Raw genomic sequence first — 56656 nt, 5'->3', positions numbered from 1 at the left:
ACCTTGCGTCGCTGCGCACGACGGCGCTGCGCGACGGCGACAGCTACGTCGTCAACGGCCAGAAGACTTGGACGACACTCGGCCAGTACGCCGATTGGATCTTCTGCCTCGTCCGCACCGATCCGAACGCACCGAAGAAGCAGGCCGGCATCTCGTTCCTGCTCATCGACATGAATACCCCCGGCATCACGCTGCGGCCGATCAAGCTGATCGACGGCAGCTACGAGGTCAACGAAGTGTTCTTCGAGGACGTCCGGGTGCCCGCCGACCAGCTCGTCGGCGAGGAAAACCAGGGCTGGGGATACGCCAAATTCCTTCTCGGCAACGAACGCAACGGCATCGCCCAGGTCGGTCGGACGAAGCTGCGGATCTCCGAGGTCAAGGAGCGCGCGCAGGCCAGCGGCCTGATCGACGACCCGCTGTTCGCCGCGCGGCTGGCCGAGCTCGAAAACGACATCCTCGCACTGGAACTGACGCAGATGCGGGTCGCCTCGGGCTCCAAGGGCGGCATGCCCAACCCCGCGTCCTCGGTGTTGAAGCTGCGCGGCAGCCAGCTGCAGCAGGTCGCAACGGAACTCCTGGTGGAGGTCGCCGGCGTCGATGCGCTGCCGTTCGACGGCGAAGGCATCTCCTCGGCGGAGTGGGCGCAGCACAGCGCGGCGCGTTACCTCAACTACCGCAAGACGTCGATCTACGGCGGCAGCAACGAGGTGCAGCGCACCATCATCGCGTCGACCATCCTCGGACTGTGAGATAGGGCCAAACACATGGACTTTCAACTGAGCGAAGAGCAGGTCCTGCTCCGCGACACCACCCGCGACATGCTGTCCCGCAAGTACGACGCGGAGACCCGGCTCAAGACGATCGACACCGATCTGGGCTGGAGCCGCGACGTCTGGCAGCAGCTCGCCGAGGTCGGCGTGCTCGGCCTCGGGTTCGACGAGGACGCCGGCGGCCAGATCGAGGTCCAGGTGGTGCTGACCGAGGTCGGGCGGCGGCTCGCCCCGGAACCGGTGCTGCACGCCGCGCTCGGGCCCGGCGCCCTGATCGCCGAGGTCGGCAACGAACAGCAGCGCGCCCTGCTGGACGACGTGGCCGCCGGTGAACGCCTGCTCGCCTTCGCACACCTCGAGCCGGGCATGCGTGGACCGACGGTTACGGTGACGACAAGCGCTGTCCGCGATGGAGATTCGTGGTCGATCAGCGGATCGAAGAACCCCGTGCTGGCCGGCGACTGCGCCGACACGCTCGTCGTCAGCGCGACGCTGCCCGACGGCGGGACGGGCCTGTTCGTCGTCGATGCGGCCGCGGCGCGACGCACGACGTACCGCACGTTCGACGGTCAGCGCGGCGCCCAGATCGAATTCGACAACGTCGCAGCCGAACCGCTGGGTGAAGGCGGCGACGCATCCGAGGCAATTTCCCGCGCCCTGGTGCGGATTTCGTCGGGCCTGAGCGCAGAAGCACTCGGCGCGATGGAGGAATCGTTGCGCCTGACATCGGAATACCTCACGCAGCGCAAGCAATTCGGAGTCACGCTGAGCAAGTTCCAGACGCTCACCCAGCGCGCCGCCGACATGTATGTGTCCCTTGAGCTCGCCCGCAGCATGGTGCTGTACGCGGCGATGTCGGTGGCCGACGGAAATCTGGATGAGACCATCGCGGCCAGGGCGAAGCTTCAGATCGGCCGTTCCGGCCGCCACATCGCGCAGGAGTCCATCCAGCTGCACGGTGGTATCGGCGTGACGGCCGAACACCCGATCAGCCACTACGCGGCGCGGCTCACGGCCATCGACCACACTCTCGGGTCGGCGACGGACCAGTTGCACGTGCTGGTCGGCGCCATGGGCGACTACGAGGTCGTATCCGTTTAAAGGGCGTTGCCTAAGGCGACTCGGCCGACCCCGTCGAAGCAGCGTCTCCGTCTGACGCGGCGACGTCCGCGGTGTTCGTCGCTGTCGTGTCGGTCGAGGTTTCGGAATCACCAGTCGTCGTCGGCTCGGGCGCAGTCGTTGCCGGAGTGTCAGTAGTCGGCGGCTCGGCGACGACAGAGCTCTCGGCCGACGTCGTCGGGGCACTGGATTCCGTCCCCGCACTGGTGGTGGGTGCGCTCGACGTCGCGGACGTCGTAGGTACCACGCTGGTCGTGGCCGTCGGCGCGGTCGTGGTCGGCGCGCCGCTGGTCGTGGTCGTCGGTGCGGTCGAGGATTCCGTATGCGCCGCAACGACGTCGGGCTGCTCGGCAGCGACGATGGCGAGGATTTGTTCGGTGTACTCCCCCAGCCGCGCTTCGATGTCCTCGGGACGGTACTTGCCGTACTCGATTTCACGCTCGAACGTCGCCATCTGCGCCCACACCCCGTCGAGCTGCTTCATGGCGTCCTCTGACAGCGGCTCGTCGAGCGTGATGAACACCTGGCGTGCCAGGGCGTAGGTCAGACAGTTCACGCATTCGTAGTTCAGCGCGCCGGCCAGGTTCTGCGGCGCCGCCACATTGTCGTCGCTGTCATCACCGTCGACGACGAAGACCACCTGGTAGGCGACGGCCACTGCGGCACATGAGTTGCAGGATGCGTAGGCCTGCGCCTCGTTTACGTTCATCGCGTCGGACTCGTCGGTCACCCACACCATGGCGAAGGCGGCTTCGTATTCGGTGCTGCCATTGATGGTGTTGATCGCGAGCGCCTGGACATCACCGGGCTCGGGGGCCAGCGGCTTGTCCACGGGGAAGACCCAGCCCTTGCGCGGCACCGAGGTCGCCGATCCTCCGCCGCTTCCTCCTCGCATTTCGGGTCCGGATCGGGGGGTGAGAACCAGCGCGAGCTGAGGAGACTGTTTCGTCGGCATCGCGGAACTGGTGTCCCACACCGCCTGCATCACGCCCTGCTGACCGTTGACGAGGGTGCGAGACGACGACAGCGGACGCGGATCTCCCTTTCCGCCAGCGGGATTGGACAGGCGACCGACGTCCAATGCGTAGACGATATCGCCGATCGTGCCGCGCTCCCACGGCTGGATCGGCCGGTAGTTGGCCTCCCCTGGCCACCACGCATAGGCCACGCCACACCCGATGGCCATGCCCGCGGCGACGGCGACCATCCGCATCAGCGGTTTTTCCGCCGTCGACTTCCACACCCCCGCCGTGGTGCGGCGCACGAGCCGGCCCAGCATGTAGAGGACGCCTGCGACCGGGATGACGATGGCGATCATCGCCAGCACGCGGGCGACGATCTGGATGATGTCGCCGTCGCCCCACGCCGCCGAGAGGACGTCCTGCTGCTTCTGCAGGCCGGCCCACGCGCTGCCAAGGACTCTGGGCAGCGCCCACACGGCGATCGCCACCGTGGAGAGAAGCATCGGCACCACCAGAATCACCCACAGTGTCACGACAATTCGTGCCCACGGTTTCAGCAACCGGGCGTTCGGATCACCCCACCGCCACGGCAGGGCACCCAGTAGTGTCGGCTTGATGCGGGAGTACAGGTCGGGCACTCCGGTGAGATCGGCGAGCACGTGATAGCCGTCGAACCGCACCAACGGCGCGAGCTGTCGCAGCATCTGGAGGATCTGCGTGGCCACGACCAGAAGCAGCGCGTCGTATCCGATCCACAACCACAACCCGGTGATCGCGATGGCGACGAGCGAGTTGAAATACAGGCCGCCCAAGTCAGTTCGAATCCGGCCCCATCGGCCCAGGCGATAGGAGTCGGTGACATCGGTGTAGAAAGCCGGCCAGACGAGATAGACGCCGAAGCCCATGACACCGGGAGTGGCGCCGCCGTAGCGGGCGGCTGCCGCGTGCCCGAATTCGTGGAAGCCTGCGGACAGGATCGTGACCACGAAGACCATGATCAGCAGTCCGGGACGTTCGAACGCGTCGTGCGTCGCTGATGCCAGACCTTTCTCGAAGAACACCCACCAGCAGACCGCGGCGAACGCGGCGAGTGCGGGAAGGGTGACCCACGGCCGGAACAGGAAGCGGAACGGATCCGTCAGCGCGTTGGTGCGGCCGGGGTCGGTGACGGCATATCGAAATCTCAGGCCCAGCAGCGGATCCCGTTTGCGCACCGTCGGCTGGCTACCGTCGGTGAGCGTCAGCAGGCCGAGTGGCCGGAGCTTTTCGTCGACGAGGTGAGAAACGTTGTCCTCGTTGATCGTTCGACCGGTCGACTCCGACACCGCAACGGCCACCTCCGCCACATTCTTTTCGCCGTCGATCTCGCGCAGCACCGCATACAGCAGCGGAGTCAACTGCACGGTCTGCCCGTCGCTGCGACGGGCCAGCGATGGTGGGGTCCGATAACCGGACCCCACCATCTCGCCGATCAGTTCCACCCCGTCGGCGCGCCGGAGCACCGCCTGTGCGGGCTCGGCGCCCATGGTGGTCACGCGTGTTCCCCAGGCCGGTCGGGCAACTCAGCCAGCAGAGCTGTCGCTGCCGGAATCGGAAGAGCCGGAATCCGCAGCTGTGTCCGTGCCGCCATCAGAGCCTCCGTCACCCTGTGAGATCGAGGAGTCCTGATCGGCTTCGGCCACAGCTTCGCCGATCACGGTCTGCTTGATGATCGCGTCCTGTTCGGCCACCGAGATGGCATCAGAGTCGATCGAGCCGATATTCGCGGACACGCCGGCGTTGATCGGAGCGGCGACGTTGGCGTTGGCCGCAACAGCACCGCTGATGGGTGCCGCGAGGTCGGCGTCGAGGTCCACGTTGACGTTGACGTTGAGCAGGTTGCCGTCCAAGAGACCGCCGGCACTGGTGTCGACCGACGTGTCGGTCACGTCGGTTCCGTCCGACGTTCCGTCACCGTCGGTGACAGTGTCGTCGGCAGGTGCCGCGTCGTCATCGGTATCCATGCCGCCCTGGTCGATGCCACTGGCCTGCGTGGAGGTCGCATACGCATCGGCGTCCAACATCTGCTCGATCGACGTTCCCTGATCGACAGTGGCCTGGCTACCCGAGCCATACGTCAGGACATTGGCGCCGGCGGCGGCGTCGATCGGAGCAGCCACGTTGAGATTCGCCGCAGCGGCCAGGTCGATGGGTGACGCGGCATCGAGGGCCACGTCCACATCCGCGTTGAGATCAAGGATCGACACCACTTCTTTGTCCGGCAGTGCGATCGCACTTTCTGCCATCAACTCTTCGGGGCTCAGACCTTGTGCGCTCATCTGCATCTCGCTTTCTGCACGAACTGGACGTTGCTGTGGACCGTCATGTTTTGGTCTGCGTCGTGTGCCGTGCTGACTACCCCGAACATTCCAAGATCAAATCTCCAAAATTTATTGGCGCGATCAGCAAGAACAATGCTGAGCTAAACAACGTCGGATCTGAGGGAGTTTGCGGAGTGGCTTCCTGACTCATTTGCTGACGCGTTGTCGATTTTTGTCGCCCGCGTCAGACTCTGGTACCAAACCGCTTACGCGGACGTCAGCCGCTAACGGGTCCGAAACCGGCCGCGATATAACGGAAGAAGACCCTGAAACGAGCATCCAAACAGGCAAGGAGTGCACGATGCAGGCGAAGAAGTATGTATGGGCCGCGGTAGCCGCCGGCGGTTTGGGCGTCGGCATGCTGGCCGGTGCCGGTCAGGCCGCGGCCGACCCGCACTGGTGGCCGGCGCCGCCACCCCCGGGGCACGTCGGCCAGATCGTCAACGTACCGCCGGGCCATATCGGCCAGTGGGTCGGTGTTCCGCCCGGGCATTGGGACAAGCCCTGGAAGTGGGTCAGATAGGGACCAGTCCCCTCAATACGCGTCCTTCAACCGGAACCACTCGTACGGAGGCCGCTGCGGCCAGCCGGCCGGGGAATCTTCCCAATCTTCCTGCCGCCCGTACGGGGTGAGATCCAGCAGGTCGAAGACGAGCATGAACGGCTCCTCTCCGCGGTCGAACGTCTGCCACGTGTGGAACACGCGGTCGCCGTCGCGCAGGAACACGCTGATCGCATGTCGCTCTTCGCCGTTCACGGTCACACCGAAGTCTTCGTTGAACGTCGAGCGTCCCGACGACACCCACGGCAGATCCCAGCCCATGCGGTCCTTGAAGGCGACGAGCTTGCCGACCGGCGCGCGAGACACCAGCACCAGTGACGTGTCTTTGGCATGGAGATGCGACAGGGGACCGATGTGGTCGGCCATCATCGAACAGCCCGAACATCCTTCGTCCCAATCAGATCCGAACATGAAGTGCTGCAGGATCAGCTGCTTGCGGCCGTCGAAAAGCTCCGGCAATGTCAGCGGACCCGCCTCGGTGTCGAACTCGTAGGCCGCGTGGATCTCGACCATCGGGAGCCTGCGGCGCTGCGCGCTGACTTTGTCTTTCAGCCGGAAGAGCTGCTTCTCCTGGACGAGCAGGTCGGCGCGGGCCCGTTCCCATTCAGCACGGGAGACGATCGGCGGCAAGGCGCTGCTGTCCATGGCACGAGCTTGCCCGGCCTCAGGCGAGATCGGCAACCACCTCGGCCGCCTGACGCACCTGATCGATGTCCGAGCTCGTCGGGATCAGGTGGACCTCGTCGGTGCCGATATCGGCGAATCGGTGCAACACGTCACGCAGGTCATCGACAGTGCCGGCGAATCCCGTGGTCGGCGCCATCGCGTCCACGAACTCCGACGGAATCCAGTTCATGTACCGACGCAGGTGACGGTGCACCTGGGCGCGCGGTGCGTCGCCGTCGCCGAGCGCGAACCAGAACGACGTGGCCAGATGCGGCGCAGGCTTGCCCGCCTGCCGCCAGGCGTCGCGGGCCACGTCGAATAGCTCGTTCTGCTTGTCCACGGCGAGGTCGAGCGTCGTCCCCGCGACCCCGCTCGCCCAACCGGCTGCGCTGCGAATCGTCTTCGGCCCCAACGTACCGACCTGCAGTTCGGGTCCGCCCTCCTGCACGGGAGGCGGCCCCACGGGAAGCGTCGAGTCGGTGACCTTCTCCCCCGCCCACACCCGCTTCATGACGGCCACCCGGTCAGCCATCTGACGCATCGTCTGCGTGGCAGGGTCGGCACCGACGGCCAGGTAGTCCTCGTGGCGCCCGCCCACGCCGATGCCGACAGTCAACCGTCCGCCGCAGAGCATGTCGCCGGTCGCCAGTTGCTTGGCCAGCATCACGGGATCGTGCAACTGCGGGATGACGACCGTCGTCACGAGCCGCACCCGTTCCGTCCACGCCCCGAGCGCGCCCAGCAACGTCAGGCTCTCGGGGTTGTCGAATGCGATCCGCTCGCCCCAGCACAGCGACGAGAACGGGCCTTCGTCGACGAGCTGTGCCCACGACTTCAGCATGGCCCTGTCGAGATCGGGCTCCATCACCGGCATCGTCATCCCGATACGCATTTGTGTCATTGTGCTCCTCGCGTCCGCGGCGGATTCTGACACGTCACGTCACGGGCCCGACGCCGGCGGGTCCTTGTGCGCCCGGATGGGGTCGGTGCCAGGTGGCGTGAAGAGACCGCGCCGCATGCCGACCCGGAAGGTGCGCACAGCCACCAGAAGCCAGGTCGAGAGCAGCCCGACATAGGCGATGGCGGCCGCGTAGCGGAACGCCGGCAGCGAGGTGTGCACCGCCAGCTGGGTGGTGCCGGTGACGAAGGTGCCGACGGGGAACGTCAAACTCCACCAGGTCAACGCAAAAGGCATGCCGCGCCGCACTGTGCGCACGGTCAGCGCGGTCGCCAGCGCGATCCACAACACGGCGAACCCCCACACCGGCACGCCGTAGAGCACCGCGAACACGCTCATCCCGTCGGCGAGCTTGTCGTCGACAGCCAGCGCCGCGTCGGTGCCGAGAAGCCCTGCGACGGTGATGGATTGGCCGAGTGGACCGAGGACGATCCACAGCGTGGGGACACGTGCGGTGCCCGATGTGCCGAAGTGCGCGAGGCGACTCCAGACCATCGTGATGATGATCAGCGATGCCACCAGGGACAGGCCGAACATCGCATAGCAGCCGTAGAGCATCGTGGCGCGACCCGGTCCGTCGGGCATGTGCGGGATGAGCAGGCTGCCGGTCGCGGCCGACACCATCGGCGGCACGACGGGCATGAGCCACCCGCCGAACGCGGCGTCGGGTTCGACGCGGTACTGGGTGAACATCAGATACGGGATGCTCATCGCCGTGAACAGACCGCCGAGGGTGCCCGCGGTCCACAGCACCCACGCCAGGTCGATCGCCCACCGCGCGCCGATCAGGTCCTTGCCGACGATCAGCGCGCCCGAGGCCACCGTCAGCAGCGCCATCGGCGCCGCGCCGTAGAAGTGGCCCATCGTCGGGTTGCGGTGGTGGCTGCGGGCGATGGTCGGGTTGCGCAGCCAGTGGGCGAACATCGCCAGGCCCAGCACCACGAGCCACAACGCCGAGATCACCCAGACCACGAGTGCGAACGTCCGCAGCCCGGGGACGTGCACCGGAAGTGTCGCGCCGGCATTCGCGACGATGCCCGTGCCCATGACCGACGAGAACCAGTTCGGTCCGAGATACCCGAGAACGGTGGGTCGTTCACCGGTCATGTCGGCGGTCATGGTGCTCAGTATGGCCAGCGCGGGTAAGGGGGGTGGTTATCCCCCGCGGGATTCTCGGGAAAACGTTGTGTCGCTGCAGCGTGTGGGTCCATAGGTTGGAGTCATGTCCTCAGTAACCGACACAGACGCCGTCACCGAACCTGACGCCGTCGCCGACACCGCCCCGGTGGACGTGCCCGATCAGGCCGGCCCGACCGAACCGCCGCGCACCCGGACGCTCAGCCTCGCGGCAAGTGCATCCCTGCTCGTCGGCGGGGCACTGGCGACGGTGTGGTTCTGGATTCCGTTGGCCATCTTGGTGATCGGCATTTCGTCGATTCCCAGCGTCATCGGATTCGCGGTGGCCGCGGTCGTCTTCATCTACCTGATGCGGGGTGTCGATTACGTCGAGCGGGTGCGCAGCGAGGCTGTTTTCGCTCTCGGGATCGGCATACCGCCGCGCCGTCTCTCGCACTACACGGGGTTCCAGCGGTGGGCGCACCAGCTGTGGCTGGACGTGAGCAGTGCCCGGTTCTGGAAAGCGGTCGCCCATCACTACCTGCGGATGCTCTACGACGCGTCGGTGACCGCCATCGCGCTGGCGCTGCTGGTCTTTGCGTTCTTGGCGCCCGCCGCGGCGATCGCGATCGGCCACAGCGATCCCGAGGCCGGTCTGTCGTTCCTGCCGACCCCGCTGGCGTTCGTGCTGGCGGTCGTGGCGGTCGCCGCCGCCGTCGCCCTCGTGATCTTCGCCCCCGTACTGGACGCGACGATCGACCGGTGGCTGCTGCCCGCGTCCCCGACCGCAGCACTGCAACACGAGGTCAGTGTGCTCGCCGACGCACGCGAAGGAGCAGTGACGTCAGCGCAGACCGAGCGGCACCGCATCGAACGCGATCTTCACGACAGCGTGCAACCGCGGCTCGTGTCACTGGCGATGACGATCGGGCTGGCGCAGACCAAGCTCGACACCGATCTGCCTGCGGCCAAGGCCCTGATCTCCGAGGCCCACGACGACGCCAAGAGCGCGCTGGTCGAACTCCGCAACGTCGTGCGCGGGATCGCCCCCACCATCCTGTCCGACCGCGGACTCGACGCCGCGCTGTCATCGGTGGTGCAGCGTGCCGCCAACTCGGGGGTTCCGACGACGCTGAGCGTGCATCTGCCGCGCCGACTGCCCGACGAAGTCGAGGCGTGCGCCTACTTCGTCGTCGCCGAGGCGTTGACGAATGTCAGCCGCCATGCCGGCGCATCCCAGGCGGCGGTCACCGTGCGCCTCGACGAGGCCGAAAACCAGTTGCATGTCACGGTGTTCGACGACGGGCACGGCGGTGCGCGGGTCGTGGAAGAGGACGGAATCACCGACGCGACCGGTCTGCGCGGGCTCGACGAGCGAGTGCGAGCCGCTCGTGGAACCTTCACGGTGTCGAGCCCGGTCACCGGCCCGACAGTGATCACCGCGGTGCTGCCATGCGCATAGTGATCGCCGAGGACTCGGCACTGCTGCGGGCCGGCATCGAGCGGATCCTGACTGACGCCGGCCACGAGATGATCGCCGGAGTGCCCGACGCGACGAACCTGCTGCGCTTGGTCAACGACACGAAGCCCGACCTGGCGATCCTCGATGTCCGGATGCCGCCGACGTTCACCGACGAGGGCATCAGGGCGGCGGCGCTACTGCGCAGCCAGAACCCGGAATCCCCGGTACTGGTGCTCTCCCACTATGTCGAAGAGCGCTACGCGGCTGATCTGATCGCTTCGGACACACGAGGATTCGGCTACCTCCTCAAGGACCGGGTCGCCGACGTGCCCGCCTTCCTCGACGCCGTCGAGGTGGTCGGCACCGGTGGCACCGTCCTCGATCCGGAGGTGGTGTCGCAGATCCTGGTGCGCTCCCACCGGCGCAATGTGCTCGATGCGTTGACGCCCCGCGAGACCGAGGTGCTGCAGTTGATGGCCGAGGGCAAGACGAACTCCGCCATCGCCGCGGGCCTGCACATGTCGGTCGGTTCGGCCGAGAAGCACATCGCGTCCATCTTCACCAAGCTCAACCTCGCGCCCGACGACTCCGAGAACCGCCGTGTGCTCGCGGTGCTGCGCTACCTCGAATCCTGAAGTGCTGAAAGGACTCCCGTGACCACCACGCTTCCACCCGCCCCCGCACCGTCGTCACCGCCCCCGCCGCTGACCCCCGGCGGCCGCACCGCCGTGCGTGTCCTGCTGATCCTCGCTGCCGCCGTACTGACCATCGGTGTCGTCGTCTCGTTGAGCAGTGCTGCGTGGGGAATCAGCGGTTTCCGCGTAGTCAAAGATTCGATGGCCCTGCCGAACACGCTGACGACGCTGACGGTCGACACCGGTTCGGTGCCCGCGGCCGTGCGGATCACCACCGACCGCGAGGCCCGCGAGCCCCGCGTGGACATGCGGATGGTGAACTCCCGTCGCGCAGGGTCGAATCCGTTGGCCGTCACCGCAGACGGTACTTCGGCGCGGGTCACCATCGACGCCGAGCGCACCGAAATCCTGCGCTGGGGCAGGGCCGGTGAGATCACCGTCGTACTGCCGCCGGAGGTGGCACGACGGGTGTCGGTGACCACCCAGCAGGAGATGGGCGTCGTGTTCGCGCAGGCCGACATCGACCAGTTGACGGCGCGGACGGTGGAAGGCGCTGTGGTCCTCAGCGGGTCGGCGCGGCGTATCGACATCACCAACGAGCACGGCGACGTCACGACCCGCGAACCTATCGCGGTGACCGAGTCGTTCCGCGCCGCCACCACCACCGGCGAAGTCAGCGTCGACTTCGTCGAGCCGCCCCAAACAGTGCACGCCACAACCGAACACGGCGACATCGCGATTTCACTGCCGCCGCCCGGGCCCTACTTCGTCGACGCGATGACCGAGATGCCCCACGACGCCGTGGAGGTGGCCGTTCCGCAGACCCGCGACCGCGAGAACGCGGCAGCAGTGATCACCGCGCGGACCCAGACGGGAAGCATCGCAATCAGCGAACTGGACTAGGCCCCCAGGATTCGGTCGGCTTCCCGCAACCCGCTCAAGTGCGCCCCGTGCACAGTGGCCGAGTACTCGCTGTTGGTCGCCTCGCCCGCGAACAGGAGGCGATCACCGACGGGCGCCGCCAGCGCCTCCTGATCGTCGGGGCTCGATCCGACGGCAAGGAAGCTGTAGGAGCCGCGTGCGTACGGATCCTCGGCCCACCGTGTGACGAGAACGCCGGTGGGCTCGGGGCCACGCAGCGCGGCCACCACCTGGCTCGCCGTCAGCTCGTCTGAATCTTTCTCGCGCACAAGGGCGTTCGAGCCCCCGCGAAGACCGACCAGCAGCGGCACGTCGGTGAAGCGCAGCCCGTTGACGAGATCGGAGACCGGCTGGTCCTTGCCCGCGATCCCGATCATGTCCGAGTTCATGTCGAACTGCTCGGTCCAGAACGGCTCGTCGAATTTCAGCACCACCTTGTCGAGCAACCCGAAGCCGAGCCGCTGGATCGCCTGGCGCTTGTCGTCGGGCAACGGCGGATCGAACACGATCGTGTCGGCCTTGAGCACACCGAGCGGGACCGTGACGATGACCCGGTCGGCATCGAACACCTCCTGGGCGGTCTCGACGGTGACACCTGAATCGTCGTAGGCGATGCGGGTGACCTCGGCGCCCAATGTCATCGTCAGATCGCGCGCGAGATGATCGATGAGCTGTTTGTAGCCCCCCGGAAGGATCAGGTCTCCCCCGCCGAACTCACCCTCGCTGCCGAACCAGCGCAGCGACAGCTCATCGGGATCGGCCGCGTACTCGGAGCCGATGGCGCCGGCGATGATCCATTGCATCAGCGGATCGGTGAAATCCGTACCGGCGTCGGCCAGTCCGTCGGCCAGCGTCGCGTCGGGGGCGGCGTCGGCGGTCATCCCGTAGACGGCATCCATGATCCGTTCCCAATTTCGGCCCGCCGCGTCCAACGCGGCGGGGCCGACGACCGACCCGTCCTGCAGGACGATGGTGTCCTCGAAGTCTGTTGGAACGGTCCGCGCGCCGGCCTGCTCGGCCAGGTCGGTGAGTGGATTGCCCTCCGGGCCGTGAATCCACGCGCCGCCCAGGTCGATCGGCAGCCCGAGCGAGTCGTCCGTCCAGGTCCGCCCGCCGATGCGCTGACGCGCCTCCACAACCGTCACCGAGACTCCGGCGTCAGCCAGGCGGCGCGCCGCGCTGAGCCCCGCCATCCCGGCGCCGACCACGATCACGCGTTCGCGCCGCACCTCACGCCCGCCTCCGCCGCACGAAGCGAGCAGCGGCACCGCCGCCAACGCCCCCAACCCGAAGGTGAACTGTCGTCGATTCAGCGCGGCCATCCGTAGCCTCCGATCCGCGTGCAGACCGTGCTCTTCGTATCATGATCAACGTCAATTTCTTGCTGGAACGGCAGTCGCGGCCGAAACCTTTCGGCCACTTCCTCGTCGTCAGCATCGGCGATGTGAGCCTCGACTACCGCCGCAGCACTGGGCCGACCCGCGACCGCACATCGGCCCCCTTGCCGCACAAGACTTTTCAGTAGAGCACTATCGCGCGGTTAGCCGATCGAGTGTCCGCGGGCCTCCTCCTGACCGCGGTAATCGTCGGCCATCCCCTGCACGTGGTCTGGAAGCTCCCCGGACGCGACGTCGGCCAGGCTCGTCTGTTCGAGCACCGACCTCATGCTCGCGCGCAGAGCCCGCCAGACATCGGTCAGCGATGCCGTCGGCCCGGAATACGGGAGATCACCCAGACCGATGTCCCGCACGCTGGCCAGCGGTCCGTCGATGCAGCGCAGGACGTCCGCGACGCTGATGTCGGCGGCGGGACGGGCGAGTTCGTAGCCACCCTCGCGACCACGGTGACTCTTGACGAGCCGATCGGTACGCAGGTCGGAGAGGATGTCGACGAGGAACTGCGGCGGGATGCCCTGGGCTTTGGCCAGGTCCTCGGTCTTGACGAGCGTTCCGTCGTTCACGGTCGCCAGCTGGACCATCGCCCGCACGGCGTATTCCGCCTTGGCCGACATCCGCATGGGGCAACCCTAGTCGGACGTGTGTTTGAGTCACTGACCCACGCCGGCGGTGCTCAGTCGGGAATGTCGGTGGCGTTCGGGACCACGACGGCGAATAGGTCGGCCACCGCGGCCAGGCTGGCGGCCTGCAGTACCTGCGCGGACACCGGATCACCGCCCACTCCCGGCAGCGTGCGCGTCGCCGTCGCACTGGCGACCACCGTCGGCGCGTAGCCGAGGTTGAACGCGCCGCGCGCCGTCGAATTCACGCACATGTGCGTCATGAAGCCCGCCAGGACGAGGTTGGAGGCCTCGAAAGACTTCAGGATGTCGTCGAGATCGGTCTGCACGAACGAGTTCGGGTAGTTCTTGACGACGACCGACTCGCCGTTGCGCGGGGCGACCCGGTCGACGATCGCGCCGCTCTCGCCCTCGATGTCGTACAGAGATCCCGGCCCGTCGTCGTGCTGGATGTGCACGACCGGCGCTCCGACCGTCCGGGCCCTGTCGAGGAGCGTGGCAGCTTCGTCGAGCGCGGGGTCGACACCGTCGAGTTCCATCACCCCACGCGTGTAGGTGTTCTGACAGTCGATCAGCACCAGGACGGAGTCCGCGAGGCTTACCGGGGCGAGGGGCAGTCCTGCGAGCGCGCGCAGGGTTTGAGGATCAGACACCCGCCGCAGCCTACTGGCGGCCCACACCCGCGTCAGGACCCGCTATTGGTCGAGCAGTCCAGCCATACCCCGTCTTCGCGCGCAAATGGGGTGGACTGCGTCGAGGTTTTGGGCGGATCATCGCCCATCACCTGCGTGACGGTGACGTCGGCGGTCGCCGTGTCGCCGGTGACGACAATGTTCTCGACCTTGTCGACGGTCATCGTGGAGGCTTCGACCATCGCGTCGAGCATGGCCTGCTGGTAGGCGGGCTCGTCGTAGGCGATGATCGCCTGGGCCACCCGGTCCGAGGTCTCCGTCGACACGTTGCTGCCGAGGTTCTTCCTGAGGTTCGCGGCCAGATCTACCGGATCCAATGCTGCCACTTGCTCTTTGGTGCCGAACTCGGAAATCGGAGGCACCATCGTCGCTGCCGGATCGCGCATCTCGTCGCGGTACTGCGCACACGTCATCTCGGCCAAACCATCCCAGTCGCCCGCCATGAACGCGTCGGTCTGGGCTTGCACGAGGTCCCTGATCTGATCCTCGTCGCTCGCGGCCGCCGCCGTGGTCGACGCCGGTGCTGACGACGCGGACGAGGACGCCGAACTCTCGGCGGTCTCCGACTTGTCCGAACCGCCGCAGCCGGCGAGTGTGAGCGCCACCGCCGAGGCAGCGACGACAATATGAAGAACGCGAACCATGTGATCCCCCGATCGGTACGGACTCTGCGGGTCAGACTACCCGGGGGCCTGTCGCCGGAATTGCGTTCCGGCAGACACAGTGCGTGTCAGCGGGTCGTGACCGACAGGATGACGTCAGCCAGTTCTGGGCGGCACACGATCAGGTCGGGCAGCTTCGAGTCGCGCTGGTTGTAGACCAGCGGGGAGCCGTCGAGCCGTGAGGTGAACAGGCCGGCCGCCCGCGCCACCGCGACCGGCGCGGCGGAGTCCCACTCGTACTGCCCGCCCGCATGGACGTAGGCGTCGGAGATCCCCTGCACGACGGACGCGACTTTAGCTCCGGCGGAACCCATTTCGACCAGGGTGCCGCCGAGAGCGTCCTTGACCTCCAGCGCGACCGCCGGTGGCCGGGTCCGCGACACGACGACCCGCGGTGCGGCGGGCGGTGCCGGGGGCGCCGCCACTGTCGGGGTGGCGAGCGTGATGCCTTGCGCGGGAAGCGCAACGGCGCCCGCGACGAGCTCGCCGGACTCCCACAGTGCCACGTGTACCGCCCAGTCCGCCCGGCCCAGCTCCGAGAACTCACGCGTCCCGTCGAGCGGGTCCACGATCCAGACTCGGCGTGCCGACAACCGCACCGGATCGGCCTCTTCTTTCGGCCCCTCTTCCGACAGGACCGCATCGTCGGGCCGCTCGACCGCCAGCGCCGCCATCAGGAAGTCATGAGAACGCTTGTCCCCTGCGGCTTTTCTCTCTTCCGCGGTCGCATCGGCGAGTTCGGTCCGAATGTCGAGCAGCAGCGCCCCCGCCTCGGTGGCCAGCCGTGCGGCCAGTTCGTGGTCGGTCACTTGCTCCGGCTTTCCAGAAGCTCGATCACGGAGTCGGCGTGTTCTTCCGGCGTGCGATCGGGGGTCAGCTGCAGATCGGGGTTCTTCGGCCGCTGGTACGGGCTGTCGATCCCGGTGAAATGCGTGATCTCACCGGCACGGGCCTTGGCGTACAACCCCTTCGGGTCCCGTCGCTCGCAATCCTCCAGCGGCGTATCACAGAAGACCTCGAAGAAGTCGAGCCCCTGCTCGTTGGCGACCTTGCGTGCCAATGCCCGGTGCTCGGTGAGCGGGCTGATCGCAGGGACCAGCACCACCTGACCGGAGTCGGCCAGAATGGCTGCCACGTGCGCCAGCCGCCGCTGGTTCTCCGCCCGGTCGTCCATCGAGAACCCGAGGTCGGCGTTGAGGCCGTGCCGCAGGTTGTCTCCGTCGAGAACGTAGGCGGGGATGCCCTTTTCGAGCAGCTTCTGCTCGACCAGCACCGCAACCGAGGACTTGCCCGAGCCGGACAGTCCGGTGAACCACACGGTCCGGCCCTTCGAGAGTCGATCCTCGGGCTTGCACAGCGACTCGTGGCGCACCGTGTTCGGGGTGGACGTCCGGCCCGCCACGTGCGGCAGGATCATGCCCGCAGCGACGGTGCCGTTGGTGTTCGGATCGATCAGGATGAACGAGCCCGTCGCCGCGTTGCGGCTGTACTCGTCGAGCAACAGCGGGACCTGGCTGCGCAGCGAGATACGGCCCAGCTCATTGAGTTTGAGGGCGGTGGCCGTCTTGTCGCGGTGCAGCGTGTTGACGTCGAGACGGTAGTCGAGGCCGGCCACCTTGACGCGGGTGGTCCTGGTGGTGTGCTTGATGACGTAGTCGCGACCGGGTTCGAGAGAGTCTCCGTCTGCCATCCAGCACACAGTGGCGTCGAATTCCTGCGCCACCCTGGGCTGATTGTTCGGCCGGGCGATCATGTCGCCGCGGGAGATGTCGATGTCGTCGGCGAGGCTGACCGACACCGCCATGGGCGGGAAGGCTTCCTGCACAGGCCCACTCGGGCCCTCGATCTCGGTGATGCGCGTCGTCTTGCCGGCAGGCAGGACGACGACCTCGTCGCCGGGACGCATGACGCCGCTGGCGACGGTGCCCGCATAGCTGCGGTGGTCGGCATGCTCACGCGTCTGCGGCCGGATCACGTACTGGACCGGGAAGCGGACGTCGGTGAGATTGCGGTCGCCGGCAATGTACACCTCTTCGAGGTGCGCCAGCAGCGACGGCCCCTCGTACCAGGGTGTGACGTCGGACTTGCTGACCACGTTGTCACCGTTGAGCGCCGACAGCGGGATCGTCGTGACGTCGTGAACGTCGAGCCGCGCCGCGAAATCATGGAAGTCGTCACGGATCTTCTCGAATTGGTCTCTGTCCCAATCGATCAGGTCCATCTTGTTGACAGCGAGCACGATGTGCTGGATACCGAGCAGCGATGCGAGGAACGCGTGGCGGCGGGATTGCTCGAGCAGGCCGTGGCGCGCGTCGACGAGCACGATCGCGAGCTGTGCGGTCGACACACCGGTCACCATGTTGCGGGTGTACTGGATGTGACCTGGAGTGTCGGCGATGATGAATTTCCGCTTGGCCGTGGCGAAGTAGCGGTAGGCGACATCGATCGTGATGCCCTGCTCACGCTCGGCCCGCAGACCGTCGGTGACCAGTGCGAGGTCGGTGTAGTCGTTGCCGCGTTCCTTGGAAGTACGCTCGACGGCGGCGAGCTGATCCTCCATGACGGCCTTGGAGTCATAGAGCAGCCGGCCGATCAGCGTGGACTTGCCGTCGTCGACCGAACCGGCGGTCGCGATGCGCAGCAGCGTGGTAGACGATCCCATATCAGAAATACCCCTCGCGCTTACGGTCTTCCATACCTGCTTCGGAGATGCGGTCGTCGGCGCGGGTCGCGCCGCGCTCGGTGAGCCGGGAGATCGCCGTCTCGGCGATGACCTCGGAAACCGTTGCCGCCGTGGACTCCACGCAGCCGGTGCAGGTCACGTCGCCGACGGTGCGGAACCGCACGGTCTTCTCGATGATCTTCTCGTCCTTGCGCGGCTGCAGGTACTTGTGCACGGCCAGCAGCATGCCGTCGCGTTCGAACACCTTGCGCTCGTGCGCGTAATAGATGGACGGCAGTTTGATCTTCTCGGCGCCGATGTAGGACCAGATGTCGAACTCGGTCCAGTTCGACAGCGGGAAGGCACGGATGTGCTCCCCTTTCTTGTGCCTGCCGTTGTACAGGTTCCACAGCTCAGGGCGCTGGTTCTTCGGATCCCACTGACCGAACTCGTCGCGGAAGCTGAACACGCGCTCCTTGGCGCGGGCCTTCTCCTCGTCGCGGCGGGCGCCGCCGAACGCGGCGTCGAACTTGTTCTCGCGGATGGCGCGCAGCAGCGTGAACGTCTGCATCGGGTTGCGCGACGGGATCGTCTCGACCACGCGGCCGGCGTCGATGTCGTCCTGCACCTTGGCGACCACGAGCCGCACCCCGGATTCGGCGACGAGTTCGTCGCGCGCCTGCAGCACTTCTTCGAAGTTGTGGCCGGTGTCGACGTGCATGACCGGGAACGGCAACCGTCCCGGCCGGAACGCTTTGATGGCCAGGTGCAGCATGACGATGGAGTCCTTGCCTCCGGAGAACAACAACACCGGCTTCTCGAACTCGGCGGCCACCTCCCTGATGATGTGGATCGCCTCGGCTTCGAGCGCACGGAGGTGGCTCAGCTCGTAGCGCCCCGCGTTCTGCGTGAGCTCATCGGTCGCGGTCATCATTCCCCGTAAAGTTGGTAGATTTGACCATATTTATGGTCATAACCGGGAATTCTGCCCGACGACCTCGCCGACTGTCAACGAACTGTCGCCGGAAAAGGGCCATGACCACACCCGACCAGCCGCGGTGTTAAATTGCCTTCGTTCGATGCAGGGGAACACCGGTGGAAATCCGGGGCTGTCCCGCAACTGTGACCCGATCGCGTTTCGCGACGGGGAGCCAGATCGCCTGCGCGAATTCTCGACACCACGAGGATGGACAGACCACATGAATATTTCTGACGGCGTACGTCGTCGCACCTTCGATCGGCGACGGTTCCTCGCAGGCGCGGGTGGTGCCGGATTGCTGGCGGTGGGCTCTCCCCTCCTGCTTGCCGGGTGCAGCAGTCCCGACGGTGCCGGTGGGCCGAGCACGGGCGACCCGATCCGCGGCGGCACCCTGAGAACGGTGTTCGCGGGCACCTCCGCCACCGCCGACGTCCTCGACCCCCACGTGGTGGGCCACTCCGCGGGTGGCGCGGTGTCCAAGAACGTGTGGGATCACCTCGTCGAGTACAACAACGATCTGACGCTGCGATACCGCCTCGCCGAAACACTCGAACCCAACGCGGACGGCACGCAGTGGCGGCTCAATGTGCGGCCGGGCGTGCAGTTCAGCGATGGCAGCCCACTGACGTCGCGCGACGTCATGTGGAGCATCGAACGGATGCTCGACCCGGACAAGCCGTCGTCAGGCGATCTCGCCATGGTCGATCTCGCCACCAGCAGGACCGACGGCGAGCATACGGTCGTCATCGCGATGAACGAACCGCTCGCCGACTTCGGCTCGGTGCTTGCTGGCTGGTACGTCTACGTCATCAAAGAGGGGACCACCGGATTCGACTCGGCCACACTGCCCGTCGGAACCGGGCCGTTCATCCTCGAGTCCTGGTCCCCGGGCGACCGGGCCCGCCTGGTGCGCAACGATCGCCACTGGGACGGCCCGCCGCTGCTCGACGCGGTCGAGATCCTGCAGGTCGCTGCAACCGAACCGCGCCTCAACACGTTCCTGTCATCAGAGGCCGACGTCGTGTACGAACTGGCTCCGACGCAGGCCAACGCACTACGCGACCAACCCGACGTCTACCTGGTCACCCCGCCGTACGGCGTGATGTCCGCCTTCCAGATGCGTTTGGACACAGCCCCGTTCGATGATCCGCGGGTGCGCGAGGCCCTGCGACTGTCGGTGGACCGGCAGGCGATGGTCGACTCGGTCTTCTACGGCTTCGCCGAAAAGGGCAACGACCTCTACGGCAAAGGCGCACCGTTCTACAACTCGCGCCTGCCGCAACGCGATTACAACCCGCAGCGCGCGCGGGAACTCCTGCGCGAGGCGGGACAGGAGAATCTCACCGTCACCCTGCACACTGCCGACGTCAGCCCGGGACAGCTGGAATCGGCGACATTGTTCGCCGAGCAGGCCAAAAAAGCCGGTATCACCGTCGAGCTGCAGACCGAGCCCGGCGACATCTACTTCTCGCAGATCTCGGGGCAACGTCCGTTCACCCAGGGCGGCTGGTGGAACTACAGCCTCGACTATTTCTACGGCCAGGCACTAACGTCCAACGCCCCGGACAACGCCACCGCGTGGAAGAACCCCGAGTGGGACCGCACGTTCTACGAAGCCCGTGCCACCATGGACGAAGGCCGCCGCGAAGTGCTGTATGACGAACTGCAGGAACAACTCTGGAATGAGGGCGGATACATCCTGCACAGCTTCGCCCTGCAACCGACCGCCGCGCGAAGCCACGTGCAGGGAATCCGTGACGGTGTACCGGGAACCGGCGACTGGGCGAACTTCACGACCACCTGGATCAACCGATGACCGCCCGCGCCGCCCGCTGACACGCCGCCGATGACGCACTACATCGCCGGGCGGCTGGCCGGCGCGGCGATCGTTCTGGTGGTGGTCGCCGCCGCGGTCTTCTGGCTGTTCGAACTGCTTCCCGGCGACGCGGCAACAGTCCTGTTGTCGCGACAGGGTGCCGGTCAGGCCGACCCGCACCAGCTTGCGGCACTCCGGGCCGAGCTCGGCCTCGACCGGCCCGCGATCGAGCGGTTCGTGGAGTGGGCCGCCGGACTGGCGCGCGGCGATCTGGGGGTTTCACTGCTCTCACAGCGACCGGTCGCGGACGTGATGCAGTTCCGGCTGCGGAACTCGATCGCACTGGCCGCGGTCACCCTTGTGGTCCTGATCCCGCTGTCACTGCTGATCGGGCTGACGGCGGGCGCGTTCGCCGGGTCACGCTTCGACAGATTCGTCAGTTCGGTTGCCCTGGCATCGGAGTCGGTGCCCCCGTTCGTCGTCGGCGTCCTGTGTATCTCATGGCTAGCGTTGGGCCTTGGGTGGTTTCCCGCGGTGTCTCTCGTGCCGTCCGGGACCAGTCCTTTCGAACGGCCGGAAGTGCTTGTGCTGCCTGTCGTCTGCCTGCTGTGCGGCCTCGCACCGCACCCCATCCGGATCGCTCGCGCACAGATGACGGACGTCATGCGCAGCGACTACATCCGCGCGGCACGCATCAACGGAATCCCGCGGCACAGGCTCATCCTGCGCCATGCCGCACCCAATGCGCTGTCGGCGGCGGTGCATCCGGTGGCCGGCGCGGTGGTCGGGTTGATCGGCGGGATAGCGATCGTGGAAACGCTGTTCGCCTATCCGGGGCTCGCACACGAATTGCTGCGGGCGATCTCCGCGCGCGACCTGCCTTTCGTCCAGTCCACGGCGGTACTGCTCGCCGCGTTCGGGCTGCTGGCGTATCTGGCGGCCGACATCGTGGCCATGGCACTGACACCGTCCGGCCGAAATGTGCTCGCGCCGTGATCCGCAAAGCATGCCTTCCCGCGCTCGTGCTCGTGATCATGTTGGCGCTCATCGTGTTCGGGCCGTTCGTAGCTCCGTACTCACCGACCGAGGCGCACGGCGTTCCCTTTCAGGGCCCGTCGGCTCACCATCTGCTCGGCACCGACTTCGTCGGTCGCGACGTCCTCTCGCGGGTGCTGCGCGGTGGATACCGACTGGTCATGTTGACCGCGACGGCTCTGACGCTCTCCTACCTCCTGGGCATGACGATCGGGTTGGTCGCGGGAATGCGCAGACGGGCCGACGGCTGGCTGATGCGCCCGGTGGACGCCATGATCGTGCTCCCCTGGTTCCTCGTCGTCGCCGTGATCGCCACCGCCGCCGGCAAAGGGCCCGCGGCGATCGTGCTCGCCACCGCGCTGGTGACGGCGCCCTGGGTGGCGCGGGTCGTGCGAACCACCACCATCGGCCTGCTGTCTACGGGTTACGTCGAATCGGCACGCGCCCGCGGCGAGAGCGACCGGCGGATCGCCGTCGACCAGATCCTGCCCAACCTCCGCCCCGTACTACTGGCCGACGCGGGCATCCGCATGTCTGCCACCGTCGGAATCATCACGGCCAGCAGCTTTCTCGGTCTCGGCACCCACCAACCCGCGCCGGACTGGGCGCTGATGGTCACCGAGAACCGCGCGGGCATCGGCACCGCCCCGCTGTCGGTGGTTGTGCCCGCAGGCCTGATCACCGCACTCGTCGTCGCCCTGAATCTGCTCGCCGACAGGCTCGCCGGGGAGCCCGCACCACCGCCTCCCCGCCGCACGGCTGACATCGCCGCGACGGGGCTGACGGTGACCGGCCCGGACGGGCGGACGATCCTCGACAGCATCGAACTCGACCTGCCCAGCGGTCGCAGCATCGCGATCATCGGACCTTCCGGCGCGGGCAAGACCACACTCGCACTGGCGATCCTGGACGCGTTGCCGACTGATCTGACGCTGCGGGGAAACATCACCCGGCCCGATGCCTTGCGAAAGATCGGCTACGTCCCGCAGGATCCGGCCACCGGATTGAATCCGGCGCTGCGCGTCGGCACGCACATTCGTGAGATCCAGCGAGCGGGCGGCATGTCGGGCGTCGGCGCCATTGCGAGCGCGTTGCGCAGCGTCGACCTGCCATCCGACAGACAGTTCCTGCGCAGATATCCCCACCAGCTCTCGGGTGGGCAGCAGCAGCGGGTCCTCATCGCGCTCGCCGTGCTGCGCCGCCCGGATGTCGTCGTCCTCGACGAGCCGACCACCGGACTCGACGCACACACCGCAGAAATTCTCGTCGACACCCTCCGGCGGTTACGCGCCGAGACGGGCGCCGTGTTCATCGTCATCACCCACGATCTCGCGGCTGTGCGCGGCCTCGTCGACGACGTCGTGACCATCCGGGCAGGCCGGATCGCGGGCACCGAGCCGGCCACCGTCACTCAGACGGTCACGCCGGCACCGGCGGCCACCGGCGTCGATCCGGTGCTTAACGTCACGGCTCTCGCGGCGGGATTCCCCCACGGGAGCGTCGTCCAGATACCCGAATTATCCGTGGGCGCAGGTGAATGCGTCGCTATTGTCGGCCAGTCTGGCGCGGGCAAGACGACTGTCGCCCGATGCCTGGTGGGGCTGCACGAACCCGCTGCCGGGCAGCTCCTGCTCGACGGGCAGCGGCTGGCCGCCAGGGCTGCACATCGCTCCGCCGACCAGCGGCGCGCACTGCAGCTCGTCTTCCAGAATCCGAGGCGGTCGCTGAACCCGCGATGGACCGTCGAACAGGAGGTGACCCGCCCGCTTCGGTTGTTGGACAACATGTCCCGTGGCGACGCCGCGGTGGAGGCGGCGCGACTGCTGCGGCTCGTCGGGCTCGACACGCAGTTGCTCGACCGCCGATCTCCGCAATTGTCCGGCGGGCAGGCGCAGCGCGTTGCGCTGGCACGCGCCCTTGCCGCGCGTCCGCGCATCCTGGTTTGTGACGAGGTCACGTCGTCGCTGGATCCCGAGACTCGCGACGGCATCCTGGACCTGCTCGCCGGATTCGCCGCCGACGGGTTGGGCCTGCTGTTCATCAGCCACGACGAGGCCGCTGTCGCCAGGCTGGCCGACCGGGTGCTCCGGCTACCTGCCGGAGATCACCTCGTCGAGTCGTCCGGTCGCAACGTCGAAGACGAACCCGCGAAGTGATACATGCTTTGTGACGAACGGGCTCGCCTCGATCCGGCGCAAAGACTGACGCACGTCCTCCTCCAGATCCGGGAACGCCTCGGCCGCCCACTCAGGTTTCAGCCCCGTCTCATCCTGGATGCTGCGCTTGAAGTCGTCGTCGGTGAACGTCAGCATGCCGCAGTCGGTGTGGTGGATCAGGATGATCTCCTTTGTGCCCAGCAGACGCTGGCTGATGGCGAGAGACCGGATCTCGTCATCGGTGACCACCCCGCCCGCGTTGCGGATGACGTGCGCCTCGCCGTCGCCGAGCCCGAGGATGCGGTACACGTCGAGCCGCGCGTCCATGCAGGCGACGACCGCGACGTGCTTGCTGGGCGGTAACGGAAGCGGACCCGAGAAGGTCTCGGCGTACTTCTCGTTGTTCTTCAGGTACTCGTCGGTCACGGTCATGGCGCGAGGCTAGGCGTGACAAGCGCCGAAGTCACCACTTCAAATCGGCGGAATTGCATTCCCGCAGCGGAAGTGCGAGTGAGTGCCTGCTGGAATGCAATTCCGGCGGATCACGCTTGTAGGTCGTAGACGGTGGTGCCGCCGACGTCCATCGGCGCGAAGGTCTGCTCCACCCACGCGGTGATCTCGCTCGCCGATCCAGAATCCCGTCCCGGCCCGCCGTGGCCGCCGCCGACGAAGTAGCGGACCTGACCATCAGCCACATAGGCCTGGAACTGCTGCAGCGTCGGCGAGTTGTCCGACCCCGCGAAGCCGCCGATCGCCATCACCGACGCCCCGGTCTCCAGCTCCAGCTCGCCGGCGGTCATCGACCCGATACTGGCTGCTGCCCAACGGTTGTCGGCATCCTTGACGATGTCCTGCAGCTCGGTGTTCTCCGATATCGGCACGCGGGAACTGCCAGGCTCGCCGGGTCCGCCGGGTCCGCCGGGAGGGCCGAATCCGCCGAAGCCACCGTCGCCGGATCCGGCCGGGCCCGACATCGCCATCGGACCGCTGCTGTGCGAGCTCAGCGCCGTCTCCAGGGCGTACGCCGCGGGTGCGGCGACACCGAACAGAACCGCCGCTGCGGCAACCACCGCGGCGGCGCGACCCAGCCTGTGCACACCGACCGCGATGACCGCAGCCACGACGATCGAGCCGACGAGAACCGCCCAGCGCAGCCACGGCTGCCAGTCCGGCGTCCTGCCGAGCAGGATGAACGCCCACACTCCCGTTCCGGCGGACATCACCGCCAGGATCACCCGCGACGCCAGATGGTTTCTACCGCGCCATAATTCGACAACCGAGATGCCTACGAGTGCTGCGATGCCCGGCGCCAGCGCCACGGTGTAGTACGGGTGGATGATGCCGTCCATGAAGCTGAACACGGCACCGGAGACCAGCACCCATCCGCCCCACAGCAGCAAGCTGGCGCGCACGGCACCGGTACGTGCCGTACGCCGGGTGAACCACAGACCCGCCACGAGCCCGATCAGCGCCGCGGGCAGCAGCCACGACGCCTCGGTGCCCATCGATGCTCCGAACAGCCTGCCGATGCCGGGGTCGCCGCCGAAGAACAGGTTGGCTCCCCCACCGGGGCCACCGGGGCCACCTCCCGGAGGGGGACCGCCCCGGCCTCCGCCCGGCATGCCCTCGCCGCCCATCACACGCTGGATTCCGTTGTACCCCAGCGCGAGCTGAATCAGGCTGTTGTCGGTGGAGCCGCCAATGTACGGCCGCGAGCCGGCGGGCCACAGGCTGACCATCGCCAGGAACGATCCCGCGGTCACCACCATGGCGAGAGCCCCGATGAGCAGCTTGCCGATGCGCTGCCACAGGCCGATGGGGGCAGCGACGAGGAACGCCACCGCCAGGCCGGGCATCACCAGGAACGCCTGCAGGAGCTTGGTCAGGAAGGCGAATCCGAGGACCACGCCCACCAACACCATCCAGCGCGTGCCGCCCGTCTGGATGGCCCGCACCATGAAGTAGGCGGCGATCACGAGCAGCAACACCAGCAACGCGTCGGGGTTGTTGTAGCGGAACATCAGCGCCGCCACCGGCGTCACGGCCAGCGCCACTCCCGCGAATAGGCCCGCACCGGGTCCGCTCACCCGTCGCACCGCGGCGAAGAGTACCGCGACCGACGCGACCCCCATCAGGGCCTGCGGCAGCAGCATCGTGAATGGGCTGAAGCCGAAAAGCCTGCCCGACAGCACCATCACCCACAGTGCGGCGGGCGGCTTGTCGACGGTGATCGCGTTGCCGGCATCGAGCGAGCCGAACAGCCACGCCTTCCAATCCTGGGTGCCCGCTTGCGCCGCGGCCGCGTAGTACTGGTTGGCCCACCCCGAGGAGCCGAGCCCCCACAGATAGAGCAGGGCGGTGGCCGCGAGCAGCGCCGCCAGCGCAGGCCACACCCAGCGTGGCTGGGGCGTTGGCGGGACGTCGTGCTCCACGGCGGTGGTCGTGGCCTTGTCAGTGATGACGGTCATCGAATGGCTCCTTCGGTACGACGGGGATGGAACACCCAGCCGCGGAGTAGTACGAAGCGCACCACCGTGGCGAGCAGGTTGGCCGCCACCAGAACGGCCAGCTCGACGAGGTGATGCGGAGAGTCGTTGGTGGCGTGGAGGATTCCCAGCGCACCGCTGGTGATGGTCAGGGCGATGCCGAAGACGATCAGGCCTTCGACGTGGTGGCGGGCCAGCCTTGAGCGTCCACCGACGCCGAACGTGAAGCGGCGGTTGGCCGCCGTGTTACCGATCGCGGTGAGCAGCAGGGCGATCAGGTTGGCCAGCTGCGCGCCTGCCCATCCCTGCATCAGCACGAACAGCGCGACATACGCGGCGGTCGAGCCGATTCCGACGGCACCGAACCGGACCAGCTGCCGCAGCAGCGATCCCGGAGCGGCCGAGTCTCGGGACCGTCCCAGCTGTGCGGCGATGACGTTGACCGGGATCGCTCCGGTGGCGAAGCCGCGCAACAGGCGGCCGATTCCCTTGAGGTCCGCGGCAGCGGTCGTGATGATGTCGACGCGGCTGTCCGGGTCGTCGACCCAGTCCACCGGCACCTCGTGGATGCGCAACCCGATGCGCTCGGCCAACACGAGCAGCTCCGTGTCGAAGAACCAACCGGTGTCCTCGACGTACGGGAGCAGCTGGGCCGCGACGTCGGCGCGGATCGCCTTGAAGCCGCATTGCGCATCGGAAAAGCCGGCGGAGAGCGTGGATTTCAGGATGAAGTTGTAGCAGCGGGAGATGATCTCCCGCTTCGGCCCGCGTTGGACGCGGGCGCCGCGGGCGAGCCTGGTGCCGATCGCGAGGTCCGAGTGACCGGAGATGAGCGGAGCGACGAGCGGGGCGAGCGCGGCGAGATCGGTCGACAGGTCCACATCCATGTAGACGAGCACGGCCGCATCGGAATCCGACCAGACCTGGTGCAGCGCGCGTCCCCGGCCCTTCTCCTCGAGGCGCACGACGCGCACCTCCGTCAGCTCTGCGGCGAGCCGCTGCGCGATCTGCGGGGTGTCGTCGACGCTGGCGTTGTCGGCGATCGTGATCCGCGCGGGCACCGGCACCGACTCACTCAGGTAGCGGTGCAGCCGATGCACCGAATCCGCGAGCGCGGCCTGCTCGTTGTATACGGGCACCACGATGTCGAGCACCGGCGCACCCGTGCCACGCGCGGCGAGGTCGGGGTTGGGACGCGCTCCGAAGGGGCGTTGCACGAGCGGAAGCCCCGGCTCAAGGACGGTGTCTGTCATGACATCCATGCTGGGTCGTGGACGTGTGCTCACCGTGGGCCGGAGCTATGCGCCGGCTGTGAGTCGACGGCCTTCTGAGTCAGGTCGTACACCACGGTGCCGTCGACCGTGATTTCCGGATAACGCGCCTCAACCCAGTCCCGGATCGCGGCGGAGTCGTGGGCGTCGGCACCGTTCTGGTGACCCATCATCGTCGTCGGGCCCACGACGAAATAATGGATGCTGCCCTCGTCGACGTAGCGGACGAATTGAGCCAGCGTCGGCGAGGGGTCGGTACCATTGAACCCGCCGACGGCCATGACCGGCGCACCGGTGGCCAACTGATATCCCGCGGCGTTGTTCGACCCCACAACCGCTGCGGCCCAGGTGAAATCGTCGGCATCCTTGGCCAGCAGGCTGATCAGACCCGGGTGCGGTTGCGGCGCACTCAGCAGCCCGCCACCACTGAAACTGGGACCACCGCGTGACGGACCGACCGACGGCAGGGCACCGGTGTGCGGAGACAACGCAGTCGCGACGGAGAACGCGGCAGGCCCGGCCAGGCATGACACCACCGCCAGACCGGCGACGGTCACTGCCGCCCGTCGCGGGAGCCGGCCGACGACGACAAGCAGTGCCGCCGCGCCCACTCCCCCGACCGCGATGGCAGCCCGCAGCCACGGCATCCAGTCGCCGTGCCTGCCCAGCAGCACCGCTGCCAGAACCGCGGATACCGCGACGACGCTCGCGAGGGTGGTGGCGGCGCGGATGTCGGCGCGCCGCCGCCACAGAAGTGTTGCGCCGATGCCTATTCCGGCCCCGATCGCGGGGGCGAGCGCCACGGTGTAATACGGGTGGACGATGCCGTTCATGTAGCTGAACACCACGGCGGTGACGACGAGCCAACCGCCCCACAGGATCAGCGCGGCCCGGGTCGGATCCGTCCGCGGCCGTCGCCACGTGACGACGAAGCCGCCGGCGATACAGATCAGCGCGGCAGGCAAGAGCCAGGCGATGTCGGCGCCCATGCCGAATCCGAACAGCCGCCCCCAGCCCACGTCGTGGTTGAGGTTGCCGAGTCCACCCGGCTCATTCCCGGTCAGCCTGCCGAACCCGTTGTAGCCCAGCGTGAGTTCGAGGATGCTGTTGGTCTGCGACCCGCCGATGTAGGGCCGCAGTTCTTTGGGCCACAGATCGACGACGAGGACGTACCACCCGGCGGACACCACGACCGCCGCAAGAGCAGCCACACAATCGAGGATGCGGCGTTTCCCTGGGCGTTGTGCCGCAACGAGATACGTCGCGGCGAACGCAGGCAGCACCAGCAGCGCCTGCAGCATCTTTGCGAGGAATCCGAACCCGACCGCGACTCCGGCGGCGATCAGCCACCACCGGCTCGCGTCCTTCTCGCAGGCCCGCTGGGTGCAGTACGCGGCGACCACGAGCAGCAGCACCAGCAGGGCGTCGGGGTTGTTGAACCGGAACATCAACGCGGCAACGGGCGTCAACGCCAGGACCGCACCGGCGAGCAGGCCCGCACCCGGGCCGGCCACCCGTCGCACCGAGGCGAACAGCACCGCGACCGCCGCAACGCCCATCAATGCCTGCGGAACGAGCACGCTCCACGCGTTGACCCCGAACAGGCGCGCCGACACGTCCATCACCCACAGCGCCGCGGGCGGTTTGTCGACCGTGATCGCGTTCGCGCCATCGCTGGACCCGAAGAACATCGCCGTCCAGTTCTGCGACCCCGCTTGCACGGCGGCGGAATAGTACGCGTTGGCCCATCCGCTGGTGCCGAGGTTCCACAGGTAGAGGCCGGCGGTCGCCACGAGCAGCAGGGCCGGCCAGACATACCGCGAATACACAGAGAATCGCGTGGCCGAGGGCTCTGGCGTGCGAGTTTGCTTTCCCCCGCAAGCGGGTGGTGCCCCCAGCTCGGGGGAGATCAGCAGGGTCACCAATCGATCATCGGCGACCCCGCTAGGTGTCCGATTGGCCTCCGCTGTGCCTCGGCTGTGAATCGCCGGGCAGCTTGACGGTGAATTCGGTTCTGCCCGTGACGCTGCGTACATCGATGGTGCCGCCGTGCGCCCGCACCACCGCTGCGACGATGGCCAGCCCCAGCCCGGTGCTGCCGCCTCGTCGCGACCGCGACGTGTCACCGCGGGCGAAGCGCTCGAACACATCGGGCTGCAACCAGGCCGGGATGCCCGGCCCGTCGTCGAGCACGGTCAGGACGGCGTCGCCGGAGTCGGTGGCCGCCAGCGACGCCGTGACCGTCGTGCCGGCCGGGGTGTGCGTGCGCGCGTTGGCGAGCAGATTGGCCAGCACCTGATGCAGACGGGCCTCGTCGCCGATGACCAGCACGGGTTCGTCGGGCAGGTCGAGCTCCCAGATGTGCTCGGGTCCGGCGACGTGGGCATCGCTGACCGTGTCGACGACGAGGCGGGTGAGGTCGACGCTGTCACTCTGCAGAGGCCGGCCGGTGTCGAGGCGGGCGAGCAGCAGCATGTCCTCGACGAGGTGCGTCATCCGCTCGGTTTCGGACTCGACCCGGTCCATCGCGTGTGTCACGTCGTCCGGCAGTTCCGCCTTCTTGCGCTGTGCCAGTTCGGTGTAGCCGCGGATGGCGGCAAGCGGCGTGCGCAATTCGTGGCTGGCGTCGGCGACGAACTGCCGCACCCGTGTCTCACTGGCGTGCCGCGCTGACAGCGCACCGGCGATCCGGTCGAGCATCCGGTTCAGCGCCGACCCGAGTTGGCCGACCTCGGTGTGCGCGGCGGCCGGATCGACCGTGACGATCGGAGTGGGCAATCGCACCTCACCGCGGTCGAGCTCGAGGTCGGCGACCTGCTGGGCTGCTGCGGAAACCCTTGCCAGCGGCGCTAATTGGCGCCGTACGATGACGACGCCCGCCGTTCCCGCACCGACGAGGGCGACGGCGGCGACCACGCAGAAGATCACCACCACCCAGAACAACGTGTCGTCCACATCGGAGGTCGGCAACCCGGCGACCACAACTTCACCGGGCAGGTGGGACGGGAAGGCAACGACGCGGTAGCGACCGAGCCCGTCGAGATCGACCGTCTGCGGTCGTTCGTCGACCGGCACCTCGGCGAGTTGTTGTGCTGCAGCGCTCGATATTTCAGCGCGTGAACCGTCCGAGGTGATCATGCCGGCCTCCTGGGCGTGCCCGCGGTCCACCACCGCACCGACCGTCAGGATGGCTTGACCCGGCGCGTTGAGGAAGGCCGGCCCCGGGCCCTGGCCGTCGCGGATCACCATGCGGGGGCCGTGATCCGGCGGACCGGGCAGGTGCGGGGTACGCATCCCCGGCGGCGCCGGCAGCATTCCCGGCGGTGGCGGCGGCCCGAACTCGAAGATCACCGAGGACCGCCGGCCCGCCTCGACCACCTGCTCGTCGAGCTGGTTCATCAGAAAACGTTGCAGCGCAAACTCTGTCGCGATTCCGATACCGGCGCACACGACGGCCAGCATCACGACCTGGGTGACGATCAGCCGCGTACGCAGCGACCAGCTGCGCGGGGAGAATCGCACGCGCTCAGCGCGTGGGCTTGAGGACATACCCCGCACCGCGCAACGTGTGGATCATGGGTTCGCGTCCGCTGTCGATCTTCTTCCGGAGGTAGGACACGTACAGCTCGACGATGTTCGACCGGCCGCCGAAGTCGTAACTCCAGACCCGGTCGAGGATCTGCGCCTTGCTCAGAACGCGTTTGGCGTTGCGCATCATGAACCGCAGCAGCTCGAATTCCGTTGCGGTGAGCGTGATCAGCTCTCCTGCGCGGGTGACCTCGTGACTGTCCTCGTCGAGCACGAGGTCACCGACGACGATCTTGGCCCCACCCTCTTCGGTCGCCACGCCGGTGCGGCGCAGCAGCGCCCGCAGGCGCAGCACCACCTCCTCGATGCTGAACGGCTTGGTCACGTAGTCGTCGCCGCCCGCAGTCAGGCCTGCGATGCGATCCTCCACCGAGTCTTTCGCCGTCAGCAGCAGCAGTGGAAGCCCGGGGATCTGCTCACGCAGCCTGCGCAGCACCTCCAGCCCGCTCATGTCGGGCAGCATCACGTCGAGCACGACCACATCGGGCGGATTCTCGCGGGCGCTCGCCACCGCCGACGCGCCGTCGCCCGCTGTGGTGATGTCCCAGCCCTCGTAGCGCAGTGCCATCGACACCAGCTCCGCGAGCACCGCCTCGTCGTCGACGACCAGCACGTGGATCGGGCTACCGTCGGCGCGACGCATGACGACCCGGGCGTCGTCCGGGGTGCTCTGCGGGTAGGCCACCGACCCATTATCGACCCGCGCGATGGGTGCCGACTGTGCCGTTCCTATGCGCCAGCTGTGAAGCCCTGATCATATCCAGCGCTGAACCGGCACACAGCGGACACACATGGACACCGGCCATCGTGGCGGCATGAGCACAGACAATCCGTCCGCCGACGACCCCGTCTGGGGCAGCCCCGACCGTCGCCCCTGGGGCCTGCGCGAGACGCTGGTGGCCGTCGGCATTGCCGCCGTCATCGCGGGCCTTGGCGGTGCGGCGATCTACGCGGCGACGGGACATCAGTCGTCGTCACCCTTCGGCGGACCGCCCGGACAGCACCCGATGGGCCCGCCGCCTGCCGGCCTCGCGGCGGGACCGGGCGGTCACAGCAATCATCACGGCCCACCACTGCACGGCCAGGTCGTCGTCAACGATGGCACCGGCGGGTTCGTCACCGTCCTGAGCCAGTCCGGCGCCGTCACGGCGACCACGCCCGATTCCATCACCGTGCGCAGCGCCGACGGCTTCACCCAGACCTGGGCGACGTCGCCCGACCAGGGCTCCAAGTTCGGTATCGACGACAGCGTGTCGGTCCAGGGTGAGCAGGCCGGCAACGCCGCTGTCCCCACCGTCACCGAGGTCCTCGACCCCGGTCAGGCCCGGTGAGAGCGCGCCGCCGCGCTGTAGCAACACACATCTCCTAACCTGGGGCGCATGCAGCCCCGAGGTCGAAGCGCCGGATGACCCGCTTCCTCGCGCGCCGGTTGCTCAACTATGTCGTCTTGCTGGGCCTGGCATCGTTTCTGACGTTCACGCTGACGTCGCTGACTTTCTCCCCGCTCGACAGCCTGCTGGAGCGCAATCCGCGACCACCGCAGGCCGTCATCGACGCCAAAGCCGCCGAACTGAACCTCGACAAGCCGATCCCGATCCGGTACGCCGATTGGGTCGGCGGCGTGGTCCGGGGCGACTTCGGCACCACCGTGGCCGGACAGCCCGTCTCCGACGAATTGTGGCGCCGCATCGGGGTGAGCCTGCGGCTGGTGATCATCGGGTCGATCGTCGGCACGTTTGTCGGTGTCGTCGCCGGAGCGTGGGGTGCGATCCGGCAATACCGGCTCTCCGATCGCGTCATCACCACCCTCGCGCTGCTGACGCTGAGCACGCCGACGTTCGTCATCGCGAACCTGCTGATCCTGGCGGCCCTGCGGGGCAATTCGATCCTCGGCATGCAGGTGTTCGAGTACACCGGCGAGACCTCGACGGACGCGGTCGGAGGCACGCTGAACCAGTTCGTCGACCGTCTGCAGCATCTGGTGCTGCCCACCCTCACGCTGGCGCTCGGCACGATCGCCGGCTTCAGCCGCTATCAGCGCAACGCGATGCTCGACGTGCTCGGCCAGGACTTCATCCGCACTGCCCGGGCCAAGGGCCTGACCCGGCGGCAGGCGCTGTTCAAACACGGCCTGCGCACCGCGCTGATCCCGATGGCGACGCTGTTCGCCTACGGCGTCGGCGGCCTGTTCACCGGCGCGGTGTTCGTCGAGAAGATCTTCGGGTGGCATGGCATCGGTGAATGGTTCGTCCAGGGCATCACCACCCAGGACACCAACATCGTCGTCGCGATCACGGTGTTCACCGGTGCGACCGTTCTGCTGGCCGGGCTGTTGTCCGACGTGCTGTACGCGGCGCTCGATCCTCGGGTGCGCGTGTCGTGACCGTCACCGAGCACGAGTTCGTCTCCCGCCGGACGCTGGTGTGGCGCCGGTTCGTCCGCAACCGGCCCGCGGTGGTGTCGCTGTTCATCCTCGCCGCGCTGTTCATCGCCTGTTACGCGCTGCCGCCGCTACTGCCCTACAGCCACACGGATCTGGACTATTACGCGCTGCAGCAGCCGCCGACGACCACTCACTGGTTCGGCACCAACGCCCTCGGACAAGACATCTTGGCGCAAACGCTGCGCGGGATGCAGAAGTCACTGCTGATCGGTGTGTGCGTGGCCTTCCTGTCGACATTGATCGCCGCCACCGTCGGCGCCGTCGCCGGATATTTCGGGGCGTGGCGCAACACGGCGCTGATGTGGCTCGTGGACCTGCTGCTCGTGATTCCCGGATTCCTCCTCATCGCGATCGTCACACCGCGCATCCGCGATTCCAGTACCGAGCTGTGGCTGATCCTGCTGCTGTCGGCGTTCAGCTGGATGATCAGCGCCCGCATCGTGCGCGGCCTGACCATGAGCCTTCGCGAACGCGAATTCGTCACGGCCGCACGATATATGGGTGTGAGCAACTGGCGGATCATCGTCCGGCACGTCATCCCCAACGCCGCATCGATCCTGATCATCGACACCGCGCTGAACGTCGGGCTGGCGATCCTGGCCGAAACCAGCCTGAGCTTCCTCGGATTCGGCGTGCAACCGCCCGACGTGTCGCTGGGAACGCTGATCGCCGACGGAACCCGGTCGGTGACGACGTTCCCGTGGGTGTTCCTGTTCCCCGCCGGCGTGCTGGTACTGATCGTGTTCTGCGCCAACCTCGTCGGCGACGGTTTGCGCGACGCGCTCGATCCCGGGGTGCGTCCCGCAGGGCGCAGGTTCCGAAAGGGACGCACGTGAGCCTGCTCGAGGTGCGCGGCCTGCACGTCGCCTTCCCCACCGACACTGAACGTATTCCCGCCGTGCGCGGCCTCGACTACCACGTCGACGCCGGTGAGGTCGTCGCTCTGGTCGGGGAATCCGGGGCGGGCAAATCCGCGGGCGCCATGGCCGTCATCGGACTGCTGCCCGAATACGCCGAGGTGTCGGGCTCGGTGCGACTGCATGGTGACGAGCTCATCGGCCTGACCGACCAGCAGATGTCGCGGATCCGGGGCGCCAAGATCGGCACGGTCTTCCAGGATCCGATGTCGGCGCTGACGCCGGTCTACACCGTCGGCGCCCAGATCGCCGAGGCGATCAGGATCCACCAGAAGGGGATCGACGCGCGCGCCGCGCACACCCGCGCCGTCGAATTACTTGAGCTCGTCGGCATCGCCCAACCGGCGCAGCGCGCACGGGCGTTCCCGCACGAGATGTCCGGCGGCGAACGGCAACGCGTCGTCATCGCAATCGCGATCGCCAACGATCCGGACCTGCTGATCTGCGACGAGCCGACGACAGCGCTGGACGTCACGGTGCAGGCGCAGATCCTCGACGTGCTGCGCACCGCGCGCGACGCCACCGGCGCGGGCGTGCTGATCATCACCCACGACCTCGGGGTTGTCGCCGAGTTCGCCGACCGCGCACTGGTGATGTACGCGGGGCGGGCCGTCGAGACAGCCCCCGTCACCGACCTGTACCGCAACCGCAGGATGCCCTACACCGCAGGGCTGCTCGGATCGGTACCGCGCCTCGACGCTGCGCAGGGTTCGCGGTTGGTGCCGATCCCGGGAGCGCCGCCGTCGGTGGCCGCACTGCCGCCGGGCTGCCCCTTCACCCCGCGATGCCCGCTCGCCATCGACGAATGCCACACCGCGGAACCGGAATTGGAACCCGTCGGTCCTGATCACCTCGTGGCGTGCATCCGCAGCGATGAGGTCCGGGGTCGCAGCGCTGCCGACATCTATGGCGTATCGACCGCTCCCCCGGCCGAATCCGCCGCGACCGACGACTCCGTCGTTCTGAAAGTCACCGACCTGAGCAAGACGTACCAACTGACCAAAGGCGTCGTGTTCCGGCGGCGCATCGGCGAGGTCCGCGCCGTCGACGGCATCAGCTTCGAACTCCAGGCGGGCCGCACGCTGGCAATCGTCGGCGAATCAGGTTCGGGCAAGTCGACCACGCTGCACGAGGTGCTGGAGCTGACGGCTCCGCAGGCCGGCAGCATCGAGGTGCTCGGCCGCGATGTCGCCGGATTGGACCGCAGGGGACGGCGTGAGCTGCGCGGTGACCTGCAGGTGGTGTTCCAGGATCCGGTGGCCTCGTTGGATCCCCGATTGCCGGTTTTCGATGTGCTGGCAGAACCCCTGCAGGCCAACGGTTCTTCTGCCGCAGATATCCGCGACCGGGTGGCCGAGCTGCTGACGGTGGTGGGTCTGCGCCGCGAGGACGCCAGCCGTTACCCGGCGGAATTCTCGGGCGGGCAGAAACAGCGCATCGGCATCGCACGGGCACTGGCGCTACGGCCGAAGATCCTCGCCCTCGACGAGCCCGTCTCCGCGTTGGACGTGTCGATCCAGGCGGGTGTCATCAACCTCCTTCTCGACCTGCAGGAGCGGTTCGGGCTGGCCTACCTGTTCGTCTCCCACGATCTGTCCGTGGTGCGCCATCTCGCACATCGGGTCGCGGTCATGCACAAAGGCGTCATCGTCGAGCAGGGCGACGCCGATCAGGTCTTCGACAATCCGCAGCACGACTACACGCGGCGGCTGCTCGCCGCGGTCCCCCTCCCGCAACCCGACCACAGTTAGAGTCAGTCCGCATGAGATACCGAGCGCCCGTGTCACGCCTGTTCGCTGCCGGACTGGCAGCGGTGATGGTCCTCTCCGGATGCTCCAGCGGGGACACCAACGTTCCTTCAGCGGGTGGCAATGCCGAGATCGGCGCGTCCGCCGACATCAACCCGCAGGACCCGGCCACCTTGCAGCAGGGCGGTAACTTTCGGCTCGCGCTGCCGCTCTTCCCCACCAACTTCAACTATCTGCACATCGATGGGAACAACGAATTCGGCAGACCGATGCGGGCAACTATGCCGCGCGCGTTCTTCATCAAGCCTGACGGCGAGATGACGGTCAACACCGACTACTTCACCGACGTCGAGCTCACCAGCACCGACCCGCAGGTCGTCACGTACACGATCAACCCGAAGGCGACATGGTCGGACGGCACTCCGATCACGTGGGAGGACATGGCGTCCCAGATCAACGCGACCAGCGGCAAGGACAAGCGGTTCCTGTTCGCGTCCCCCAACGGCAGCGAGCGCGTCGCCTCCGTCACCAAGGGCGTCGACGACCGGCAGGCTGTCATCACGTTCGCCAGTCATTTCGCCGACTGGCGCGGCATGTTCGCCGGCAACGCCATGCTGTTTCCGAAGTCGATGACGTCGGATCCCGAGGTGTTCAACAAGGGCTTCCTCAACGGTCCGGGGCCGTCGGCGGGCCCGTTCATCATCACGACCGTGGATCGCGGCGCACAGCGAATCGTGTTGACCCGCAACCCCAAATGGTGGGGTACGCCGGCGGTGCTGGATTCCATCACCTACAGCGTGCTCGACGACGCCGCCGTGATTCCCGCACTGGAGAACAACGCGCTCGACGTGGCCAATCTGTTGACGCTGGACGATCTCGAGCGAGCCCGCCGCGCGCAAGGCGTCTCGATCCGGCGCGCACCGGCGCCCAGCTGGAGCCACATGACGTTCAACGGCGCCGAGGGCGCGCTGCTGTCGGATCCCGGCCTGCGCCAGGCGATTGCGAAAGGCATTGACCGGCAGGCGATCGCCGCGGTCACGCAGCGCGGGCTCACAGACAACCCGGCGGCGTTGAACAACCACATCTACCTGGCCGGCCAGGAAGGGTACCAGGACAACAGCATCGGCTTCGACCCCGAGGCCGCCAAGAGCGAACTCGATGCGCTGGGCTGGACGATGAACGGTCAGTTCCGCGAGAAGGATGGGAAACAGCTGACCCTCCGCGACATCTTCTACGACGGGCAGAGCACCCGCGCAACCGGCCAGATCACACAGAATCAGCTGGCGCAGATCGGCGTCAACGTCGAGCTGACCCCCGTCGCGGGCGGTTCCCTGTTCACCGAGTACGTCATTCCCGGCAACTTCGATATCGCCCAATTCGCCTGGGGCGGAGATGCTTTCCCGTTGTCCAGCCTGACCCAGATCTACGCGGCGAACGGAGAGAGCAACTTCGGCAAGATCGGCAGTCCCGAGATCGACGCCAAGATCGAGGAGACGCTCTCAGAGCTCGACCCCTCCAAGGCCCGCGAACTGGCCAACGAACTGGACAAGCTGATCTGGGCCGAGGGTCACAGCCTGCCGCTGGTGCAGTCATCCGGTAATGCCGCTGTGCGAAGCAATCTCGCGAATTACGGACCGACCGGAATCGGCGACCTCAACTATTCGGCGATCGGCTTCATGAAGTAGCGATCTCGCGCACGGCCTTCGGCACAACGCCAGGCACCGCCGATTCCGCGCGGGCGGCCACGGCGATGGCCCGCACCAGCAGCCTGACCGTGAGATTCGCCGGCATCGCGTCGAGTTCCGCGCTGCGCGAAGGGAGTTCGTGGATCTTCCCGTTGCTGACCGCTTTGCAGATCTCCAGCGCCGCCTGCTCGCGGGTGTCGAGAATGCTGTGCCCGGCGGTCGGCAGGTCGACGAGCACCGAATCCGGGATCAATCCGGCGACGCGGCGTGCGATCTCTGGCGGCGTCGTCAGGTCGCGACCCCCGGACAGCACCGCGGTCGGCCACGTGAAGCCCGGCATCGCCGCCGGCAGGTCGTAGGGCTCGGCGACGAATTCCACGTCACCCATGGCCATTTCACGGAAGGCCACCGCAGGGTCGAGTGGACCGCCGTCCGGCACGGCGCCGTAGTTCAGCTCGCGGTAGGCGATGCGCTCCACCAGGTCCGGCTCGTGGTGATACGGGGTTTTGCGCTCAAGGAGTTTGCGGGTGCCGAGGCCGACGGCCGCCCACAGCAGATCGCGGCCGGCCAGGAGCAGGTCCAGCTGACGGCGCAGGACCTCCGGGCCCGCCGCGCCGTACATGTCGCCGATCAGCTGGACGTCCTTCGACGACAGCACGCCGTCGGCGGCGAGCTTGCGCACCCGCGACGCGAGGTCCGCACTTCCCGGCGCACCTTCCCAGAGCACGCGGCGGGTCTCGGCCCGCACGTCGTCGATGTCGTCGGCCGACAGCAGCGGCGAATCGAGGACCATCGCGTGCACTCGCCCCGGGTGGCGCACACCCATGCCCGCGGCCAGGTAGGAGCCGTACGACGTGCCGTAGACGATGGCACGGTCGACCTGGGCGTCATCGAGGACCGCGGCGACGTCGTCCACCGCGGCATCGACGGTCAACGCCTCCGGGGGCAGGTCGGCGCCCCTGTCGTCATGACGAGACAGCCCGACGCCGCGGTGTTCGATCATGATGAGGTCGAGGCCGGAGACCGCGGCGCGCCGCCGGAACGCCCGGTAGAGCGCGATCGAGGCCGCCCCGGGGCCACCGGGGATGACGACCAGCGGGCGGGCTGATTTCCGGCCCGTGCGCACGTAGAAGACGTCGAATCGCTCGTTCCCGCCCGGGCGGATCGGCCTGCGGACCGGTCGCACACCCGGCAGCGCCGCGAGCTTGTCGTGAGCCCGCCGGCGTCTGGCATTCATCGTCATCACGCTCATTGTGCCCCGCGGCGGCGGTGCCGGGCACCCCGTGCGTCGTCGGTTCGGTTCGGGGTGATCCAAAGCAGTGCGTCCGGCCACCGCCGGTCAGTACAACCGAGCCATGACCTCAGTGGACCACGTCACGCCGCTCCTGCCGGGCTCCCCCGAATTCGCCGACCTGCTCAGCCAGATCAGCGCCGGCGCCAAGGACCGAGACCTCAACGACCAGAATCCTTTTGACCAGGTGATCGCCCTCAAACGTGCCGGCTTCGGCACGCTGCGGCTGCCTGCCGGCTTCGGCGGGCCCGGGCTCACCGTCGCGCAGCTGTTCTCGGCCGTCATCGATGTCGCGCGGGCGGATCCCATTGTGGCGCACATCTTCCGGACCCATTTCTGGTTCGCCGAGGAGCGCCTGCGCACCGCGGACACCCGGAATTCACAGGAATGGCTACGGAAAATCGCCGCAGGAAGCCTGTTCGGCAACGCGTTCAGCGAGAAGGGTTCCCATGCGGTCGGCAGCCTGGTGTTCAACACGCGCCTGCTGCCGACAGGCCCCGGCGAGTACCGGCTCGACGGCGAGAAGTACTACAGCACCGGCACCCTGTTCTCCGACTACCTGACGGTCACCGCGACGACCGACCACGACTCCGTGGCGAATGTCGTCGTTCCTGTGAACCGGGAGGGTGTGCGCATCGTCGACGACTGGGACGGCTTCGGCCAGCGCAGGACGGGCACGGGGACCACGACGTTCACCGATGTGGCGGTCTCACAGGACGAGGTGCTCAGCGACACCTCCTACGACGCCGAGCCGGTGCCGACGGTGCAGTACGCCGCGCTGCAGCTCTACATCCACGCGGTGGTCGCCGGGATCCTGGAGTCGGTGGTCGACGACGGGGTCGCGCTCCTGCGATCCCGGGATCGCAGCTTCAGCCATGCGCTGGCCGAACGCCCGACCGACGACCCGCTGCTGCAGCGACAGCTCGGCGAGCTGGCGAGCACCGCGTACGTCGCCAGGGCGGTGGTCCTCGACGCTGCCGGCGCGATCGGCGAGGCGACGGCGTCGGAACACCGTGGTGTGCCGGACGCCGACCTGGCCGCCGAGGCGCAGCTGAAGGTCGCCAAGGCAAAGGTTCATCTCGACGACGTCGCACCGCAGGCCGCGACGAGGCTGCTGGAGTTGGGCGGGGCGAGCGCGGCGAGCCGCAAGCTGAACCTCGACCGGCACTGGCGCAACATCCGCACCATCACGTTGCACAACCCGGTGGCCTACAAGGCCCGGGTGATCGGCCAGAACCTGTTGCACGGCACCGAAATCCCCGCGAACGCGTACTTCTGAGCCCAACCACCCTGAACGGAGACACCCGACCATGGCTCGACAGCTTCACCTCGGCGGATTCCAGATCGCGTCGCAGGTCACCCACTCGCACGCCGCGTGGCGCCACCCGGCCAGCGACACCCGCTTCACGACGCCGGACTACTACCACCGCATCGGACGCATTCTGGAGCGGGGCAAGTTCGACTTCGTCTTCTTCGCCGACCTGCTCGCCGCACCGGGCCGGTTCGGTGACGACATCACCGAGCCGCTGCGCCGCGGGACGCAGGCCACCGCGACGCTCGATCCGTCGATCGTCGCGGCCAGCATCGGGGCGGTCACATCCAAGCTGGGCGTCGCGATCACCAAGTCCGCCACGTACTTCCACCCCTACGAGCTGGCCCGCATCTTCGCCAGCCTGGACCACATCACCCAGGGCCGGGTCGCGTGGAACATCGTGACGTCGCTGTCGCAGGGCGAGGCGCAGAACTTCGGTCACACCGAGCACCTCGACCACGAGTTCCGCTACCAGCGGGCCGACGAGTTCGTGCGCACGACGCTGGAGCTGTGGTCGAGCTGGGATCCCGATGCTCTGGTTCTGGACAAGACCGAGGGTATCTTCGCCGATCCCAACCGAATTCACCGCGTCGAGCATGACGGCGAGTACTTCCGCACCCGAGGGCCGCTGAACGTGCCGCATTCTCCGCAGGGTCGGCCGGTGCTGATCCAAGCGGGGGCGTCGGCGACGGGCAAGGATTTCGCGGCGCGGTGGGCGGAGGCGATCTTCGAGATCGATCCGACGCCAGAGGGCCGCCGCGCCTACTACGACGACGTGAAGTCGCGGGCGTCCGACCTCGGGCGAGATCCCGATCAGGTGTTGATCTTCCCTGCGTTCATTCCGTTCATCGGCGAGACAGAGTCGATCGCACGGGAGAAGCAGGCATTCCACAACGAGCTTGCCGACCCCATCTCCGGGCTGATCACGCTGTCGGTCCACACGGATCACGACTTCTCGCAGTACGACCTGGACGCCCCGGTCGAGGATGTGACGGTATCCGGTACGCAGGGGCTATTCGACACCGCGCGCCGGGTCGCCAACCGCGACAACCTCACGCTGCGCGACATCGGCAAGTGGTACGCCCAAGGTGTGCTGCTGCCGCAGTTCGTCGGAACCGCGGAGCAGGTCGCCGATCAGATCGAGGAGTCGTTCGTCGCGGGCGAGGCCGACGGCTTCATCGTGTCTGCGGCCCAGACACCCGGCACCTTCAACGATTTCGTCGACGCGGTGGTGCCGGAACTGCAGCGGCGCGGCCTGTTCCGCACCGAGTACACCGGATCCACGTTGCGGGACCATCTCGGTCTGAAACAACCCGCTTTCGACGCTCCGGCACGGCTGCAGTCGGTGAGCTGAGCGCACTCGGCGGCCGCGAGCGCGACGTTTCGCACGGGCCGCGGCGGCGTGTTGCTGTACAGACACGCGCGCTCGCGGTGCAGGCGGGCCCGCAGCCGTCAGCCGGCGATCAGCTCGATGTGTGCAGCGCTGCGCACGTCCGCGTAGCGCTGCGGGCTGCACGTCAGGATGATCACCTGACCGTCGCCTGCGACGGCGTCGAACACCTCGGCCATCTTCGTCAACCGCTCCGCATCGGTGAAGCCCAGCGCGTCGTCGATGACCACCGGAACACTGTCCTCCTTGGCGACCAGCACCGCCCCGGCCAGCCGCGCGACGATGCCCAGCTGCTCCTTGGCTCCACCGGACAGCGAGTCGTACGGCACGGTGCGGCCGGACAGGGTGCGGGTGCCGATGCACAGCGCGCTGTCGACATCGACCTCGAAACTCTCGCCGAACACGATGCGCCCCAGGCGTTCCACCTCACTGCGGAACGGGTCGACGTAGCGCTGCCGCATCGCGTCGCGATGCCTGCCCATGACCGACCGGAGCAATTCCGCGGCGCGGGCCCGCCGCTGGACCCGCACGTAGTCGGCCTCGGCACGCTCGCGCTCGGTCTCGGCGGCGTCGAGGTTGCCTTTGCGGCCCTGGGTGCCGAACACCGTGAGCTGCGCCGCCACGTCGCGCAGCGAGTCGGCGACGGCGTCGTGCCGTGCCGCGACAGCTGCCGCATCACGGGACGCCTGGGCGAGCGCTGTCTCGACCTCGTCGGGCAGGTGCTCCGCGAGTTGGGCGTCGAGCCGGGCGACGACGTTCTGTGCCGCCACCGCCGCCTCGTCATCGGCTTCGGCCTTGACTGCGAGGGCGTCGTCGGTGACCGTGGCGCGCTGGTCGTCCAGACGCTGCGCGGCGGCCGCGAGTTCGAGCTGCGCGGCAGCCAACTTCTCCATCACGCGGGCGGCATGCAGTTCGCGCTGGGCCAGTAGCTTGCCGGCTTCGTCGGCGACCTTGGTGTGAATGTCGCAGTCCCGCTTGGCTTCCTGATGCGCGGCGGTGGCTTCGACAAGTTCGAGCCGCTGCGCAGCGGGGTCCAGCGCCCCGTCGGCATCTGTTTCGAAGAGGCCTTGTGCGGCCGGCAGCCGCGCTTCGATAGCGGCCAGCTGTGCACGCACATCGTCGAAGGAATCGTCGGCGGTCAGCTCATCGAGAACGGCACGCACACGTTGGCGGGATGCGCGCAGCTCATGCCGACGTCGATCCAGCGCCCTCGCGGCCTCCACGTCGCCGACACCGGCCTGCTTCAGCGCCTCGGCCAGGACAGCCGTTGCGGTGTCGAGCTTGGCCTGAGTCGCGGTGGTCGACGCTCCGGGGGTGACCCGCATCGACAACACCCCGGGTACGTCGACACCGGTGGCCGCGGTGACTCCGCCAGACCAGGTGTCCCCTGCTCGCAGCGTCACCGTCTCGCCACCGACCATGACCTCGACGTCGGCTGCGGCCAGCAACTCGATATGAGCCGAGGCCTGCTCGACGGCGACGGCTGCGCGGTCGACGACGACAGTGGCCTCCTCGATGGCCGTCATCAGTGCCGGCGTCAACGTGATTCCGTTGAGCTCGTGCTGCACGATGGCCAGCTCGCGCTCGTTGCGTTCGACCCTGGCGAGCCAACCGGTCAGCCGGTCGGCATCCTCACGATCGCGCAGCCGCTGAACCTCGGCGCGCGCCGCGTCGACCCGCTCCCGCCCGGCGGCCAGTGTTGCCCTGGCCTGTGCGGCCGTTGCGTCGGCCGCCGTCTTCATCTCGACCGCGGTGTCGAAAGCTTCGACGGCGTCGTCCGATTCACGCTGCAGCCGGGCGATGGTCGCAGTGCGCTCCTCGATCTCCGCGCGGGCGCGGCGCCGGTCGGTGAGCGCCGTGCGCGACGCAACCTGGGTGGCGGTGGCGGCATTCCCGCGCACGATGGCCTGATCGAGTTCCACCCGCAGCGCGGCGACGGCTTTGGCCGCTTTGTCCGTCTCGGCGAGTCGTGTTGCAGCACAATCGCTCTCTTCGGCAAGGCCGGCAAGTTCGACCGTCAGCGCGGCGTGCCGCCGCACCGCCTCGTCGACCTCAGCGACCGCCGCCGCGCAGCGCGCCACCTCTTCGTCGGCGGCGCGCAGACGTGCCGTGGCGGCGGCCCACTCCCCGGTGGCCCGCCCGGTCGCCGTGAAGTAGCGCCGATACTCCGCGTCGATCTTGTCGATGAGCAAGGCATCCACCGCGCCACCCGGCGCCGGGTCGTCGTCGACGGCGCCCGCCGCCACGTCGAGCGCACGCGACAACGCGTCACAACCCGACAGATCCGCTGCCGTCGTCGGCGCCGACTGCATCACCCGCTGCGCCTGCCACAGATCCAGGTCGACGGTCTCGGCGAGCATCGCCCGCACCCGTTCGTGCGCCTCGTCTCCGGTGAGCTGCATGCGCTTGGGAGCCAGCACCGTCAACTCGGTCTCGGGCCTCTTGTGGAACCGCTTACGATAGACGAAATGGTAAGGGCCGGCGGAGATCTCGGCTGTCACCTCGGCACCCACGTCGGCGTGGGTGGGCTTGACCTGTTTGACCTCTTTCTTCGACGACCGGTCCTTGGACTCGAGGAGCAGGTCGAGCGCTTCGAGCATCGACGACTTGCCGACCTCGTTGGCGCCGCTGACGACAACCACCCCGCGGTCGGGAAACTCGATGTCGCGGTGGGAGATTCCGCGGTAGTTCGTCAGCACCAACCGATGCAGCTTCATGCCGCGCCTCCTTCCGCGAGTCGCAGCAGCAACGCCAGCGCGGCGCGTGCGTCGTCGCCCTCGTCACCGGCGACACGCGCCGTGGCGACGAGCTCGTCGACGGCGGCCGCGGCGAACCCGCCGATGCCCAGGTCGTCGAACTCACCGTCGGCGGGCATCACCGCGATGTCGGTTTCTTTGTCCCAGGGCACCAGCGCCGCGAACAACCGCGCATAGCGATCCAGGCAGGCATCCAGCGCCGCGCGGTCGGTGACCGTCAACGAACCCGTGAGGCCGAGCCGGATGACGGTACGTTCCTTGTCCGTCATCTGGTCGAGGTTGATGTCGAGGTCGGCGACATCGCGCGTGTTGTCCACCGTGTGCCTCAGCGACATGAACCGCCACGCACCGACGCGGTGCGCATCGACACGGACAGGCCGGGCGTCGTCGGATTCGTCGATGTCGACGGCGAGCACATGCCCCGGATCGGGTTCGATGTCGTCGTAGTTGGTGACCTCGGGCGAGCCCGAGTACCAGATGCGGCCGGTCGATCCGACGCTCATCCGAGAGTGCTTGTCCCCCAATGCGACATAGTGCACGGCGCCACGCCTGATGGCCCCCTCGACTGCTCCGAGCCCGATCAGCGACGGGCGGTCCTTGTCCGGGACGAGGATGTCGACGGCGCCGTGCCCGACGAGGATCCGGGTGGTCCCGTCGGCCGGCAGCGCATCGACGACGTCGGCGACGAGGTCGGTGGTCGGGGCTTTCGAGTACCACGGCGCGGCGACCAGTTGCAGGCCCGGCCGGACGTCGTGCACACCGGGACGATCGAGCACGATCACGTTGTCGGGCCGCTCGGAGGTGAACAGCGCGCTCGTGTAGACCGACGACGCATCGAGCGGGTCGTGGTTGCCCGGCAGCAGGTACACCGGCACCGTGATGGCGCGCATGGCCTCCAGCGCGGTGCTGACCTCACGCGGGGCGAGTTGATTGTGTTCGAACACGTCCCCGGCGACGACGACGAACTCGGCGCCGGTATCGGCGGCCAGCGTGCCGAGTGCAACCACCGCACCCCGGCGCGCGGCCGAATACCTCGGCTGCGCATCCCCGTTGAGGTAATGACGGGTCATTCCGAGCTGCCAGTCAGCCGTGTGCAGGAATCGCATGTCAACCCGTCCTTCCCAGTCGGTTTCCTTGAGGGCACAGCTACTGTAGGTCCGCCCTCCGACAAGTCCGTGGACGTGCACCGGCATGCCCTACGGTTAATGGGATGAGCGACCGATACCGCACACTGCTGCTGCTGCGTCACGCCAAATCCGACTATCCGGACGGCGTGTCCGATCACGACCGCCCGCTGGCGTCGCGAGGTGTCAGGGAGGGCACACTGGCCGGCGACTGGATCAGGGAGAACATCGCAACCGTGGATGCGGTGTTGTGCTCCACGGCCACCCGCACGCGACAGACATTGGAACGCACCGGAATCACCGCGCCGGTACAGTTCGTCGACCGGATCTACGACGCGACGCCCGGCATCGTCATCGAAGAGATCAACGGCGTGCAGTCGCGGTTCGACGGCGAGGTGTCCACCCTGCTCGTCGTCGGCCACGAACCGGTGATGTCGTCGCTGGCGCTGGGTCTCGCCGACGAAGAATCCAGCAACGGCGCTGCCGCCCAGCAGATTTCGGGGAAGTACCCGACGTCGTCGATCGCGGTGCTGCGCTCGACCGCGCCGTGGGATCAGTGGGCGTTACGGGGCACCGAACTCGTGGACTTCCATACCGCGCGCTGAAAGCTAGGCGCGGGTAGCGAGCGTCAGCTCCATCAGCTTGATCGCCATTCCGCAGGCGTCCATCCCTGGCGTCTGCGGGTTGACCCACCAGCCGACCACGCCTGCCGCGTCGCTGGCCACCCCGCACGCTCCGTTGGGATCGTTGGGCTTCATGACGATCGACTCGATACCCGCCACCGATCGATTCTCGACCTGATACTGCAGCTCATCGGCGACCTTGCGCTCGTTGTCGAGGCTGCCCGTCTCGAACCAGAACCGGGTGATGTCCACCAGGCCCGCCGGGTTGGCGGCCTGCCAGCGGCAGATCGCGCCGACGAAGGTGCTCTGGATGTCGAGCGGATCCGCACCGACCGTCTCGGCGAGGATGTCCTCGGTGAGAACTTCGCACTCCTTCAGCAGGTTCGGGTACTTGCGCTCGGAGTTGTCGTTGCGGGGTACGTCCCCGGAGCCCGACTTGGCCGCGGTGCCTTCGACGGTTTGCGTGCAGCCGGTCAGCACGACCAGGCCCGCCATCGCGGCGATCGCGCCCTTGAGTACGCGAGAGGTCATTTGGAGTTCACAATCGACTGGCGGGTGAGTTCCTTGGCCACTTCACACGCGTCCGGGTACGGCGGCTGCGAGAAGCTGATGGACCATTCGATGAAGTCGTCACCGAACCCGATACCGACCTCGCACAGGTTGACGCCGATCTTGGGATCCGGGTCCTCGTTGATGCCGATGAACCCGTCGTGGCCCTCGATGTTGACGTCCTCGACGCTGGTGCGCGACAACTCCATGGTCTTGCGTTCGCGCCCGATCGGGCTTCCTCGGAACCACGAGAACGAGAAATGCGGGCCGAGGATGGATCCGCCGGACAGCCACTGGCACCCGACGGACGTCTTCGCGGTGTTGACCAACCCGGGCTGCTCGGTCAGCTGCGAGATCGTCTCGTCGCTGATACCGCCGCACTCGGGGAAGAACGGGCCGTGCGAAATGTTCTGCTCCGGCGCCTCGGATGACGGCACAGCCGGGCCTTGCGGTTCGGAGTCGGAACACGCCGCCAGCACCGGAAGCAGGGCCGCCGCAGCAACGGCCAGCGCCTTCACCGGCCGACGATGTCTGCGGTAGCTCTGGGTCACGCCATGCACTGTAGCGGCAGCCCACACCGTCAACCACCGACATGCCGATTGACCAGCCCATTTATGCAATTCTCAGGTGCGCCAGCCAATCAGCCGCGCCGTCTGCCGGGTATGCGACAGTAGCGGGATGCTCTGGGGCCTGCTCCGGCGGTACACGCGGCCGTACCGCTCACTGCTGGCGATCGTCGCGGCACTTCAGGTGGTGAGCACGCTGGCGACGCTGTACCTGCCGACGGTCAACGCCGCGATCATCGACGACGGTGTCGCACAGGGCGATCTGCGGCGCATCGTCGAACTCGGCGGGGTGATGCTCGGCGTGACCGCGCTGCAGGTGGTGTGCGCCATCGGCGCCGTGTATTTCGGATCGCGGGCCAGCATGAGCGTCGGCCGCGACATGCGCTCGGCGCTCTTTCACCATGTCACCGGCTTTTCCGCAGAGGAGACAGCAAAGTTCGGCGCGCCGTCGCTGCTGACCCGCACCACCAACGATGTGCAGCAGATCCAGCTTCTGGTCCAGCTCACTGCCACGATGCTCATCACCGCCCCGATCATGTGTGTGGGCGGCATCTTCATGGCCATTCACGAGGACGCGGGACTGTCCTGGTTGCTGGTGGTCAGCGTGCCGGTGCTGGCGCTGACCAACTATTGGATCGTCACGCGTCTGCTACCGATCTTCCGGCGCGTGCAGGGCCAGATCGACGGCATCAACCGCGTCATGCGGGAGCAGCTCACCGGGCTGCGGGTGGTGCGGGCGTTCGCACGGGAACCGTTCGAGCGCAACCGTTTCGCCGAGGCGAACACGGCTTTGGCGGGCAGCGCACTGGAAGCAGGCCGGTGGCAGGCGCTGATGCTTCCTGTGACGACACTGGTGATCAACGTGTCGAGCGTGGCGTTGATCTGGTTCGGCGGGATGCGGATCGACGCCGGGCAGATGCAGGTCGGGTCGCTGATCGCGTTCCTGTCCTACTTCATGCAGATCCTGGTCGCGGTGCTGATGGCGACGTTCATCCTGGTGATCATCCCCCGCGCGACGGTGTGCGCCGAACGGATCACCGAGGTCCTCACCACCGAACCGGCGATCACGACGTCACCGACGGCGACGTCACCGGACACCGTCGCCGGTGAAATCCGCTTCGACAGTGCAACGTTTCGCTATGCCGGCGCGGACCGGCCGGTGCTGCAGGATGTTTCGTTCACCGCGCAACCCGGGTCGACGACGGCGATCGTGGGCTCGACCGGATCGGGTAAGTCGACCCTGGTGTCGCTGATCTGCCGCCTCTACGACGTGACGGGCGGCTCGGTGAGCGTGGATGGCGTCGACGTGCGCGATCTCGACATCGAGAGGCTGTGGGGGGCCGTCGGACTCGTTCCGCAGCGCGGGTATCTGTTCGCCGGCACCGTCGAGGAGAACCTGCGGTACGGGAAAGCCGACGCGACCGAGGATGAGATGTGGGAGGCGCTGCGGGTCGCGTGCGCCGACGACTTCGTCTCGGGCCACCCCGAAGGCCTCGCGATGCGGGTGGCCCAAGGTGGCATGAACCTCTCCGGCGGCCAGCGTCAGCGCCTGGCGATCGCCCGCGCCGCAATCCGGCGGCCGGTGATCTACCTGTTCGACGACGCGTTCTCCGCGCTCGACGTCCACACCGACGCCCGGGTGCGCGAGCGCCTACGCGAAGCCTCCGGTGAGGCGACCGTGGTGATTGTCTCGCAACGGATCTCGACGGTGTCCGCCGCCGACCTGATCGTCGTCGTCGACGACGGCCGCGTCGTCGGCTCGGGGACCCACGACGAGCTTTTGCGAGCGTGCGACACGTACCGCGAGTTCGCGGACTCGCAATCGGTGACGGCCGGCGAACGATGACCGGACCACTGGGACGCGGAATGCGGATGGCCGAACCGCCGCAGGTTCGGTCCCGCGACTTCAAAGGCTCGGCGATCCGGCTACTCAAACGCCTGACACCGCAACGGGGAATGACGATCGCGGTGATGCTACTCGGAGTGGGCGGCATCGCGATCGGTGTCGTGGGTCCGCGGATCCTCGGCCACGCGACCGATCTGCTGTTCAACGGCGTGATCGGTCGGCAGCTGCCCGCCGGGCTGACGAAGGAACAGGCTGTCGAGGCGGCCCGGTCCCGAGGGGACACCACGTTCGCCGACCTGCTGTCGGGCATGAACGTCGTGCCGGGACAGGGTGTCGACTTCGGCGCCGTCGCTCGCACGCTGGCGCTGGCACTCGGGCTTTATCTGGTTGCGGCGCTGATGGTCTGGCTTCAGGCGCGGCTGCTCAACGTCGTTGTCCAGCGCACGATGGTGTCGCTGCGCGCCGACGTCGAGGACAAGGTCCACCGGCTGCCGCTGCGGTACTTCGATTCCCGGCAACGCGGCGAGGTGCTCAGCCGCGTCACCAACGACGTCGACAACCTGCAGCAGTCGCTGTCGATGGCGGTCACGCAGCTGCTCACGTCGATCCTGACCGTGGTGGCGGTGCTGGTGATGATGCTGACGATCTCGCCGCTGCTGACGTTGCTCACGGTCGTGACCGTTCCGCTGTCGCTGTGGGTGACGCGCTCGATCGCGAAGCGGTCCCGCAACCTGTTCGTCGCGCAGTGGACGAACACCGGCAGGCTCAACGCGCACATCGAAGAGACCTACAGCGGATTCACCGTCGTCAAGACGTTCGGTCACCGCGCCCGCGCCGAAGACGAGTTCAGAGAGCTCAACAACGACGTCTTCCACGCCAGCTTCGGGGCGCAGTTCCTGTCGGGACTCGTCTCCCCCGCAACGATTTTCATCGGCAATCTCAGCTATGTGGCGGTCGCCGTCCTGGGCGGCGTCCAGGTCGCGACCGGGCAGATCACCCTCGGCGGCATCCAGGCGTTCATCCAGTACGTCCGCCAGTTCAACCAGCCCCTCACCCAGATCGCGGGCATGTACAACACGATGCAATCCGGGATCGCCAGCGCCGAGCGCGTCTTCGACCTGCTCGACGCCGAGGAGGAACCGCCCGACGCCGCCGCCGACCTCCAGGCGGCACCGCCCGTGGGTGGCGACCGGCGACGGGGCCGGGTGGAGTTCGACCGGGTCTGGTTCAGCTACACCCCGGGCACACCGGTGATCGAGGAGCTCTCCCTGATCGCCGAACCCGGCACCACGGTTGCCATCGTCGGCCCCACCGGGGCCGGCAAGACGACGCTGGTGAACCTGCTGATGCGGTTCTACGACGTCGATTCGGGGCGGATCCTGGTCGACGGGGTCGACATCTCGTCGGTGAGCCGCAGCTCGCTGCGATCGCGGGTCGGCATGGTGCTCCAGGACACCTGGCTGTTCGCGGGAACGGTCTACGAGAACATCGCCTACGGGCGGCCCGACGCCACCCACGACGAGGTCATCGAGGCGGCCACCGCCGCCTACGTGGACCGCTTCGTGCAGACGCTGCCCGATGGCTACGACACCCGAATCAACGACGGTGGCAGCAACATCAGTGCCGGCGAGAAGCAGCTCATCACGATCGCGCGCGCCGTGCTGGCCCGTCCTCAACTGCTCATCCTGGACGAGGCCACCAGCTCGGTGGACACCAGGACCGAGGTGCTCATCCAGCACGCGATGCGCACTCTGCGCCGTGATCGGACGAGTTTTATCATCGCGCACCGGCTTTCGACGATCCGCGATGCCGACACGATCCTCGTGATGGAGGGCGGCAAGATCGTCGAGCGGGGCACCCACGGCGAGCTGATGGCCCGGCACGGTGAGTACTGGACGATGGTCAACCGGTAACCACCCTGCTCAATTGCATTCGGGAGACGAGCGCGCGGACGGCAGGGCACCATGACGGGCATGACCAGCACGGTGCACACGTTCTGCCGGTACTGCCTGGCGTCGTGCGGTGTCGAGGTGACCGTCGAGGACAATCGCGTCGTCAAGATCTCGGCCGACAAGCAGAACCCGCACAGCTGGCACGACTTCTGTGCCAAAGGGCGCACCGCGGGCAGGCTCGTCGAGCACCCGCGCCGCATCGTCGCACCGATGCGGCGGGTCGGTGACACCTATGTCGAGGCGACGTGGGACGAGGCGATCGCCGACATCGCGGCTCGAATGAACGCGATCATCGACGCCGACTGCCCCGATGCGGTCGGCCTGTACTACGGGAATCCGGCGGGCTTCTCGTCGTCGAACATCATCTTCATGAACGGCTGGCTGGACGCCATCGGTACGCACAGCCGGTACGCGGTCGGGTCGATCGACCAGAACGCGATGCATGTTGTCGCCCAGGCCATGTACGGCTCGATACTGATGGCGCCGGTATCCGATATCGACAACTGCGACTACTTTCTGCTCGTCGGCACGAATCCCGCTGTGAGCGCCTGGAACTGGCTGGAGACCGTGCCGGGCGGCTGGCGACGCGCGCTGGCGCGGCAGGCGCAGGGCGCGACGATCGTCGTGGTCGACCCGTTGCGTACCGAGTCGGCAGCGAAGGCCGACGTGCATCTGGCGGTGCGGCCGGCGCAGGACTGGGCGCTGCTGCTGGCGATGGTGAAGGTGATTCTCGACGAAGGCCTTGAGCACAAGCAGGACTGCAGCGACCTGGCCAACGGCGTCGAGGACCTGCGCCGGCTGGTCGCCGATGCCGACCTCGACGACCTTGCTGGCCGCTGCGATCTCGATCGGTCCCGGATCGAAGAGGTGGCAAGGGATTTCGCCTCCGCCCCGGCCGCCATGGTGGTCACCCGCACCGGCGTCTCGATGCATCTGACGGGAACCGTCGCCGAGTGGCTCGGCCACGTGCTGAACGTCATCACAGGACGGATGGACCGGCCCGGCGGTCGCCGCTACGAGCCGGGTTACGTCGACGCGATCCGGATGTCGGGCATGGTCAAGGCCACCCCGCACCACAATCGGCTCTCAGGCCGCCGCATGGTCGCCGGCGCGCACGCGTTGTCGGAACTGCCCGACGAGATCATGACACCGGGCGTGGGCCAGATCCGGGCGATGGTGATCAATTGCGGAAACCCCGTGGTCTCGGGCCCTGACGGCGCCCGCCTCGATGCTGCACTGGCGCAGCTGGATCTGCTGGTGGCCATCGACTTCGTCCAACGTGAAAGTCACCGGCACGCGCACTGGCTGCTGCCCGCGGTGCACTGGCTGGAGCGCGACGATCTGCTGGCGTTCACCAGCAACATGCACGACGAGCCCTATCTGCACTACGGCACCAAGGCCGTGGAGCCGCCGCCGGAGGCACGCCAGGAGTGGCGGATCTTCACCGATCTCTGCCTTGCCATGCGCAAGCCGATGTTCCGCGCCAAGGGGCTCAACGCTTTCATCACGACGACGCGGCGGTTGGCGCGGCTGACCGGCAGGCCGGGTCTGGAGTTCACCCCGCACTGGATCAACCGGCTCGTCGTCGCGACGGGCCGAAAGTTCAACGGCCGCAGGATCTCCTGGCGCGACGTGATGGCGCACCCACATGGCTGGGTGCTGGGCCCGCGCGAGTTCGGGCATTTCCGGCAGGCATTGCGCACCCCCGACAAGAAGGTGCACGTCGCCCCGCCCGAATTCGTCGCCCGCGCCCGCGAATTGCTCGCCGCCCCGAAATCTGCGCCGCCGGTTGACTATCCATTCCAGCTGGCGAACCGTCGGCACCGGCATTCGATGAACTCGTGGCTCAACGACCTGCCCGGCCTGCATCCTTCCGGCAAGGGCAGCGAGGTCGTCATCCATCCCGACGACGCGGGACGGCTGGGAATCGGTGACGGCGACCGCGTCAGGATCCACTCGCCCATTGGCGCGATCGAACTGACCGCGTCCATTTCCGAGCAGCCCCGTCCGGGTGTCATCGTCGTCGACCACGGATGGGGCTCAAGGGTTTTCGATCCGCGCAGCGGTGCGGCGCCGGAGTCGTTCGGTGTGAACCGCAACCTGCTGGTCGACGGCGGACCGGTCGATCCGTTGTCGCAGACGGCGGCGCTGAACTCGACGTACGTCGGGGTGACGCGGGTTTAGAGCTGCGGACCTTCCGCGCGCAGATCGTCGACCTCGCGCATCGCGTCACGCAGCTTGCCGAGCCACTCGTCGGCATGCTCACCGACCAGACGCACCGACCAGACCAGCGCATCGGAACGTGACCGCGCCACGCCGGCGTCGACGAGGGTGTCGAGCACCTGGCGCTCAGGCTGCCGCAACCGCGTCATGACCGGAACCGCCAGGTGGGTGAACAGGATTCGCTCGGTCGCGTCTCCGTCTCCGCCGACCTGGACTCCCCAGGCCACTTTGCGGCCGTACTTGGCCTCCGCTTCGTCGGCGATCTGCATGCGCTCGTTGCGGGTCTGCTCGCGGAAACGGGCGGCCCGGCCCGAAGCCCGCGCCTCGCTTTCCGGGTTCTCGGGATCCGGCAGGCGGCCGATCACGGTGATCTCTTCGCGGTCGACGATGACCTCGGGGTCACCGGCGAACCAGGTGTCGGGAAGGCGCCCGCCGAACCAGTCGGGGGCGTCGGTGGCATCGGGCTGGTCGGCTTGCTGCCAGCCGCCGGAGCGGCTCGACCGTCGGCTGTGGGGATGGTGTCGCATGCTTACATGATTACATCGTTACAGAACCGAGAGGGCGACGTTCGCCGCCGGCAGAATCGTCGGATCAGCCGCGCTTGAGAACCACCGCCGCGCCGCCCCCGATCACTGCCGCGACCAGCAGCACCATGGCCCAACCCGGGCCCACCAACCACCAGACGAGCCCGATCCCCAGGATCACGGGCGACAGCGCGAACAGCACCATCCCGGGGTGCGCCTTGATGACCGCAAGCGCACCCTGAGCGCGCTGCCGGTCGATTTCCTTGGCCATATCCCCAGAATGCCAGCTGACCGACGGCCCAGCGGCGCATAGGGTGAAGCCGACCATTTCGCTAAAGGAGGCGGCGATGACAGGACCTGGACAAGGCAGTTGGCAGCCCGACCCCGAGGGGCGCTTCGACTACCGGTGGCACGACGGAGCGCAGTGGACCGATCAGGTGTCCCACCAGGGACAGGTGCAGCGCTCGCCGCTCGGCGCCGCGCCGTCCCCGCAGGCGCAGCCCTACTCGGGACCGCCGCAGGCGCAGGCACAGGCCCAGGCGCAGGCCGCTCCCCTGGGCGGCGCGGACGGCTTCTCCGGCATCAGTGGCGATCTCGTCGACGGGCGCTTCAGCGAGAAGGAAGCCAAGGCGATCGCCAACCAGAACGCCAAGCTGCTGCGGGTCCGCCTCGGCGAGCCGTTCATGGCGCGGCAGGGTGCGATGGTCGCCTACCAGGGCAACGTCGACTTCGCCTATGAGGGCAGTGGCGCATCGAAGTTCATCAAGAAGGCGCTCACGGGCGAAGGCTTGCCGCTGATGCGCTGCTCCGGTCAGGGCGATGTGTTTCTCGCCGAGCGGGCCTTCGACGTCCACCTGCTCAACCTCAACAACTCCGGACTGTCGATCAGCGGCAAGAACGTGCTGGCGTTCTCGTCGAGCCTGGACTGGAACGTCGAGCGGGTGAAGGGCGGCAGCATGGTCGCCGGGGGCCTGTTCAACACGACGCTGCGCGGCACCGGATGGGTGGCGCTGACGACCGACGGCGCCCCCGTCGTGCTCAATGCCGGGGAAGCCCCGACCTTTGCCGACACGAACGCGGTGGTGGCGTGGTCGGCCAATCTGCAGACACAGCTGAAGACGAGCTTCAAGGCCGGCGCACTGATCGGCCGCGGTTCAGGCGAGGCGCTTCAGGTGTCGTTCTACGGCAACGGGTTTGTGATCGTGCAGCCCTCGGAGGGGATCCCCGTCACGCCGACGGCATAGCCCTCACAGTCGGCGCATCTCCCGCATCATCGCGGCTTCTTCGATGAAGTCCTCACGACGGTGCGGGCGCTGGGTCTTTCTGTCCCGTCGGCGCTCCTGACGGGCCGTGGTGGCCTCCGACCACCTTCGATCGGGAGCACCGATCAGCCAGTAGAGGATCCGATACCGAAAGAGTCTGCGAGCCCGGACAATTCCCGGGTTGATTGCTGCCATGCATCGACGCTACGAAGATGCGGCGCCGGGCACATCGTGCTCAAAGCCGATCTTGTTCTCCACCCGTGGTAGGACGAGCCTCTCCTACCGTGGGGGTTCACTGTTCGAGCAGGACCGTGACCGGACCGTCGTTGACGAGTTCGACTTTCATGTCGGCACCGAAGACGCCGGTGGACACCTCGGCGCCGAGCGTGGTCAGCGCAGCGGCGAACCTGTCGACGAGCGGTTCGGCGATCGTCCCGGGGGCGGCGGCATTCCACGTCGGCCGTCGCCCCTTCGTGGTGTTTCCGTACAGCGTGAACTGGCTGACGACCAGCACCGGCGCACCGATGTCACTGGCAGACTTCTCGTCGTCGAGAATCCTTAGCGTCCAGAGCTTTTCCGCCAGCCGTTGCGCCTTGCTGGCATCGTCGTCGTGGGTGACGCCGACGAGTGCGAGCAGCCCCTGGGTGTCCGGATTGATCTCGCCGACGATCGCTCCCGCGACTGTCACGCGGGCAGAGGTGACGCGCTGCACGAGGATTCGCATGACGCGAACCTACAGTGAGCCGAGGACGCCCTTCATCGTGTCGATCTCACGCTGCTGCGTCTCGATGATCTCGTGCGCAAGGTGCACTGCGGCCTGATCCTGGCCGGTGTCGACCTCGGTCTGCGCCATCCTCACCGCGCCTTCGTGGTGGGCGATCATGCCGGTGAGGAACTGGCGGGCGGCATCGACGCCCTGCGCCTGGCGCAGCTGGTCGAGTTGCTCGTCGGTCATCATCCCCATCTCGGCATGGTCACCGCCCATATCGCCCATGTCGTGCCCCTCATGACCAGACGGGGCCTGGGCACCCCAGGCGGTCAGCCACTGCTGCATGGTGGCGATCTCGGGACCCTGCGCCGTCTTGATCTGGTCGGCCAGCTCGGTCACGCGCGGATCGATGCCCTGCTTGGCCAGGATGATGTCGCTCATCACGATGGCCTGCTCGTGGTGGGGAATCATGTCGCGGGCGAAGGTCATGTCCGCCTCGTTGTGTGCACCGTCGGCTGCCTGCGAGGTCGGCTCGTGCTCGTGCGTCTGGTGATCGTGCTCGGCCGCTTCCGTGCCGACGTCGCTGCACCCGGACAGCAGCGCGACGGAGGCCCCCACGGTGGCCATTCCGACCAGCAGACTGCGTTTCGACAACACCTTCGAACTCCCTTCTCGGACGTACGGGAATAATTCATACCCTAGGGGGGTATGGTACATATCAGTCAAGCGACGCCGAGAGGAGAACCGTGACCACCACCATCACCGTCGAGGGTATGAGCTGCGGCGGATGCGCCAACTCGGTGCGTGCCGAACTCACGCACATTCCGGGCGTCAGCAG

51 protein-coding genes and 1 riboswitch (2 of these 52 running past the window's edge) are annotated in these 56656 nt (G+C 67.4%); of the genes, 23 read left to right on the top strand and 28 right to left on the bottom strand.

Translation table 11 applies throughout. The annotated features are described in order from the left end of the window. Together P9A17_RS17070 and P9A17_RS17065 are read left to right on the top strand one after the other, a co-directional pair. On the top strand, positions 1-752 hold the 3' portion of the coding sequence (locus P9A17_RS17070) for an acyl-CoA dehydrogenase family protein (RefSeq protein WP_278039800.1). The gene continues 406 nt to the left of window position 1, outside the view; 752 of the gene's 1158 nt are visible here — the last part of the coding sequence; its start codon lies beyond the left edge, outside the window; the stop codon is at positions 750-752. A gap of 15 nt (positions 753-767) precedes the next feature. Further along, positions 768-1874, top strand: a complete 1107-nt coding sequence (locus P9A17_RS17065) for an acyl-CoA dehydrogenase family protein (protein ID WP_278039799.1) — start codon at positions 768-770, stop codon at positions 1872-1874. A gap of 10 nt (positions 1875-1884) precedes the next feature. Here the strand turns inward: P9A17_RS17065 and P9A17_RS17060 are convergent, their stop codons facing one another. Both P9A17_RS17060 and P9A17_RS17055 read right to left on the bottom strand, forming a co-directional pair. Continuing rightward, on the bottom strand, positions 1885-4380 hold the full coding sequence (locus P9A17_RS17060; protein WP_278039898.1) for a hypothetical protein: 2496 nt from the start codon (positions 4378-4380) through the stop codon (positions 1885-1887). Positions 4381-4416: 36 nt separating this feature from the next. Continuing rightward, positions 4417-5172, bottom strand: a complete 756-nt coding sequence (locus P9A17_RS17055) for a peptidoglycan-binding protein (protein ID WP_278039798.1) — start codon at positions 5170-5172, stop codon at positions 4417-4419. Between the two features lie 343 nt (positions 5173-5515). Here P9A17_RS17055 and P9A17_RS17050 point away from each other — a divergent pair, with 343 nt between their 5' ends. After that, positions 5516-5737 (top strand): hypothetical protein, encoded by a 222-nt coding sequence (locus P9A17_RS17050; protein WP_278039797.1) that lies wholly within the window; start codon positions 5516-5518, stop codon positions 5735-5737. Positions 5738-5749: 12 nt separating this feature from the next. Here P9A17_RS17050 and P9A17_RS17045 read toward each other — a convergent pair whose 3' ends face one another. Genes P9A17_RS17045 through P9A17_RS17035 form a run of 3 tightly spaced genes read right to left on the bottom strand, consistent with a single transcriptional unit; the run spans position 5750 to position 8507 of the window. After that, complete coding sequence (locus P9A17_RS17045; RefSeq protein WP_278039796.1) at positions 5750-6421, bottom strand: DUF899 domain-containing protein; 672 nt, start codon at positions 6419-6421, stop codon at positions 5750-5752. Positions 6422-6440: 19 nt separating this feature from the next. Then, positions 6441-7322, bottom strand: coding sequence for an LLM class flavin-dependent oxidoreductase (locus P9A17_RS17040; RefSeq protein WP_278039897.1), 882 nt, complete (start codon positions 7320-7322; stop codon positions 6441-6443). 60 nt (positions 7323-7382) lie between these two features. Continuing rightward, on the bottom strand, positions 7383-8507 hold the full coding sequence (locus P9A17_RS17035) for a TDT family transporter (protein WP_278039896.1): 1125 nt from the start codon (positions 8505-8507) through the stop codon (positions 7383-7385). A gap of 115 nt (positions 8508-8622) precedes the next feature. Here P9A17_RS17035 and P9A17_RS17030 point away from each other — a divergent pair, with 115 nt between their 5' ends. From P9A17_RS17030 to P9A17_RS17020, 3 genes are read left to right on the top strand one after another with little or no spacing between them, the layout of a single operon-like run. Further along, positions 8623-9978 carry a histidine kinase gene (locus P9A17_RS17030; protein WP_278039795.1) on the top strand — a complete coding sequence of 452 codons (1356 nt, stop codon included), beginning with the start codon at positions 8623-8625 and terminating at the stop codon, positions 9976-9978. After that, entirely contained in the window at positions 9969-10613 is a 645-nt protein-coding gene (locus tag P9A17_RS17025; RefSeq protein ID WP_278039794.1) for a response regulator transcription factor, read from the top strand. Before P9A17_RS17030 ends, P9A17_RS17025 begins: the two co-directional genes overlap by 10 nt. A gap of 18 nt (positions 10614-10631) precedes the next feature. After that, positions 10632-11516 (top strand): hypothetical protein, encoded by an 885-nt coding sequence (locus tag P9A17_RS17020; protein WP_278039793.1) that lies wholly within the window; start codon positions 10632-10634, stop codon positions 11514-11516. On the opposite strand, the gene P9A17_RS17015 is transcribed toward P9A17_RS17020, so the two are convergent. Then, positions 11513-12856: an FAD-dependent oxidoreductase gene (locus P9A17_RS17015; RefSeq protein WP_278039792.1), complete on the bottom strand. Its 1344-nt coding sequence runs from the start codon at positions 12854-12856 to the stop codon at positions 11513-11515. The genes P9A17_RS17020 and P9A17_RS17015 overlap by 4 nt on opposite strands. Before the next feature lie 41 nt (positions 12857-12897). Here P9A17_RS17015 and P9A17_RS17010 point away from each other — a divergent pair, with 41 nt between their 5' ends. Continuing rightward, the gene (locus P9A17_RS17010) at positions 12898-13059 is read left to right on the top strand and encodes a hypothetical protein (protein ID WP_278039791.1); all 162 of its coding nucleotides are present in this window, start codon (positions 12898-12900) and stop codon (positions 13057-13059) included. A gap of 15 nt (positions 13060-13074) precedes the next feature. Here P9A17_RS17010 and P9A17_RS17005 read toward each other — a convergent pair whose 3' ends face one another. The 6 genes from P9A17_RS17005 to cysD all read right to left on the bottom strand — a co-directional run bounded on the left by P9A17_RS17005 (position 13075) and on the right by cysD (position 18498). After that, positions 13075-13551 carry an RrF2 family transcriptional regulator gene (locus P9A17_RS17005; protein WP_278039790.1) on the bottom strand — a complete coding sequence of 159 codons (477 nt, stop codon included), beginning with the start codon at positions 13549-13551 and terminating at the stop codon, positions 13075-13077. A 53-nt stretch (positions 13552-13604) separates the two neighbouring features. Next, the gene (locus tag P9A17_RS17000) at positions 13605-14204 is read right to left on the bottom strand and encodes a cysteine hydrolase family protein (RefSeq protein ID WP_278039789.1); all 600 of its coding nucleotides are present in this window, start codon (positions 14202-14204) and stop codon (positions 13605-13607) included. A gap of 32 nt (positions 14205-14236) precedes the next feature. Then, entirely contained in the window at positions 14237-14887 is a 651-nt protein-coding gene (locus P9A17_RS16995; protein ID WP_278039788.1) for a hypothetical protein, read from the bottom strand. An 86-nt stretch (positions 14888-14973) separates the two neighbouring features. Further along, a complete protein-coding gene (locus P9A17_RS16990) occupies positions 14974-15714 on the bottom strand; it encodes a 3'(2'),5'-bisphosphate nucleotidase CysQ (protein WP_278039787.1) in 741 nt (246 codons plus the stop codon). After that, the gene (cysC, locus tag P9A17_RS16985; protein WP_278039786.1) at positions 15711-17567 is read right to left on the bottom strand and encodes an adenylyl-sulfate kinase; all 1857 of its coding nucleotides are present in this window, start codon (positions 17565-17567) and stop codon (positions 15711-15713) included. The genes P9A17_RS16990 and cysC overlap by 4 nt, the downstream gene beginning before the upstream one ends. A 1-nt stretch (position 17568) precedes the next feature. After that, positions 17569-18498: a sulfate adenylyltransferase subunit CysD gene (gene cysD / locus P9A17_RS16980; protein ID WP_278039895.1), complete on the bottom strand. Its 930-nt coding sequence runs from the start codon at positions 18496-18498 to the stop codon at positions 17569-17571. A gap of 120 nt (positions 18499-18618) precedes the next feature. Further along, a riboswitch (cobalamin riboswitch) is annotated at positions 18619-18750 on the top strand. A 16-nt stretch (positions 18751-18766) separates the two neighbouring features. Here cysD and P9A17_RS16975 point away from each other — a divergent pair. Genes P9A17_RS16975 through P9A17_RS16965 form a run of 3 tightly spaced genes read left to right on the top strand, consistent with a single transcriptional unit; the run spans position 18767 to position 23553 of the window. Further along, positions 18767-20362 carry an ABC transporter substrate-binding protein gene (locus tag P9A17_RS16975; RefSeq protein WP_278039785.1) on the top strand — a complete coding sequence of 532 codons (1596 nt, stop codon included), beginning with the start codon at positions 18767-18769 and terminating at the stop codon, positions 20360-20362. 30 nt (positions 20363-20392) lie between these two features. Beyond that, a complete protein-coding gene (locus P9A17_RS16970) occupies positions 20393-21358 on the top strand; it encodes an ABC transporter permease (protein ID WP_278039784.1) in 966 nt (321 codons plus the stop codon). Next, positions 21355-23553, top strand: a complete 2199-nt coding sequence (locus P9A17_RS16965) for an ATP-binding cassette domain-containing protein (protein ID WP_278039783.1) — start codon at positions 21355-21357, stop codon at positions 23551-23553. Before P9A17_RS16970 ends, P9A17_RS16965 begins: the two co-directional genes overlap by 4 nt. On the opposite strand, the gene P9A17_RS16960 is transcribed toward P9A17_RS16965, so the two are convergent. The 6 genes from P9A17_RS16960 to P9A17_RS16935 form a co-directional block, all read right to left on the bottom strand. After that, positions 23488-23985 carry a carbonic anhydrase gene (locus P9A17_RS16960; RefSeq protein ID WP_278039782.1) on the bottom strand — a complete coding sequence of 166 codons (498 nt, stop codon included), beginning with the start codon at positions 23983-23985 and terminating at the stop codon, positions 23488-23490. The genes P9A17_RS16965 and P9A17_RS16960 overlap by 66 nt on opposite strands. 110 nt (positions 23986-24095) lie before the next feature. Continuing rightward, complete coding sequence (locus P9A17_RS16955; protein ID WP_278039781.1) at positions 24096-26021, bottom strand: glycosyltransferase family 39 protein; 1926 nt, start codon at positions 26019-26021, stop codon at positions 24096-24098. Next, complete coding sequence (locus tag P9A17_RS16950) at positions 26018-27301, bottom strand: bifunctional glycosyltransferase family 2/GtrA family protein (RefSeq protein ID WP_278039780.1); 1284 nt, start codon at positions 27299-27301, stop codon at positions 26018-26020. The genes P9A17_RS16955 and P9A17_RS16950 overlap by 4 nt, the downstream gene beginning before the upstream one ends. Positions 27302-27321: 20 nt before the next feature. After that, on the bottom strand, positions 27322-29103 hold the full coding sequence (locus tag P9A17_RS16945; protein ID WP_278039779.1) for a glycosyltransferase family 39 protein: 1782 nt from the start codon (positions 29101-29103) through the stop codon (positions 27322-27324). Positions 29104-29254: 151 nt separating this feature from the next. Then, on the bottom strand, positions 29255-30859 hold the full coding sequence (locus P9A17_RS16940) for a HAMP domain-containing sensor histidine kinase (RefSeq protein ID WP_278039778.1): 1605 nt from the start codon (positions 30857-30859) through the stop codon (positions 29255-29257). Next, complete coding sequence (locus P9A17_RS16935) at positions 30837-31541, bottom strand: response regulator transcription factor (protein WP_278039894.1); 705 nt, start codon at positions 31539-31541, stop codon at positions 30837-30839. The genes P9A17_RS16940 and P9A17_RS16935 overlap by 23 nt, the downstream gene beginning before the upstream one ends. Positions 31542-31713: 172 nt before the next feature. On the opposite strand from P9A17_RS16935, the gene P9A17_RS16930 reads away from it, so the two are divergent. The 5 genes from P9A17_RS16930 to P9A17_RS16910 all read left to right on the top strand — a co-directional run bounded on the left by P9A17_RS16930 (position 31714) and on the right by P9A17_RS16910 (position 37691). Further along, positions 31714-32229: a hypothetical protein gene (locus tag P9A17_RS16930; protein ID WP_278039777.1), complete on the top strand. Its 516-nt coding sequence runs from the start codon at positions 31714-31716 to the stop codon at positions 32227-32229. A 74-nt stretch (positions 32230-32303) separates the two neighbouring features. Beyond that, positions 32304-33281 carry an ABC transporter permease gene (locus P9A17_RS16925; protein ID WP_278039776.1) on the top strand — a complete coding sequence of 326 codons (978 nt, stop codon included), beginning with the start codon at positions 32304-32306 and terminating at the stop codon, positions 33279-33281. After that, the gene (locus P9A17_RS16920) at positions 33278-34177 is read left to right on the top strand and encodes an ABC transporter permease (protein ID WP_278039775.1); all 900 of its coding nucleotides are present in this window, start codon (positions 33278-33280) and stop codon (positions 34175-34177) included. The genes P9A17_RS16925 and P9A17_RS16920 overlap by 4 nt, the downstream gene beginning before the upstream one ends. Then, the gene (locus tag P9A17_RS16915) at positions 34174-36009 is read left to right on the top strand and encodes an ABC transporter ATP-binding protein (RefSeq protein ID WP_278039774.1); all 1836 of its coding nucleotides are present in this window, start codon (positions 34174-34176) and stop codon (positions 36007-36009) included. The genes P9A17_RS16920 and P9A17_RS16915 overlap by 4 nt, the downstream gene beginning before the upstream one ends. An 11-nt stretch (positions 36010-36020) precedes the next feature. Then, a complete protein-coding gene (locus P9A17_RS16910) occupies positions 36021-37691 on the top strand; it encodes an ABC transporter family substrate-binding protein (RefSeq protein WP_278039773.1) in 1671 nt (556 codons plus the stop codon). Here the strand turns inward: P9A17_RS16910 and P9A17_RS16905 are convergent. Beyond that, the gene (locus P9A17_RS16905; protein WP_278039772.1) at positions 37681-38934 is read right to left on the bottom strand and encodes an alpha/beta fold hydrolase; all 1254 of its coding nucleotides are present in this window, start codon (positions 38932-38934) and stop codon (positions 37681-37683) included. The two genes, P9A17_RS16910 and P9A17_RS16905, sit on opposite strands and share 11 nt — an antisense overlap. A 112-nt stretch (positions 38935-39046) precedes the next feature. On the opposite strand from P9A17_RS16905, the gene P9A17_RS16900 reads away from it, so the two are divergent. Beyond that, the gene (locus tag P9A17_RS16900) at positions 39047-40261 is read left to right on the top strand and encodes an acyl-CoA dehydrogenase family protein (protein ID WP_278039771.1); all 1215 of its coding nucleotides are present in this window, start codon (positions 39047-39049) and stop codon (positions 40259-40261) included. A gap of 31 nt (positions 40262-40292) precedes the next feature. Then, complete coding sequence (locus tag P9A17_RS16895; protein ID WP_278039770.1) at positions 40293-41648, top strand: LLM class flavin-dependent oxidoreductase; 1356 nt, start codon at positions 40293-40295, stop codon at positions 41646-41648. A gap of 98 nt (positions 41649-41746) precedes the next feature. Here the strand turns inward: P9A17_RS16895 and P9A17_RS16890 are convergent, their stop codons facing one another. Together P9A17_RS16890 and P9A17_RS16885 are read right to left on the bottom strand one after the other, a co-directional pair. Next, the gene (locus tag P9A17_RS16890) at positions 41747-44401 is read right to left on the bottom strand and encodes an AAA family ATPase (RefSeq protein ID WP_278039769.1); all 2655 of its coding nucleotides are present in this window, start codon (positions 44399-44401) and stop codon (positions 41747-41749) included. Next, complete coding sequence (locus P9A17_RS16885; protein ID WP_278039768.1) at positions 44398-45546, bottom strand: exonuclease SbcCD subunit D; 1149 nt, start codon at positions 45544-45546, stop codon at positions 44398-44400. The genes P9A17_RS16890 and P9A17_RS16885 overlap by 4 nt, the downstream gene beginning before the upstream one ends. A gap of 104 nt (positions 45547-45650) precedes the next feature. On the opposite strand from P9A17_RS16885, the gene P9A17_RS16880 reads away from it, so the two are divergent. Next, positions 45651-46169 (top strand): histidine phosphatase family protein, encoded by a 519-nt coding sequence (locus P9A17_RS16880; protein ID WP_278039767.1) that lies wholly within the window; start codon positions 45651-45653, stop codon positions 46167-46169. 3 nt (positions 46170-46172) lie between these two features. Here P9A17_RS16880 and P9A17_RS16875 read toward each other — a convergent pair whose 3' ends face one another. Beyond that, on the bottom strand, positions 46173-46718 hold the full coding sequence (locus P9A17_RS16875; protein WP_278039766.1) for a DUF3558 domain-containing protein: 546 nt from the start codon (positions 46716-46718) through the stop codon (positions 46173-46175). After that, positions 46715-47296 (bottom strand): DUF3558 domain-containing protein, encoded by a 582-nt coding sequence (locus P9A17_RS16870; protein ID WP_278039765.1) that lies wholly within the window; start codon positions 47294-47296, stop codon positions 46715-46717. Before P9A17_RS16870 ends, P9A17_RS16875 begins: the two co-directional genes overlap by 4 nt. A 118-nt stretch (positions 47297-47414) precedes the next feature. Between P9A17_RS16870 and P9A17_RS16865 the strand changes: the two genes are divergently transcribed. From P9A17_RS16865 to P9A17_RS16855, 3 genes are read left to right on the top strand one after another with little or no spacing between them, the layout of a single operon-like run. After that, a complete protein-coding gene (locus tag P9A17_RS16865) occupies positions 47415-49148 on the top strand; it encodes an ABC transporter ATP-binding protein (RefSeq protein ID WP_278039764.1) in 1734 nt (577 codons plus the stop codon). After that, entirely contained in the window at positions 49145-51061 is a 1917-nt protein-coding gene (locus tag P9A17_RS16860; protein WP_278039763.1) for an ABC transporter ATP-binding protein, read from the top strand. Before P9A17_RS16865 ends, P9A17_RS16860 begins: the two co-directional genes overlap by 4 nt. A 60-nt stretch (positions 51062-51121) precedes the next feature. Beyond that, the gene (locus tag P9A17_RS16855) at positions 51122-53284 is read left to right on the top strand and encodes a molybdopterin-dependent oxidoreductase (protein ID WP_278039762.1); all 2163 of its coding nucleotides are present in this window, start codon (positions 51122-51124) and stop codon (positions 53282-53284) included. Here P9A17_RS16855 and P9A17_RS16850 read toward each other — a convergent pair. Next, positions 53281-53850, bottom strand: coding sequence for a hypothetical protein (locus P9A17_RS16850; RefSeq protein WP_278039761.1), 570 nt, complete (start codon positions 53848-53850; stop codon positions 53281-53283). The two genes, P9A17_RS16855 and P9A17_RS16850, sit on opposite strands and share 4 nt — an antisense overlap. A gap of 64 nt (positions 53851-53914) precedes the next feature. Continuing rightward, positions 53915-54118, bottom strand: coding sequence for a hypothetical protein (locus tag P9A17_RS16845; protein WP_278039760.1), 204 nt, complete (start codon positions 54116-54118; stop codon positions 53915-53917). A gap of 76 nt (positions 54119-54194) precedes the next feature. On the opposite strand from P9A17_RS16845, the gene P9A17_RS16840 reads away from it, so the two are divergent. After that, complete coding sequence (locus P9A17_RS16840) at positions 54195-55091, top strand: AIM24 family protein (RefSeq protein ID WP_278039759.1); 897 nt, start codon at positions 54195-54197, stop codon at positions 55089-55091. A 3-nt stretch (positions 55092-55094) separates the two neighbouring features. Here the strand turns inward: P9A17_RS16840 and P9A17_RS16835 are convergent, their stop codons facing one another. The 3 genes from P9A17_RS16835 to P9A17_RS16825 all read right to left on the bottom strand — a co-directional run bounded on the left by P9A17_RS16835 (position 55095) and on the right by P9A17_RS16825 (position 56475). Beyond that, positions 55095-55304, bottom strand: a complete 210-nt coding sequence (locus tag P9A17_RS16835; RefSeq protein WP_278039758.1) for a hypothetical protein — start codon at positions 55302-55304, stop codon at positions 55095-55097. A gap of 97 nt (positions 55305-55401) precedes the next feature. Next, positions 55402-55833, bottom strand: coding sequence for a D-aminoacyl-tRNA deacylase (dtd, locus tag P9A17_RS16830; protein WP_278039757.1), 432 nt, complete (start codon positions 55831-55833; stop codon positions 55402-55404). A 9-nt stretch (positions 55834-55842) separates the two neighbouring features. Further along, positions 55843-56475 carry a DUF305 domain-containing protein gene (locus P9A17_RS16825; RefSeq protein WP_278039756.1) on the bottom strand — a complete coding sequence of 211 codons (633 nt, stop codon included), beginning with the start codon at positions 56473-56475 and terminating at the stop codon, positions 55843-55845. A gap of 89 nt (positions 56476-56564) precedes the next feature. Here P9A17_RS16825 and P9A17_RS16820 point away from each other — a divergent pair, with 89 nt between their 5' ends. Beyond that, positions 56565-56656: the beginning of a heavy-metal-associated domain-containing protein gene (locus tag P9A17_RS16820; protein ID WP_278039755.1), read on the top strand. 112 nt of this gene lie beyond the right edge of the window; the window shows 92 of its 204 coding nt (coding positions 1-92); it begins with the start codon at positions 56565-56567; its stop codon lies off the right edge, out of view.

Source organism: Mycobacterium sp. 236(2023) (genome assembly GCF_029623955.1).
Classification (GTDB): domain Bacteria; phylum Actinomycetota; class Actinomycetes; order Mycobacteriales; family Mycobacteriaceae; genus Mycobacterium.
This window is presented reverse-complemented; position numbering and strand designations above follow the sequence as displayed.

What these genes read in the sequence shown, in the direction of transcription:
- P9A17_RS17065 (WP_278039799.1), top strand. Translation starts at nt 768, where the DNA reads ATGGACTTTCAACTGAGCGAAGAGCAGGTCCTGCTCCGCGACACCACC.
- P9A17_RS17060 (WP_278039898.1), bottom strand. Translation starts at nt 4,380, where the DNA reads ATGGGCGCCGAGCCCGCACAGGCGGTGCTCCGGCGCGCCGACGGGGTG.
- P9A17_RS17055 (WP_278039798.1), bottom strand. Translation starts at nt 5,172, where the DNA reads ATGAGCGCACAAGGTCTGAGCCCCGAAGAGTTGATGGCAGAAAGTGCG.
- P9A17_RS17050 (WP_278039797.1), top strand. Translation starts at nt 5,516, where the DNA reads ATGCAGGCGAAGAAGTATGTATGGGCCGCGGTAGCCGCCGGCGGTTTG.
- P9A17_RS17045 (WP_278039796.1), bottom strand. Translation starts at nt 6,421, where the DNA reads ATGGACAGCAGCGCCTTGCCGCCGATCGTCTCCCGTGCTGAATGGGAA.
- P9A17_RS17040 (WP_278039897.1), bottom strand. Translation starts at nt 7,322, where the DNA reads ATGACGATGCCGGTGATGGAGCCCGATCTCGACAGGGCCATGCTGAAG.
- P9A17_RS17035 (WP_278039896.1), bottom strand. Translation starts at nt 8,507, where the DNA reads ATGACCGGTGAACGACCCACCGTTCTCGGGTATCTCGGACCGAACTGG.
- P9A17_RS17030 (WP_278039795.1), top strand. Translation starts at nt 8,623, where the DNA reads ATGTCCTCAGTAACCGACACAGACGCCGTCACCGAACCTGACGCCGTC.
- P9A17_RS17025 (WP_278039794.1), top strand. Translation starts at nt 9,969, where the DNA reads ATGCGCATAGTGATCGCCGAGGACTCGGCACTGCTGCGGGCCGGCATC.
- P9A17_RS17015 (WP_278039792.1), bottom strand. Translation starts at nt 12,856, where the DNA reads ATGGCCGCGCTGAATCGACGACAGTTCACCTTCGGGTTGGGGGCGTTG.
- P9A17_RS17010 (WP_278039791.1), top strand. Translation starts at nt 12,898, where the DNA reads ATGATCAACGTCAATTTCTTGCTGGAACGGCAGTCGCGGCCGAAACCT.
- P9A17_RS17005 (WP_278039790.1), bottom strand. Translation starts at nt 13,551, where the DNA reads ATGCGGATGTCGGCCAAGGCGGAATACGCCGTGCGGGCGATGGTCCAG.
- P9A17_RS16995 (WP_278039788.1), bottom strand. Translation starts at nt 14,887, where the DNA reads ATGGTTCGCGTTCTTCATATTGTCGTCGCTGCCTCGGCGGTGGCGCTC.
- cysC (WP_278039786.1), bottom strand. Translation starts at nt 17,567, where the DNA reads ATGGGATCGTCTACCACGCTGCTGCGCATCGCGACCGCCGGTTCGGTC.
- cysD (WP_278039895.1), bottom strand. Translation starts at nt 18,498, where the DNA reads ATGACCGCGACCGATGAGCTCACGCAGAACGCGGGGCGCTACGAGCTG.
- P9A17_RS16975 (WP_278039785.1), top strand. Translation starts at nt 18,767, where the DNA reads ATGAATATTTCTGACGGCGTACGTCGTCGCACCTTCGATCGGCGACGG.
- P9A17_RS16970 (WP_278039784.1), top strand. Translation starts at nt 20,393, where the DNA reads ATGACGCACTACATCGCCGGGCGGCTGGCCGGCGCGGCGATCGTTCTG.
- P9A17_RS16960 (WP_278039782.1), bottom strand. Translation starts at nt 23,985, where the DNA reads ATGACCGTGACCGACGAGTACCTGAAGAACAACGAGAAGTACGCCGAG.
- P9A17_RS16955 (WP_278039781.1), bottom strand. Translation starts at nt 26,021, where the DNA reads ATGACCGTCATCACTGACAAGGCCACGACCACCGCCGTGGAGCACGAC.
- P9A17_RS16950 (WP_278039780.1), bottom strand. Translation starts at nt 27,301, where the DNA reads ATGGATGTCATGACAGACACCGTCCTTGAGCCGGGGCTTCCGCTCGTG.
- P9A17_RS16940 (WP_278039778.1), bottom strand. Translation starts at nt 30,859, where the DNA reads ATGTCCTCAAGCCCACGCGCTGAGCGCGTGCGATTCTCCCCGCGCAGC.
- P9A17_RS16935 (WP_278039894.1), bottom strand. Translation starts at nt 31,541, where the DNA reads ATGCGTCGCGCCGACGGTAGCCCGATCCACGTGCTGGTCGTCGACGAC.
- P9A17_RS16930 (WP_278039777.1), top strand. Translation starts at nt 31,714, where the DNA reads ATGAGCACAGACAATCCGTCCGCCGACGACCCCGTCTGGGGCAGCCCC.
- P9A17_RS16925 (WP_278039776.1), top strand. Translation starts at nt 32,304, where the DNA reads ATGACCCGCTTCCTCGCGCGCCGGTTGCTCAACTATGTCGTCTTGCTG.
- P9A17_RS16910 (WP_278039773.1), top strand. Translation starts at nt 36,021, where the DNA reads ATGAGATACCGAGCGCCCGTGTCACGCCTGTTCGCTGCCGGACTGGCA.
- P9A17_RS16905 (WP_278039772.1), bottom strand. Translation starts at nt 38,934, where the DNA reads ATGACGATGAATGCCAGACGCCGGCGGGCTCACGACAAGCTCGCGGCG.
- P9A17_RS16900 (WP_278039771.1), top strand. Translation starts at nt 39,047, where the DNA reads ATGACCTCAGTGGACCACGTCACGCCGCTCCTGCCGGGCTCCCCCGAA.
- P9A17_RS16895 (WP_278039770.1), top strand. Translation starts at nt 40,293, where the DNA reads ATGGCTCGACAGCTTCACCTCGGCGGATTCCAGATCGCGTCGCAGGTC.
- P9A17_RS16890 (WP_278039769.1), bottom strand. Translation starts at nt 44,401, where the DNA reads ATGAAGCTGCATCGGTTGGTGCTGACGAACTACCGCGGAATCTCCCAC.
- P9A17_RS16885 (WP_278039768.1), bottom strand. Translation starts at nt 45,546, where the DNA reads ATGCGATTCCTGCACACGGCTGACTGGCAGCTCGGAATGACCCGTCAT.
- P9A17_RS16880 (WP_278039767.1), top strand. Translation starts at nt 45,651, where the DNA reads ATGAGCGACCGATACCGCACACTGCTGCTGCTGCGTCACGCCAAATCC.
- P9A17_RS16875 (WP_278039766.1), bottom strand. Translation starts at nt 46,718, where the DNA reads ATGACCTCTCGCGTACTCAAGGGCGCGATCGCCGCGATGGCGGGCCTG.
- P9A17_RS16865 (WP_278039764.1), top strand. Translation starts at nt 47,415, where the DNA reads ATGCTCTGGGGCCTGCTCCGGCGGTACACGCGGCCGTACCGCTCACTG.
- P9A17_RS16860 (WP_278039763.1), top strand. Translation starts at nt 49,145, where the DNA reads ATGACCGGACCACTGGGACGCGGAATGCGGATGGCCGAACCGCCGCAG.
- P9A17_RS16855 (WP_278039762.1), top strand. Translation starts at nt 51,122, where the DNA reads ATGACCAGCACGGTGCACACGTTCTGCCGGTACTGCCTGGCGTCGTGC.
- P9A17_RS16850 (WP_278039761.1), bottom strand. Translation starts at nt 53,850, where the DNA reads ATGCGACACCATCCCCACAGCCGACGGTCGAGCCGCTCCGGCGGCTGG.
- P9A17_RS16845 (WP_278039760.1), bottom strand. Translation starts at nt 54,118, where the DNA reads ATGGCCAAGGAAATCGACCGGCAGCGCGCTCAGGGTGCGCTTGCGGTC.
- P9A17_RS16840 (WP_278039759.1), top strand. Translation starts at nt 54,195, where the DNA reads ATGACAGGACCTGGACAAGGCAGTTGGCAGCCCGACCCCGAGGGGCGC.
- P9A17_RS16835 (WP_278039758.1), bottom strand. Translation starts at nt 55,304, where the DNA reads ATGGCAGCAATCAACCCGGGAATTGTCCGGGCTCGCAGACTCTTTCGG.
- dtd (WP_278039757.1), bottom strand. Translation starts at nt 55,833, where the DNA reads ATGCGAATCCTCGTGCAGCGCGTCACCTCTGCCCGCGTGACAGTCGCG.